The sequence below is a fragment of the Flexivirga lutea genome (assembly GCF_054778955.1).
Genome location: NZ_BAAGZB010000005.1, coordinates 172,296 through 225,009, shown reverse-complemented (window position 1 = coordinate 225,009; position 52,714 = coordinate 172,296). Strand labels below are relative to the sequence as shown.

At 68.8% G+C, this 52,714-nt stretch carries 54 protein-coding genes (1 of these 54 running past the window's edge); 21 read left to right on the top strand and 33 right to left on the bottom strand.

From position 1 onward, the window contains the following. The first annotated feature begins 518 nt into the window (after positions 1–518). Complete coding sequence (locus ACYVBN_RS17015) at positions 519–1,082, top strand: hypothetical protein (protein WP_460601543.1); 564 nt, start codon at positions 519–521, stop codon at positions 1,080–1,082. Between the two features lie 171 nt (positions 1,083–1,253). On the opposite strand, the gene ACYVBN_RS17010 is transcribed toward ACYVBN_RS17015, so the two are convergent. The 3 genes from ACYVBN_RS17010 to ACYVBN_RS17000 form a co-directional block, all read right to left on the bottom strand. After that, positions 1,254–3,467, bottom strand: a complete 2,214-nt coding sequence (locus ACYVBN_RS17010) for a tetratricopeptide repeat protein (RefSeq protein WP_460601542.1) — start codon at positions 3,465–3,467, stop codon at positions 1,254–1,256. A 12-nt stretch (positions 3,468–3,479) separates the two neighbouring features. Next, entirely contained in the window at positions 3,480–4,247 is a 768-nt protein-coding gene (gene fabI, locus ACYVBN_RS17005) for an enoyl-ACP reductase FabI (protein WP_440282852.1), read from the bottom strand. 65 nt (positions 4,248–4,312) lie between these two features. Then, positions 4,313–5,023 (bottom strand): beta-ketoacyl-ACP reductase, encoded by a 711-nt coding sequence (locus tag ACYVBN_RS17000; RefSeq protein WP_440282851.1) that lies wholly within the window; start codon positions 5,021–5,023, stop codon positions 4,313–4,315. Positions 5,024–5,136: 113 nt separating this feature from the next. On the opposite strand from ACYVBN_RS17000, the gene ACYVBN_RS16995 reads away from it, so the two are divergent. Then, positions 5,137–5,433, top strand: a complete 297-nt coding sequence (locus tag ACYVBN_RS16995) for a DUF3099 domain-containing protein (RefSeq protein WP_460601541.1) — start codon at positions 5,137–5,139, stop codon at positions 5,431–5,433. Next, positions 5,433–5,651 carry a hypothetical protein gene (locus ACYVBN_RS16990; RefSeq protein ID WP_460601540.1) on the top strand — a complete coding sequence of 73 codons (219 nt, stop codon included), beginning with the start codon at positions 5,433–5,435 and terminating at the stop codon, positions 5,649–5,651. The genes ACYVBN_RS16995 and ACYVBN_RS16990 overlap by 1 nt, the downstream gene beginning before the upstream one ends. Here ACYVBN_RS16990 and moaA read toward each other — a convergent pair. Next, positions 5,648–6,664 (bottom strand): GTP 3',8-cyclase MoaA, encoded by a 1,017-nt coding sequence (gene moaA / locus ACYVBN_RS16985; RefSeq protein WP_460601539.1) that lies wholly within the window; start codon positions 6,662–6,664, stop codon positions 5,648–5,650. The two genes, ACYVBN_RS16990 and moaA, sit on opposite strands and share 4 nt — an antisense overlap. A gap of 33 nt (positions 6,665–6,697) precedes the next feature. On the opposite strand from moaA, the gene ACYVBN_RS16980 reads away from it, so the two are divergent. Then, complete coding sequence (locus ACYVBN_RS16980; protein ID WP_460601538.1) at positions 6,698–7,507, top strand: SURF1 family protein; 810 nt, start codon at positions 6,698–6,700, stop codon at positions 7,505–7,507. 531 nt (positions 7,508–8,038) lie between these two features. Here ACYVBN_RS16980 and ACYVBN_RS16975 read toward each other — a convergent pair. The 3 genes from ACYVBN_RS16975 to ACYVBN_RS16965 are packed head-to-tail and all read right to left on the bottom strand — an operon-like array spanning position 8,039 to position 11,853. Further along, a complete protein-coding gene (locus ACYVBN_RS16975; protein ID WP_460601537.1) occupies positions 8,039–8,797 on the bottom strand; it encodes a Clp protease/crotonase-like domain-containing protein in 759 nt (252 codons plus the stop codon). 11 nt (positions 8,798–8,808) lie between these two features. Beyond that, on the bottom strand, positions 8,809–10,689 hold the full coding sequence (locus tag ACYVBN_RS16970) for an ABC transporter ATP-binding protein (RefSeq protein ID WP_460601536.1): 1,881 nt from the start codon (positions 10,687–10,689) through the stop codon (positions 8,809–8,811). A 39-nt stretch (positions 10,690–10,728) separates the two neighbouring features. Continuing rightward, positions 10,729–11,853 carry an MFS transporter gene (locus ACYVBN_RS16965; protein WP_460601535.1) on the bottom strand — a complete coding sequence of 375 codons (1,125 nt, stop codon included), beginning with the start codon at positions 11,851–11,853 and terminating at the stop codon, positions 10,729–10,731. Between the two features lie 137 nt (positions 11,854–11,990). Here ACYVBN_RS16965 and ACYVBN_RS16960 point away from each other — a divergent pair, with 137 nt between their 5' ends. Further along, entirely contained in the window at positions 11,991–12,557 is a 567-nt protein-coding gene (locus tag ACYVBN_RS16960) for a CGNR zinc finger domain-containing protein (RefSeq protein ID WP_460601534.1), read from the top strand. Positions 12,558–12,560: 3 nt separating this feature from the next. Here the strand turns inward: ACYVBN_RS16960 and ACYVBN_RS16955 are convergent, their stop codons facing one another. Continuing rightward, positions 12,561–14,159, bottom strand: coding sequence for an ABC-F family ATP-binding cassette domain-containing protein (locus tag ACYVBN_RS16955; RefSeq protein WP_460601533.1), 1,599 nt, complete (start codon positions 14,157–14,159; stop codon positions 12,561–12,563). Positions 14,160–14,356: 197 nt separating this feature from the next. Between ACYVBN_RS16955 and ypfJ the strand changes: the two genes are divergently transcribed. After that, complete coding sequence (ypfJ, locus tag ACYVBN_RS16950; protein ID WP_460601532.1) at positions 14,357–15,334, top strand: neutral zinc metallopeptidase; 978 nt, start codon at positions 14,357–14,359, stop codon at positions 15,332–15,334. A gap of 127 nt (positions 15,335–15,461) precedes the next feature. Beyond that, the gene (locus ACYVBN_RS16945; protein WP_460601531.1) at positions 15,462–16,034 is read left to right on the top strand and encodes an AMIN-like domain-containing (lipo)protein; all 573 of its coding nucleotides are present in this window, start codon (positions 15,462–15,464) and stop codon (positions 16,032–16,034) included. Between the two features lie 128 nt (positions 16,035–16,162). Here ACYVBN_RS16945 and ACYVBN_RS16940 read toward each other — a convergent pair whose 3' ends face one another. Genes ACYVBN_RS16940 through ACYVBN_RS16905 form a run of 8 tightly spaced genes read right to left on the bottom strand, consistent with a single transcriptional unit; the run spans position 16,163 to position 22,794 of the window. Beyond that, complete coding sequence (locus ACYVBN_RS16940; RefSeq protein WP_460601530.1) at positions 16,163–16,489, bottom strand: metal-sulfur cluster assembly factor; 327 nt, start codon at positions 16,487–16,489, stop codon at positions 16,163–16,165. Positions 16,490–16,491: 2 nt separating this feature from the next. Continuing rightward, complete coding sequence (sufU, locus tag ACYVBN_RS16935) at positions 16,492–16,965, bottom strand: iron-sulfur cluster assembly scaffold protein (protein ID WP_460601529.1); 474 nt, start codon at positions 16,963–16,965, stop codon at positions 16,492–16,494. Continuing rightward, complete coding sequence (locus ACYVBN_RS16930) at positions 16,965–18,263, bottom strand: aminotransferase class V-fold PLP-dependent enzyme (RefSeq protein WP_460601528.1); 1,299 nt, start codon at positions 18,261–18,263, stop codon at positions 16,965–16,967. Before ACYVBN_RS16930 ends, sufU begins: the two co-directional genes overlap by 1 nt. A gap of 53 nt (positions 18,264–18,316) precedes the next feature. After that, positions 18,317–19,075 (bottom strand): Fe-S cluster assembly ATPase SufC, encoded by a 759-nt coding sequence (gene sufC, locus ACYVBN_RS16925; protein WP_440280764.1) that lies wholly within the window; start codon positions 19,073–19,075, stop codon positions 18,317–18,319. Between the two features lie 19 nt (positions 19,076–19,094). Continuing rightward, a complete protein-coding gene (locus tag ACYVBN_RS16920) occupies positions 19,095–19,436 on the bottom strand; it encodes a non-heme iron oxygenase ferredoxin subunit (protein ID WP_440280763.1) in 342 nt (113 codons plus the stop codon). Further along, entirely contained in the window at positions 19,433–20,608 is a 1,176-nt protein-coding gene (gene sufD / locus ACYVBN_RS16915) for a SufB/SufD family protein (RefSeq protein ID WP_460601527.1), read from the bottom strand. The genes ACYVBN_RS16920 and sufD overlap by 4 nt, the downstream gene beginning before the upstream one ends. A gap of 57 nt (positions 20,609–20,665) precedes the next feature. Then, a complete protein-coding gene (gene sufB / locus ACYVBN_RS16910; RefSeq protein ID WP_440280761.1) occupies positions 20,666–22,084 on the bottom strand; it encodes a Fe-S cluster assembly protein SufB in 1,419 nt (472 codons plus the stop codon). Then, positions 22,081–22,794 (bottom strand): helix-turn-helix transcriptional regulator, encoded by a 714-nt coding sequence (locus tag ACYVBN_RS16905; protein WP_460601526.1) that lies wholly within the window; start codon positions 22,792–22,794, stop codon positions 22,081–22,083. Before ACYVBN_RS16905 ends, sufB begins: the two co-directional genes overlap by 4 nt. A 128-nt stretch (positions 22,795–22,922) precedes the next feature. Here ACYVBN_RS16905 and ACYVBN_RS16900 point away from each other — a divergent pair, with 128 nt between their 5' ends. From ACYVBN_RS16900 to ACYVBN_RS16890, 3 genes are read left to right on the top strand one after another with little or no spacing between them, the layout of a single operon-like run. Further along, positions 22,923–23,651, top strand: coding sequence for an ABC transporter ATP-binding protein (locus ACYVBN_RS16900; RefSeq protein WP_460601525.1), 729 nt, complete (start codon positions 22,923–22,925; stop codon positions 23,649–23,651). 24 nt (positions 23,652–23,675) lie between these two features. Then, the gene (locus ACYVBN_RS16895) at positions 23,676–24,419 is read left to right on the top strand and encodes an ABC transporter permease (protein WP_440282909.1); all 744 of its coding nucleotides are present in this window, start codon (positions 23,676–23,678) and stop codon (positions 24,417–24,419) included. Further along, positions 24,416–25,396 carry a COX15/CtaA family protein gene (locus ACYVBN_RS16890; RefSeq protein WP_460601524.1) on the top strand — a complete coding sequence of 327 codons (981 nt, stop codon included), beginning with the start codon at positions 24,416–24,418 and terminating at the stop codon, positions 25,394–25,396. Before ACYVBN_RS16895 ends, ACYVBN_RS16890 begins: the two co-directional genes overlap by 4 nt. A 22-nt stretch (positions 25,397–25,418) precedes the next feature. Here ACYVBN_RS16890 and ACYVBN_RS16885 read toward each other — a convergent pair whose 3' ends face one another. The 3 genes from ACYVBN_RS16885 to ACYVBN_RS16875 are packed head-to-tail and all read right to left on the bottom strand — an operon-like array spanning position 25,419 to position 28,275. Beyond that, complete coding sequence (locus ACYVBN_RS16885; protein ID WP_460601523.1) at positions 25,419–26,012, bottom strand: NifU family protein; 594 nt, start codon at positions 26,010–26,012, stop codon at positions 25,419–25,421. Beyond that, positions 26,009–27,949 carry a ferrous iron transporter B gene (feoB, locus tag ACYVBN_RS16880; protein ID WP_460601522.1) on the bottom strand — a complete coding sequence of 647 codons (1,941 nt, stop codon included), beginning with the start codon at positions 27,947–27,949 and terminating at the stop codon, positions 26,009–26,011. Before feoB ends, ACYVBN_RS16885 begins: the two co-directional genes overlap by 4 nt. Then, complete coding sequence (locus ACYVBN_RS16875) at positions 27,946–28,275, bottom strand: FeoA family protein (protein ID WP_460601521.1); 330 nt, start codon at positions 28,273–28,275, stop codon at positions 27,946–27,948. The genes feoB and ACYVBN_RS16875 overlap by 4 nt, the downstream gene beginning before the upstream one ends. 240 nt (positions 28,276–28,515) lie before the next feature. Between ACYVBN_RS16875 and ACYVBN_RS16870 the strand changes: the two genes are divergently transcribed. Continuing rightward, positions 28,516–29,520, top strand: a complete 1,005-nt coding sequence (locus ACYVBN_RS16870; protein ID WP_460601520.1) for a class I SAM-dependent methyltransferase — start codon at positions 28,516–28,518, stop codon at positions 29,518–29,520. 7 nt (positions 29,521–29,527) lie between these two features. On the opposite strand, the gene ACYVBN_RS16865 is transcribed toward ACYVBN_RS16870, so the two are convergent. Together ACYVBN_RS16865 and ACYVBN_RS16860 are read right to left on the bottom strand one after the other, a co-directional pair. Beyond that, positions 29,528–30,547 carry an MFS transporter gene (locus tag ACYVBN_RS16865; protein ID WP_460601519.1) on the bottom strand — a complete coding sequence of 340 codons (1,020 nt, stop codon included), beginning with the start codon at positions 30,545–30,547 and terminating at the stop codon, positions 29,528–29,530. Between the two features lie 35 nt (positions 30,548–30,582). Next, positions 30,583–31,593 carry a heme o synthase gene (locus ACYVBN_RS16860; RefSeq protein WP_460601518.1) on the bottom strand — a complete coding sequence of 337 codons (1,011 nt, stop codon included), beginning with the start codon at positions 31,591–31,593 and terminating at the stop codon, positions 30,583–30,585. A 189-nt stretch (positions 31,594–31,782) separates the two neighbouring features. On the opposite strand from ACYVBN_RS16860, the gene tkt reads away from it, so the two are divergent. Genes tkt through ACYVBN_RS16825 form a run of 7 tightly spaced genes read left to right on the top strand, consistent with a single transcriptional unit; the run spans position 31,783 to position 40,239 of the window. Then, positions 31,783–33,945, top strand: coding sequence for a transketolase family protein (gene tkt / locus ACYVBN_RS16855; protein ID WP_460601517.1), 2,163 nt, complete (start codon positions 31,783–31,785; stop codon positions 33,943–33,945). A 2-nt stretch (positions 33,946–33,947) separates the two neighbouring features. Beyond that, positions 33,948–35,066, top strand: a complete 1,119-nt coding sequence (tal, locus tag ACYVBN_RS16850) for a transaldolase (protein ID WP_460601516.1) — start codon at positions 33,948–33,950, stop codon at positions 35,064–35,066. Next, positions 35,063–36,703 carry a glucose-6-phosphate isomerase gene (locus tag ACYVBN_RS16845; RefSeq protein ID WP_460601515.1) on the top strand — a complete coding sequence of 547 codons (1,641 nt, stop codon included), beginning with the start codon at positions 35,063–35,065 and terminating at the stop codon, positions 36,701–36,703. Before tal ends, ACYVBN_RS16845 begins: the two co-directional genes overlap by 4 nt. After that, the gene (gene zwf / locus ACYVBN_RS16840; RefSeq protein ID WP_460601514.1) at positions 36,700–38,244 is read left to right on the top strand and encodes a glucose-6-phosphate dehydrogenase; all 1,545 of its coding nucleotides are present in this window, start codon (positions 36,700–36,702) and stop codon (positions 38,242–38,244) included. Before ACYVBN_RS16845 ends, zwf begins: the two co-directional genes overlap by 4 nt. Next, positions 38,241–39,194, top strand: a complete 954-nt coding sequence (locus tag ACYVBN_RS16835) for a glucose-6-phosphate dehydrogenase assembly protein OpcA (protein ID WP_460601513.1) — start codon at positions 38,241–38,243, stop codon at positions 39,192–39,194. The genes zwf and ACYVBN_RS16835 overlap by 4 nt, the downstream gene beginning before the upstream one ends. A gap of 24 nt (positions 39,195–39,218) precedes the next feature. Next, complete coding sequence (gene pgl / locus ACYVBN_RS16830; RefSeq protein ID WP_460601512.1) at positions 39,219–39,947, top strand: 6-phosphogluconolactonase; 729 nt, start codon at positions 39,219–39,221, stop codon at positions 39,945–39,947. A gap of 37 nt (positions 39,948–39,984) precedes the next feature. Then, a complete protein-coding gene (locus ACYVBN_RS16825; RefSeq protein WP_460601511.1) occupies positions 39,985–40,239 on the top strand; it encodes a DUF2630 family protein in 255 nt (84 codons plus the stop codon). On the opposite strand, the gene ACYVBN_RS16820 is transcribed toward ACYVBN_RS16825, so the two are convergent. The 3 genes from ACYVBN_RS16820 to srmL form a co-directional block, all read right to left on the bottom strand. Then, positions 40,227–41,480, bottom strand: a complete 1,254-nt coding sequence (locus tag ACYVBN_RS16820) for an alpha/beta hydrolase family protein (RefSeq protein WP_460601510.1) — start codon at positions 41,478–41,480, stop codon at positions 40,227–40,229. The genes ACYVBN_RS16825 and ACYVBN_RS16820 overlap by 13 nt on opposite strands. Before the next feature lie 83 nt (positions 41,481–41,563). Continuing rightward, positions 41,564–42,169: an RDD family protein gene (locus ACYVBN_RS16815; RefSeq protein WP_440282894.1), complete on the bottom strand. Its 606-nt coding sequence runs from the start codon at positions 42,167–42,169 to the stop codon at positions 41,564–41,566. 75 nt (positions 42,170–42,244) lie between these two features. Further along, positions 42,245–43,360, bottom strand: coding sequence for a PheS-related mystery ligase SrmL (gene srmL, locus ACYVBN_RS16810; protein WP_460601509.1), 1,116 nt, complete (start codon positions 43,358–43,360; stop codon positions 42,245–42,247). A 274-nt stretch (positions 43,361–43,634) separates the two neighbouring features. Between srmL and ACYVBN_RS16805 the strand changes: the two genes are divergently transcribed. The 3 genes from ACYVBN_RS16805 (at position 43,635) to ACYVBN_RS16795 (ending at position 45,012) form a co-directional block, all read left to right on the top strand. Beyond that, complete coding sequence (locus tag ACYVBN_RS16805; RefSeq protein ID WP_460601508.1) at positions 43,635–43,985, top strand: ArsR/SmtB family transcription factor; 351 nt, start codon at positions 43,635–43,637, stop codon at positions 43,983–43,985. Next, a complete protein-coding gene (locus ACYVBN_RS16800) occupies positions 43,982–44,473 on the top strand; it encodes an SRPBCC family protein (RefSeq protein ID WP_460601507.1) in 492 nt (163 codons plus the stop codon). Before ACYVBN_RS16805 ends, ACYVBN_RS16800 begins: the two co-directional genes overlap by 4 nt. 80 nt (positions 44,474–44,553) lie before the next feature. Further along, positions 44,554–45,012 (top strand): VOC family protein, encoded by a 459-nt coding sequence (locus tag ACYVBN_RS16795; RefSeq protein ID WP_460601506.1) that lies wholly within the window; start codon positions 44,554–44,556, stop codon positions 45,010–45,012. A gap of 4 nt (positions 45,013–45,016) precedes the next feature. Here ACYVBN_RS16795 and ACYVBN_RS16790 read toward each other — a convergent pair whose 3' ends face one another. The 9 genes from ACYVBN_RS16790 to uvrC form a co-directional block, all read right to left on the bottom strand. Then, positions 45,017–45,367 (bottom strand): RNA polymerase-binding protein RbpA, encoded by a 351-nt coding sequence (locus ACYVBN_RS16790; protein WP_440282889.1) that lies wholly within the window; start codon positions 45,365–45,367, stop codon positions 45,017–45,019. Between the two features lie 58 nt (positions 45,368–45,425). After that, positions 45,426–45,668 carry a preprotein translocase subunit SecG gene (gene secG / locus ACYVBN_RS16785; protein ID WP_440282888.1) on the bottom strand — a complete coding sequence of 81 codons (243 nt, stop codon included), beginning with the start codon at positions 45,666–45,668 and terminating at the stop codon, positions 45,426–45,428. Between the two features lie 83 nt (positions 45,669–45,751). Beyond that, positions 45,752–46,573, bottom strand: coding sequence for a triose-phosphate isomerase family protein (gene tpiA / locus ACYVBN_RS16780; protein WP_460601505.1), 822 nt, complete (start codon positions 46,571–46,573; stop codon positions 45,752–45,754). 3 nt (positions 46,574–46,576) lie between these two features. Next, positions 46,577–47,779, bottom strand: coding sequence for a phosphoglycerate kinase (locus ACYVBN_RS16775; protein ID WP_460601504.1), 1,203 nt, complete (start codon positions 47,777–47,779; stop codon positions 46,577–46,579). 5 nt (positions 47,780–47,784) lie between these two features. Continuing rightward, positions 47,785–48,780 carry a type I glyceraldehyde-3-phosphate dehydrogenase gene (gap, locus tag ACYVBN_RS16770; RefSeq protein ID WP_440282885.1) on the bottom strand — a complete coding sequence of 332 codons (996 nt, stop codon included), beginning with the start codon at positions 48,778–48,780 and terminating at the stop codon, positions 47,785–47,787. Positions 48,781–48,913: 133 nt separating this feature from the next. Continuing rightward, positions 48,914–49,894 (bottom strand): DNA-binding protein WhiA, encoded by a 981-nt coding sequence (whiA, locus tag ACYVBN_RS16765; RefSeq protein ID WP_460601503.1) that lies wholly within the window; start codon positions 49,892–49,894, stop codon positions 48,914–48,916. A 126-nt stretch (positions 49,895–50,020) separates the two neighbouring features. Further along, complete coding sequence (locus ACYVBN_RS16760) at positions 50,021–50,962, bottom strand: gluconeogenesis factor YvcK family protein (protein WP_460601502.1); 942 nt, start codon at positions 50,960–50,962, stop codon at positions 50,021–50,023. Next, complete coding sequence (gene rapZ, locus ACYVBN_RS16755; RefSeq protein WP_440282883.1) at positions 50,962–51,861, bottom strand: RNase adapter RapZ; 900 nt, start codon at positions 51,859–51,861, stop codon at positions 50,962–50,964. The genes ACYVBN_RS16760 and rapZ overlap by 1 nt, the downstream gene beginning before the upstream one ends. After that, a protein-coding gene (gene uvrC, locus ACYVBN_RS16750) for an excinuclease ABC subunit UvrC (protein WP_460601501.1) crosses the window boundary here: on the bottom strand, positions 51,858–52,714 show its final stretch. The gene runs 1,306 nt beyond the window's last position; only the last 857 of its 2,163 coding nucleotides appear in the window; the start codon falls outside the window, past its right edge; the stop codon is at positions 51,858–51,860. Before uvrC ends, rapZ begins: the two co-directional genes overlap by 4 nt.

The following is a 52,714-nucleotide window of genomic DNA, read 5'->3' as shown; positions in this document are numbered from 1 at the left end:
GAATCATCCACCGGCACACCATGATCAGCGGCCAGGTCCTCCACCAACGCCGACGTCGCATCCAGCAACACCGCATCAGCGAAACCCTTCACCGCCTCCGCCGCTTGGATCACGTCTCCCAGCCGCTACCGGGAGAACTCCCTCGGCCCCGCAGCCGCATCGACACGACCGCCCTCAGCGACCAAGGTCATCACCGCATCCGCCACCGACGACGCAAGCTGTGACACGTCCACCAGCCGACGATCTCCGCCATCGGTTGCTTCACCGGTCATACCCTTCACCCCCAGTCGTCTACGAAACTTGCCATTTGCGTTCGAGTCTAGCGGTGACCACCGACAACCGATCACCGTACATCGGACCCACTTCGACGGCCTTCATTGGCGTGCGGCTTGATACTGCTGGGCCGCCTGGCTGAGCATGGTTCGCTCCGACAGAACCGTGGCTGACGATCGGGAGCTCCCACCGTGGACTGTCTCAAGCGAGCCGTTGATGTCGGCCGGTCCTGATTGGATCGACGCGTGATCGTCTGCTTGATGGGCCCGGCCGCGTCCGGAAAGTCGACGCTGGCCAAGTTCCTGGAGGCGCAGCAGCCCGAACGTTTCGCACGGGTCCCGGTCGACTACTTCTTCGTGCCACGCGCCGCCGATCGGACGCCGGCTGACTATTTCGCCACCCCCTTGGCCTACGACTGGGCCGCGCTCGACCGCGCCCTCTGCACTCCGGTCGGCGAACGACGGACCACACCCGACTGCGACTTCGAGCGTTTCGTCCGCCGCTCTCGGTTCGGCGGTCTTCCGATCAATGAGGCACCGGTCTACCTGTTGGATGGAATGCGTCCGCATCCGCGATGCGACGTCCTGGTGATGTTCGACCTCGACGACAGCGAACAACGTCGCCGCCTGGTCGAGCGCGACGCCCGCTGGGGCACGACCGTGGCCGACCGGCACGAGCACCTGGCAGCGACCTTCGCCGCCGGTTGTGCCGAGCTGCCCACGGCGCCGTGCGTACGCCTCACCGCCACCGATGACCTGGAGCAGAACGCAATGCGGGTCATCGACGCACTCACGACCCCATACTCGTAGGGCCAGGCGGTCACGGCGTTGACTCCGCGGAAAGGCTGCGGAGCCGGACGGTCTGCGTGAAGATCGGACTACCGAGATGCGTCCGGCGCTTCGTAGGGATCCGCTCCGCGGTCACCCAGTCGGAAGGCGGCGAAGGTTTCCCGCAGGCCGTTCGCGACATCGGGCATGGGCTTAGTCTCGCGCAGTGCGAGATCGTTCAGCGATCTCGGAGGTGAACCGCGTCAACGAGTTGAGGTAGCGCTGCACATCCGGTTCGGCGCTGATGGTGACCAATTGTGTTGCGGTGTCACGTAATGCCTCAGTGTCCCGGCCGAGGTCATGCAGCGTGAGTGCGCGGAAGAGCACCACGGCACTGTTGTCGGGATAGTCCCTCAGCAACGTGTCGAGTATGGCGAGGGACTCCTCCAGCCGGCCGAGGTGTCGCAACGTGGACGCCTGCTGCAGCAGCGCCCGGTGCCGGTACGGCTCGTCCAGCCGGACACCGACGGCCCGGTCGTACCACTCCAGCGCCTCTGCCTCGCGTCCGGCGGAATCGAGGGTGCCGGCAAGCTCGTACCGCACTCGGCCGTCCTTCGGAAACCGTTGGTGCAGAGCCGATGCGGCGTCGATCCGGGCATCGGCGTCGTCGAGCGCCCACACCGCCGCGATCTCCGCTTCTGCCTCGTGCTCGCCACGGGCGGCAACAGCCTTGCGTCGGATCGCGGCCGCGTCGTCCGCCGTCGCGCCGTGCGTCATCAGCCAGTGGTGCAGCTGCGCCCAGTGCGAGTGGGTCATCAACGCGAGCACGTCTCCGTCGTGTGCGGCGCCGAGTAGCCCGGTCAGACCGCTGAATTCGTCGGGCCACGACGCCGTGGGCAGTACTCCGACGTGCGAAAGTCCTTGGCGCATAAGGCTTTCCAGATCCTGCATAGACCGACCGCGCAGGTAGTGCTCCTTGTGCTGGATCTGCACTCGGTCGGCACCGAGGCCGGCCAGCTCGCCCATGCGCACCAGGATCTCGTCGGTCCGGTCGCCGCCGGTGCCGAGCCCGAGCTGGAGCTGCGAGCCCGGCCGCACCAGGCCGCGGCCCACGCGCAGCAGCGCCTCCAGCCCGGCCTCGTTGTGTGCCATGTCGAGCACCACCGTGGCCGTGCCGCCCTGCGGGAGCGTGACGGTGTAGATGTTCATCCGGCCGGGGTTCAGCCGGTGATCGGGGGTGAAGGTGCGCAGTCCCTGCGCCACGGCATCCCTCGACAGCCCGGCGCCGAGGCCGGCGGCCGCGCCGGCCAGTGCGTTGGCGATGTTGTGCTCGGACAGGCCGGACAGCGTCATCGGCACATCGACCAGGCTCACCAGGCGGACCGGTGACGCACCCTGCTCCAGCACCGCGATGTCGCCGTCCAGCACGGTGATCCCACGTCCGTGCGCGTCCAGCGCCTCCCGCAGCGAGGGCGATCCCGGGTCCAGGCTGAAGCACCACGGCCGTCCGCCCGCAGTCGAGCGCATCGCCCACACCCGCGGATCGTCGCCGTTGAGCACCACCCAGCCCTCGGGTTTGGTGATCTTGGTGATGATCGCCTTGACCTCGGCCAGCTGGTCGAGGGTGTCGATCCCGTCCATGCCCAGGTGGTCGGCGCTGACATTGGTGACGACACTGACGTCGTTGTATGCCGTGCCCAGCCCGCGCCACAGCATGCCGCCACGCGCGGTCTCCAGCACGCCGAACTGCACACCGGGAGCCTCGAGCACCGCACGTGCTCCGCCCGGGCCGGAGTAGTCGCCCGACTCGATCACCTCGCCCTGCACCAACACGCCGTCGGTCGAACTCCAACCGGTCCGCAGCCCTGCCGTCATACCGAGGTGAGCGATCAACCGGGTGGTCGTCGTCTTGCCGTTGGTGCCGGTCACCGCGACCACGGGCACCTTCGGACGCAGCGCCCGGACACGCTCACCGAGCGGTTCGGCACGCACTCGGGCACCGGCCGCGGCCAGTGTCGGGGTGACAGGCTGCCCGGCCAACAGGTCGTGGAGCACCGGGGCGAGAACGTCCGCGATCACCCTGGCCCGGCCCGCGTGGTTGAGCGCGAAGGCGACCACCACCTCGTCCGGCCCCGCCCCGGCACGCACCCGCACCCCGATGCGGACCACGCCGGCCTCCCGCATCACCAACCGGACGACCCGCTCGACGACACGCAGCACGAAGCCGCGCCGGCCCTCGCTGCCCGGGTCCCCGGGATCACGCCCACGGACCCCGAGGTCGTGGGCCAATGACGTCAGCTGCGGCGCCGAGGCAGCGACGAATCCCGGAACGCCCAGCGTCAGTTTGGCGGCGGGCCGGGTGAAATAGAGGTTGGGGCCGCGCAGGATTCGTGCTCCGAGCACCTGCGCGGCGTCCGAGTCGGCCATGACCGGAACCGGTTACTGCCCCATGGCGTGGACGCCGCCGTCCACGTGCACGATCTCACCGGTCGTGGCCGGGAACCAGTCGGACAGCAACGCGACGCAAGCCTGCGCGGCAGGGGCCGGATCGGTGATGTCCCAGCCGAGCGGAGCGCGCTCGCTCCAGACCTGCTCGAACTGCTCGAAGCCGGGGATCGACTTGGCCGCCGTGGTCCGGACCGGTCCTGCGGAGACCAGGTTGGAGCGGATCTGCTTCGGTCCCAGGTCGCGCGCCAGATAGCGGTTGGTCGACTCGAACGCTGCCTTGGCGACACCCATCCAGTCGTAGACCGGCCAGGCGAACTTCGCATCAAAGGTCAAGCCGACCAGGGACGAACCCTCGGTCATCAACGGAAGCGCAGCAACAGCAAGCGATTTCAGCGAGTATGCCGAGGCCTGCAATGCCGTCGCCGCGTCCTCCCAGGTGCCGGCCATGAAGTCGAACGCTCCGGGAGGGGCGAAGCCGATCGAGTGCAGGACACCGTCGAGCGAGTCGAATCCGGCCGCGCTGAGCCGGTCGGCCAGGCTGTCCAGATCGCCCTGCTCGGTCACGTCCAGCTCCAGCACCTGCGGTGTCTGGGGCAACCGCTTGCTGATGGTCTGGGTGATGCGCATGACGCGACCGAACGATGTCAGGACCACTTCGGCGCCCTGTTCCTGTGCGATCCGGGCCACGTGGAACGCGATGGACGACTCCATCGTGATGCCGGTGATCAACAGTCGTTTGCCTTCGACGATGCCTGCCACGTCGACTCCTCTACTGGGTGCGGTTCAGCTGTCGGTGAGTTGGTGCTGTGCAGTGGTGCGGCGCCTCAGTGGCCCATGCCGAGGCCGCCGTCGACCGGGATCACGGCGCCGTTGATGTAGCCGGCGGCGTCGCTGGCCAGGAAGCGCACGACCTGGGCGACTTCGTCGGGCTCGGCCAGCCGGGCGGCCGGGATCGAGTCCACATAGGCCTTGCGCTGTGCCTCCGGAAGGGCCCGCGTCATGTCGGTGTCGATGAAGCCGGGGGCCACCACGTTGGCGGTGATCGCCTTCTTGCCCAATTCGCGGGCGATGGAGCGCGCCATACCGACCAGACCGGCCTTGGACGCTGCGTAGTTGACCTGGCCGGGACCGCCGAAGAGTCCGACCACGCTGGACACGAAGATGATGCGGCCGCCCTTGCGGCGGATCATGCCCTTGGTCGCCCGGCGGGCGCACCGGAACGCTCCGGTCAGGTTGGTCTCCAGCACCCGGTCGAAGTCCTCGTCCGTCATCCGCATGAGCAGCGTGTCCTGGGTGATGCCGGCGTTGGCGACGACCACTTCCACGGGGCCACCGAAATGCTCCTCCGCGGCCGTGAACGCAGCGTCCACCGACGCGGTGTCCGTGACATCGCAGGCAACGGTCGTCGCGCCCGTCGGACCGTCGGTGCCGCTGCGCGAGGTCACCACCACGTCGTCGCCGGCCGCGACGAACGCCTCCGCGATCGCCCGGCCGATGCCTCGGTTGCCTCCGGTGATCAACACGTGCTGCGGCATCTGGCCCTCTCCTCGTCGGTCGTCGCGTGCCTGGCGGCACGACTGCACAGGCTATTGGACTACCGCGCGGTAGCGCGCACGGGCCGCACAGACACCGCGCCTAGACTGAGGCTGTGCCGCGTCGGAACGAACAACCCTCAGTGCAGTCGGCGACCGACCTGCCGATGCCGGGCAAACACGACCTCGACAACCGGATGCGCAACTACGCCATCGCGATGGCCATCCGCACAGCCGCCTTCGTGCTCGCCTACTTCATGGACGGCCCGCTGCGGTGGATCTGCGTCGTGATGGCGGTGCTGCTGCCCGAGGTGGCAGTGATCGGCGCCAACGCCGCCAACCAGAAGCGCCAGCAGGTGCGCGGGCGTGGGCGGGTCACCGATCAGCGACGGCAACTGCACGGACACCGCTGATGCGGCTGTCCGGCGCGGCTCCCGACCAGCCCACGCAGTGCAGCGCGAAGGGCTGTCGGCGCGAGGCGTCATACGCCTTGGTATGGCGCAACCCGAAGATCCACGCCGAGGACCGGCACAAGATCTGGCTCGCCTGTGACGAGCACCGCACGACCCTGTCTGAGTTCCTGAGCTTTCGGGGGTTCCCCTTGGAGATCAAGGCGATCGACGAGCTCTAGCCGCCAATACTCGACATCGGCCGGTCGGGTTGCTGGAAGTTCGGATCGCCGATCCCGTGACCACGGCGCTTGGCCAGCATCGTCGCGCGGATGAGATCGGCGATCTCCTCGTCGCTCGCGCCGGCCCGCATCGGACCACGCAGGTCACCCTCGTCCCGGGCGAACAGGCAGTTGCGGACCTGGCCGTCCGCGGTCAGCCGCACCCGGTCGCACGCCCCGCAGAACGGCGCCGTGACGCTCGCGATGACGCCGACCGTCGCAGGGCCACCGTCGACGAGGAACAGCTCGGCGGGTGCGCTGCCGCGTGCTTCGTCGGGCAGCGGCGTCAGCTCGAAGCGACGCCCCAGCGTCTCGCGCAACTCTGTCGCGGTCAGCATCGTCTGCCGCTCCCAGGTGTGCCCCGCGTCCAGCGGCATCTGCTCGATGAACCGCAGCGCGAGATCGCGGTCCAGGCACCACTGCAGCAGATCCGCTGGGTTGTCCTTGCCCTTCGGGTCGTGCATGGCGACGGCGTTGATCTTGACCGGCCGCAGCCCGGCGTCCTGGGCGGCCTTGATGCCGCGCTCCACGTCGGCGAACCGGTTGCGGCGGGTCAGCTGCTGGAAACGCTCGGGATCGACGGTGTCCAGCGACACGTTGATGCGTTCGAGGCCGGCATCCGCCAGCGGCTGCGCCAGTCGGTCCAGGCCGATGCCGTTGGTGGTCATCGCGATACGGGGGGCGTGCTCGAGCTCGGCGAACCGGCGCACGACGTCGGGCAGTCCGCGCCGCAGCAAGGGTTCACCACCAGTCAGCCGCACCGACGTGACACCCAGCCGGGTGAAGATGTCCACCACCCGCACGAGTTCGTCGTCGGTGAGCATCTCCGGCTTCGGCAACCAGTCGAGGCCCTCGGCGGGCATGCAGTAGGTGCAGCGCAGGTTGCATCGATCGGTCAGTGACACACGCAGATCCGTGGCCACTCGACCGAACGTGTCCGGCAGGCCCGCGCCGGTCTTGTCGAGGCTGGTCATAGGACTCCAGGGTAGGACAGTTACCGTCAGAGGGTGCTCCGCAGGCTTCTCACCCGACGCTGGCTGACCTGGTTTTTGGTCGCAGTCGTCTGGGCCGTCGCCTGTGTCTTCCTCGGCCGGTGGCAGTGGCACCGCTACGAGGGGAAGTCGCTGTCCCAGCACCAGGTGTCGGACAACTACGACGCCCCACCCGTCGCGGTGACCACCATCCTGCCCGACAAGGGCAGCAAGCTCACCCCGAACGACACATGGCGGCAGGTGAAGCTCGTCGGACATTACGAGCCCGCGAAGAAGCTGCTGGTGCGCAACCGGCCCAATGACGGCTACTTCGGATACGAACTCGTCATACCGTTCCGGCAGGACGACGGGCCGACGGTGCTGGTGGACCGGGGCTGGATCGAGAACGGCCGGACTGCCGCCGCGCCGGAGACCGTCCCGCCGACCCCTAGCGGCACGCTCACCGTCGTCGGCTGGCTGCAACCCGGCGAGCAGGCGACCAGTAACAAGGACGTCCCGGGTCAGGTCTCCTCGATCAACCTGGACCAGATCGCCACGCTCACCCACGACGACCTGCTCACCGGCGGTTACGTGCTGATGCGGACCGAGAAGCCCGCCGCGCCGGCGACGAGGAAGGGTCTGGCCGCGCTGCCCAAACCCACTCCCGGGACGTATGCCGGCATCAATCTCAGCTACGCGCTGCAGTGGTGGGCGGCGGCGGCCGGCGGCATCCTCTTCATGCTCTACCGCTGCTGGAAGGAAGAGCAGGAAGCGGTCCACGGGCCCAGACCACCGAAGCCGAAGAAGCCCAAGAAAGTCCGGATCTGGGACGAGGAAGACGCCTGACCGTCGCCGTGCAGAGGTCCGCCTCCGCCCCACGGCGTACCAAAGTCTCCCCAGGGCAGGGTTCGGCACACCAGCCCGCCCCACGGCGTACCAAAGTCTCCCCAGGGCAGGGTTCGGCACACTAGCCCGCCCCAAAGTCTCCCCAGGGCGTACCAAAGTCTCCCCAGGGCAGGGTTCGGCACACCAGCCCGTACCAAAGTCTCCCCAGGGCAGGGCTCGGCACACCAGCCCGTACCAAAGTCTCCCCACGGCGTACCAAAGTCTCCCCAGGGCAGGGCTCGGCACACCAGCCCGCCCCAGGGCGTACCAAAGTCTCCCCAGGGCAGGGTTCGGCACACCAGCCCGTACCAAAGTCTCCCCAGGGCAGGGTTCGGCACACTAGCCCGCCCCACGGCGTACCAAAGTCTCCCCAGGGCAGGGTTCGGCACACCAGCCCGCCCCACGGCGTACCAAAGTCTCCCCAGGGCAGGCTTCGGCACACCAGCCCGCGCGCGACATTTCCGCGCCGCGACCCGCCTGATCGCGACCGGCTCAGCCCCGACGTGTGCGCTCGAGGAACGCCTGCATCGCCGCCTTCGCCTCGTCGGAGGCGAACAACCGCGCGGACAGGTCGGCGACCTTCGCACCGCGCGCATCGACCTCGGCCAGCAGCGGCGCCGTGAGCAGCGCCTTGCTCTCCCGCAGACCCTGGGCGCTGCCCTGCGTCAGCTGATCCAGCACCACCTCGACCGCTTCATCGAGCGCGGCAGCCGGTACGGACTCGGTGATCAGGCCCATCTCGGCCGCCGTCGCCGCATCGAAGGTTTCGGCGGTGAGGAACGTGCGCGCGGCAGCGCGGCTGGTCATCCGGGGCAGCGTGGTCAGTGAAATGAGCGCGGGCGCCAGGCCGAGGCGAGCCTCGGTGAACGCGAACGTGACCGTGTCGGCCGCCAGGACGATGTCCGCCGCACCGACCAGCCCCAGCCCGCCGGCACGCACCGGCCCGTGCAGGCGTATGACGACAGGCTTGCCGCATGCCAGGATCTGCCGCTGCAGCGCGACCAGGTCGTGCGCACCCTGAGCCATTCCCCCGGCCCTGGCCTCGGCCAGATCGGCACCGGAACAGAACACCGTGCCGGCGGCCGTGAGCAGGACCGCCCGGACCGAGTCGTCGGCCTCCGCGGTGTGCAACGCGGCCGACAGCTCCGCCACCAGTTGCTTGCTGAGCGCGTTGCGGTTGTGCTGGCTGTCCAGGGTGACGGTGGCGATCCCGCGGTCGGAGTGCAGGTGAACCAGCTGCGTTGTCGTCATACGGCCAGACGTTAGTCGGAGGCGATCGCCGGACTCTGCACCGGCTGGTCCCGGAACTGCGTGCGGTACAGGTCGGCGTAGGTGCCGCCGGCGGCGAGCAGTTCCTCGTGCGAGCCGCGCTGGACGATGCGTCCCTGCTCCATCACCAAAATGAGATCGGCGTCCCGGATGGTGGACAGCCGATGCGCGATGACGATCGACGTCCGGCCCGCCAGCGCGGAGTCGAGCGCCCGGGAGACCGCGGCCTCGGACTCCGAGTCCAGGTGCGCGGTCGCCTCGTCGAGCACCACCACGGACGGTGCCTTGAGCAGCAGGCGGGCGATCGCCAAGCGCTGCTTCTCGCCGCCGGACAGGCGGTGCCCGCGGTCGCCGACCATCGTGTCCAGACCGTAGGGCAACCGGCTGACCAGGTCCCACACCTGCGCTTCGCGCAGCACGCGTTCCAGGTCCTCGTCGCTCGCGTCCGGTGCGGCGTAGAGCAGGTTGGCCCGGATGGTGTCGTGGAACATGTGGGCTTCCTGCGTGACGACGCCGACCCGGTCACGCAACGCGTCGAAGGACACCGTGCGCAGGTCCCGCCCACCGATGCGTACGGTGCCGCTGGTCGGGTCGTAGAGGCGCGAGACCAGGCCGATGGTGGTCGTCTTCCCGGCGCCGGAAGGACCGACCAGGGCGATCATCTGGCCCGGTTCGGCCCGGAACGACATCCCCTGCAGCACCGTCGACCCGTCGCCCTTGTCCCGTGTCAGCACGGTTTGCAGCGACTCGATCGACACCTGGTCCGCGGTCGGATACCGGAAGACGACGTCGTCGAACTCCACCCCGATCGGGCCGGGCGGCAGGTCGGCGGGCTCGGCGTGCTCGGCGACCAGAGGCTGCAGGTCGAGCACCTCGAAGACGCGCTCGAAGGAGATCAGCGCCGTGAGCACGTCGACGCGGACGCTGGACAGCTGGGTCAGGGGTGCGTAGAGGCGGCCCAACAGCGCGGCCAGCGCGAGCAGCGTGCCGATCGTCATCGCGCCGTGCACCGCCATCACCCCGCCGATGCCGTAGACCACCGCGGTCGCCAGGGTCGCCAGCAGCGTCAGCCCGACCAGGAAGATCGCCCGCTGAACGGCGATGCTGATGCCGTAGTCGCGCACCTTCGCCGCCCGTTCGGCATACTCGTGGTCCTCCTGCGCGGGGCGGCCGAACAGCTTGACGAGCAGCGCACCCGCGACATTGAAGCGTTCGGTCATGCGCGCGCCCAGGTCGGCGTTCTCGGTCATCTGACCCCTGGTCAGGCCGGCCAGCCGGCGGCCCAGGATGCGGGTCGGGATGAGGAAGAACGGCACGAGCACGAGCGCAGCGAGCGTGATCTGCCAGGACAGCGCGGCCATCGCCACGATGATGACGATCACGCTGACCAGGTTGGACACCACGTTGGACATCACCGACGTGAAGGCCTGCTGGGCACCGATCACGTCGGAGTTGAGCCGGGTGACGAGTGCGCCGGTCTGCGCGCGCGTGAAGAACGCGATCGGCTGGCGCAGCACATGGCCGAACACCTCGCGCCGCAGGTCGTAGATGAGCCCCTCGCCGAGTCCGGCGGACAGCCACCGCTCGACCACCCCGAGGGCCGCGTCGACAACCGCCACGATGCCGGCGGCGACCGCCAGCCACACCACCAGCGCGGTGTTCTTGTCGCCGACACCCTTGTCGACGATCTCCTTGAGGATCAGCGGGGTGGCGATCACCAGCAGCGCATCGACCACCACCAGGACGAGGAAGGTGCCGATCTTGCGCCGGTAGGGCCGGGCGTAGCCGAGCACCCGCCGGGATGTGCCCGGCTTCAGCCTCGACATCTCGGTCGACTCGCGGGTCAGCGAGTGCATCACCTGCCAGTTGCTCATCGTCCTCCTCCGGAGACTCACCGGCCGCCTGCCGGTCCGTCAGTCGCCAACAACGCCCGGAGGCGATGTATGCCGGAGGTATGACCCCACCCGTGGAGTGGCCGCGGCCAGGCCGAGAGTGACCACCGCGGTCGTCGTCCAGAGTGGGACGCCATCGGACAGTGTCAGTGTGGCGCCGATGATCAGCGGCGCCACCGTCGTGGCGACACCCCAGCTGAGGCCGAACAGTGCGAGGTATCGGCCGGTGGCGCCTTCGGGCGCGAGTCGAGAAGCTTGTGCGTAGAGGTGGCTCATCAGCAGGACATCGGCCACCGCGGCCACGACGCCGGACACCAGGACGATGCTCGGGTCATGGCCGGCTGCCAATAACCCGATCGCTGCCGCGAATGCCACGAAACCCACTGTCAACGCCACGAATCCGCCGCCGGCGTTGAGGCGGTCGATCCGCAGGAGCGGCTGCGCGAGTACGGCGACCACCGCCGACGCCGCCGTGCTCGCACCGATCACCCACAGCCCGATCCCTCGATCCGCAACCGTGAGCGGCAGGCCGAAGACGACGATCATGTAGACGAGCGTGAAGATGGTCGACAGCGCGAACAGCACCAGCAGCCGCCGGTCGCGCCATGGCCAGGCCACGGTGCGGTTGTCGGCGGCAGGCTTTCCGGGCGGCAGGAAACCGCGGACGACGCCAGCGCACACCAGGCAGGTCGCGGCGTCGATGACGAACAGCAGACGCAGATCCAATCCGGCGACGACGGCAGCCACTCCCCCTGCTGCGACCGCTGCGACGGTCATCGAGACGAAGAGCAGCCCGAACAACGCCGGGCCGGTACGTTCATCGCTCTCGTCGGCGATGAGGGCTTGCGTGGGTGGCTCGATGAGCTCATAGGACAGGCCGAGGCCGATTGCCCCGATGACGGCCGACATGGTGCCGGTGGCCGCCGCGAGCACCAATTGCGTGGTGGCACAACCGATCAGTCCCAACAGGATGGTCGGACGCGATCCGACGAGATCCAGCAACCAGCCGCCGGCCAAGCGGGACGGGATCGTCGCGAGTCCGAACGCCGCCACGATCAGACCGGCCGTACGCACCGACTCGTGTAGCTCCTCGGTGAGCAGCACGGCCAGGAACGCCATCGAGAACCCGCCAACGCGATTGACCATCCGAGCAACGAGCAGCCCCTGCGCTCCGCGAGAGAGCACCTGCCACGCAGCGAGTGGATGCCGTGCCGCATAACCATCGTCTATGCTGTCGCCAGTCACGATCGGACACGCTACGCAAGTCAGGAGTCACTGGTCAAGTGCGTTTCGACAGTCACATCGAGAGACTGCTCACGGCGGCTGCCAGGTTGGTCAATGCGCTCAGCCCCGGCCTCGACGGCGGGCGCGAGGTCGCCGTACCCGAGACTGCGGCGGACCTGCGGACCGCCATCGGCGCCGCCCTCACGTTCGATCATCAACCCACCGTGAGCGCGGCCGCCGCACGCACTCTCACCGCTGTGATCCCTGATGTCCGAGCGGTTTTCGAGTCAGCTGCCGCGGGTGACACCGCCCGTGCGGCCCGGCTGACCAACGCCCTGCTGAACCACACCGGGGCCCGGCCGCGACTCAATGCCGACGCCGACGGCACCTGGCACCTGCACTTCCACGGCCCCACCGACAGCTTCGGCCCGGGCTGGGCGGCCGGCCTGGCCGCCGGGCTGACAATGGCACTGGGAGTCGACGAGATCGGCCGGCTCGGCGTCTGCTCGGCGGATCGCTGCGACCGGGTGTATGTCGACAGCTCACGCAACGGCACCCGGCAGTTCTGCTCCACCCGGTGCCAGAACCGCACCAAGGCCGCCGCGCACCGCGCCCGGCGCACGTAGCCCTCAGGCCAGTTCGACCAGGTCCTGGTAGTCCGGGCCCCACAGGTCCTCGACACCGTCGGGCAGCAGCAGCACCCGCTCAGGCTCGAGCGCCTCGACGGCGCCGGGGTCGTGGGTGACCAGCACGACCGCGCCCTCGAAGGCGCGCAACGCACCCAGGATCTCCTGGCGCGACGCCGGGTCGAGGTTGTTGGTCGGCTCGTCGAGCAGCAGCACGTTGGCGGCGGACACCACCAGCAGCGCCAGCGAGAGCCGGGTCTTCTCGCCACCGGACAGCACCCGCGCCGGCTTCTCGACGTCGTCGCCGCTGAACAGGAACGATCCGAGCACCTTGCGCGTCTCGGTCTCGTCGAGGTCGGGCGCGGCCGACTTCATGTTGTCCAGGACGCTGCGATCCACGTCGAGGTTCTCGTGCTCCTGGGCGTAGTAACCCAGTTTCAGGCCGTGGCCCGGCTGCACCTGCCCGGTGTCCGGCTGGTCCACGCCCGCCAGGATCCGCAGCAGGGTCGTCTTGCCGGCCCCGTTCAATCCCAGCACCACGACCTTGGAGCCGCGGTCGATCGCCAAATCGACGTCGGTGAAGATCTCCAGCGAGCCGTAGGAGCGCGACAGGCCTTCTGCCATCAGCGGTGTCTTGCCGGACGCCGCCGGCGTGGGGAACCGCAGCTTCGCGACACGATCCTGCTGCCGACTGCCCTCCGCGCCCTGCAGCATCCGCTCGGCCCGCCGGATCATGTTCTGGGCCGCCGTGGCCTTGGTCGCCTTGTAACGCATCTTCTCGGCCTGCGCCATCAACGCAGACGCCTTCTTCTCGGCGTTCTGCCGCTCCCGGCGGCGGCGCCGCTCGTCGGTCTCGCGTTGTTGCAGGTAGGTCGTCCAGCCGACGTTGTACTGGTCGATCGCGGCGCGGTTCGCATCCAGGTGGAAGACGCGGTTGACGACCTGATCCAGCATCTCCACGTCGTGGCTGATGATGATCAGCCCACCCGAGTAGGTCTTCAGGTAGTCACGCAGCCAGTGGATCGAGTCCGCGTCCAGGTGGTTGGTCGGTTCGTCGAGCAACAGCGACTCGGCACCGGAGAACAGGATCCGCGCCAGTTCCACCCGGCGGCGCTGACCACCGGACAGGGTCTCCAGCGGCTGGTCCAGGATGCGCGATGGCAGCCCGAGCGACGACGCCAGCGACGCGGCCTCGGACTCGGCGGCATACCCGCCCTTGCCCAGGAACTCGGCGTCCAGGCGTGCATACCGACGCATCGCCCTCTCACGCTTCTCGTCGTCCTCGTCGGCCATCGCCTTCTCCGCAGCGCGCAGATCGCGGATGACGACGTCGAGCCCACGCGCGGACAGGATGCGGTCCCGCGCCAGCATGGCCAGATCACCGGTGCGCGGATCCTGCGGCAGGTAACCGATGTCTCCCGAGGACGTGACGGTGCCGGCCGCCGGCTGGCCCTCGCCGGCGAGCACCTTCGTCAGCGTCGTCTTGCCGGCGCCGTTGCGGCCCACCAGGCCCACGCGGTCCCCGGCGGCGACCCGGAACGTCGCTTCTTCCAGAAGGATTCGTGACCCCGCACGCAACTCGATACCTTGTGCGGTGATCACTGACTGTCCCTTCTGGCGCGATCCCTCGCGCCGCCCTACTGGCGCGGCAACTGGCGGCATACATGAGGGAGCGCCTGCCGCTACGCCGTTGCCGGCGCGTGCTTCAGGCGCCCGAAGCCGTTCACTCGATAGTGTACGTCCAGGGTCAGCGGCGCCCCAATCCGTTTACGGCGTCGCAGCAGTGAAGGGAAACCGGCGTGACGTTCAATGACAACGCCAACATCGGCACCGGTGACGTCTCCAGCGGAGGCAGCGGCGGTGGGGGCGGCGGGCTGATGCCCGGCGGTGTGGCGGTCGGCGGCGTCGGCGGCGTGATCGTGATGATCCTGATGGTGCTCTTCGGCGGCGACCTGACCGGCGGCGGCGGAGGTGGCGGATACCCCGGACAGATCACCGGCCAGGACCAGGCGAATCCCTACGGCCAGAACCAGATCGGCTCCGGCGGCAGCACCGACGCGATCCAGCAGCAACTCGACCAGTGCACAACCGGTGCCGATGCCAACAACAACGACCTGTGCCTGATCAAGGGCACCGTGGCCAGTGTCGAGGGCTTCTGGAAGGTCTATCTGCCCAAGGCCGCCGGCAAGGACTACTCCCCCGCGGTCACCAAGGTCTTCTCCGGGCAGATGCAGTCGGGATGCGGCACCGCCAGCACCGAGATGGGGCCGTTCTACTGCCCGCTCGACAAGCAGGTCTACATCGACGCCGGCTTCTTCCAGGAACTGCAGAGCCAGTACGGCTCCGACGGCGGCCAGCTCGCCAAGGAATACGTGCTCGCGCACGAATACGGCCACCACGTCCAGGACATCCTTGGCCTGCTCGGCCGCGCCCAGCAGGACCCGCAGGGCGCCGAGTCCGGCTCCGTGCGCACGGAGCTGCAGGCCGACTGCTTCGCCGGCATCTGGGTCTCCTACGCCGACGGCTCCCGCAACGGCCAGGACGGCATCACCATCGATCCGTTGCTGAACAAGATCAACGACTCGGACATCGACTCGGCGCTGTCAGCGGCGGCCGCCGTCGGCGACGACCGCATCCAGCAGAAGGCACAGGGCCGCGTCACCCCGGAGACCTGGACCCACGGATCCTCCGCCGCCCGGCAGAAGTGGTTCAAGATCGGCTACGACAAGGGCAGCCTCAACGCGTGCAACACCTTCGACGCCGCCACCGTCGAGTGAAGCAGGCCCGCTGAGCACTCGATGTGAGTCAGCTCACATTTTCCTGACGTCGCGAGCAACCTCCCGTATGCCGTCCGCGTCTTTCCTGCACCCCACATCTCGTGGGAGCAGGAAGGAAGGAACTGTCATGGCACACACCATCACGCGGGGTCTGCGCGGCAAAGCCGCACTTGCGGTGTGCGGTCTGACTGCAGCCACCGTCATCCCTCTGGCAGCCTCGGGTGCGGCGCACGCAGCGCCGTACTGCGGCATCACCTGGGGCTCGACCGGCAAGGTCGCGGCTGCAATCACGTCGGACACCGTGCGCGGTGCCCGCTCCGGTCAGCACTCGTGCTACGACCGGCTCGTTCTCGATCTGGGCGGTAGCGGTCGCAGCACCGGCTACCGGGTGCGTTACGTCAGCGCGGTCAGCGGACCGTCGGGCAACCCGGTGGCTCTCGCCGGCGGGGCACGCCTGCAGATCGACGTCAATGCGGCGGCGTCGGACGCTCAGGGACGTCCGACCTACCGGCCCGCTGATCCCCGGCACGTCACCGACGTCGCCGGTTACCGCACGTTCCGCCAGGCCGCGTTCGTCGCGTCGTTCGAGGGACAGAGCACGTTCGGACTCGGGGTGCGCGCCCGACTGCCGATGCGGGCGTTCGTCATCCAGGATCCGGCCGGACAGCGCCTGGTGATCGACGTCGCCCACAAGTGGTGACGGAACGGTCACTCCCCCCTTCACCGAGCGGACACGAAACACACTGACAGGACACGTAATGGGGCCGGAAACGGGCCGATTTACGTGTCCTGTCGGTCGGTTCTTGTCCGCTCGGTGAGAGAGAGCGATCAGATGTTGAAGCCGAGGGCGCGCAACTGCTCGCGACCGTCGTCGGTGATCTTCTCCGGGCCCCACGGCGGCATCCACACCCAGTTGATGCGGTGCGACTCGACCAGGCCCTCGAGGGCGGCCGCGGTCTGGTCGGCGATGACGTCGGTCAGCGGACAGGCCGCCGAGGTCAGGGTCATGTCGATCACCGCGGCGTTGTCCGCGTCGACGGTGATGCCGTAGACCAGCCCGAGGTCGACGACATTGATGCCCAACTCGGGGTCGACGACGTCGCGCATGGCTTCCTCGACGTCCGCGACGTTCGGCGGGGTGACTACTTCGGCCATGATCAACCAACTCCCGTTGTGGTGGTGCCGGAACTGATGTCCACGCCGGCCTGCGCCAGCGCGTCGGTGTATGCCGCCCACGGCAGCAGTGCGCACTTCACGCGCGCGGGATACTTCGACACTCCGGAGAACGCCACGCCGTCCCCGATGATTTCCTCGTCGCCGGGGTCCTGGCCCTTGGAGGTCAGCATCTGGCGCATCGCCTCGAAGGTCCGCAACGTCTCGCCCACCGGGTGGCCGATGACCTCCTCGGCCAGCACCGAGGCGGACGCCACCGAGATGGAGCATCCGATCGAGTCGTAGGAGACGTCCTGCACGACCGCAGCGTCGCCGGCGCCGGTCACGTGGACCCGCAACGTCACCTCGTCGCCACAGGTGGTGTTGACGTGATGCGTCTGGGCGTCATACGGCTCACGCAGGCCGGCGTGGGCGGGATGCTTGGAGTGGTCGAGGATCAGCTCCTGATAGAGGTCCATCAGACCGCCACCCCGAAGATGTCGGGCACCCGGTCCAGCGCCTCGAGGAACACTCGCACCTCGTCCAGGGTGGTGTAAGGACCGAAGCTGGCCCGCGTGGTGGCGGTGAGCCGTCCGGCCCGGTGCAGCGGCCAGGCGCAGTGGTGGCCCGTGCGGACCGCGACTCCCGAGTCGTCCAGCACCTGCCCCACGTCGTGGGGATGGACCCCATCGATGACGAAAGCGACTGCGCCGGTGCGCTTGTCGACGTCACGCGGTCCCAGCACGCGCACCCACGGACGCTCCGTCAGGCCGTCGAGCACCGCCCGGGTGATCCTCCGGTCGTGCGCCGCGACCGCGTCCATGCCGAGTGCGGACAGGTAGTCGCACGCGGCGGCCAAGCCGACCGCCTGCGACTCGTTGGGCACGCCCGCCTCGAATCGCTGCGGCGGCGGCGCATAGGTCGAACCCTCCATCCGCACCAGCTCGATCATCGACCCGCCGTAGAGGAACGGCGGCATCGCCGCGAGCAGTTCGCGCCGGCCGACGAGCACGCCCACGCCATACGGCCCGAGCATCTTGTGCCCGCTGAACGCCATGAAGTCGACACCGAGCGACGCGAAGTCGACGGGCAGGTGCGGCACCGACTGGCACGCGTCGAGCACCGTGAGAACGTCGAACTCCCGTGCCAGTGCTGCGAGTTCGGGAACCGGGTTGATGGTGCCGAGCACGTTGGAGACGTGCGCGAACGCGAACACCTTCACCGCCGGGCGCGAGATCAGGTCGCGGGCAGCGGCCAGGTCGAGCTCACCGTCCTCGGTGACGTCCAACCAGCGCAGGGTGGCACCGGTGCGCCGCGCCAGCTCCTGCCACGGCACCAGGTTGGCATGGTGCTCCATCACCGTGGTCACGATCTCGTCGCCGGGACCGATGCGGAAGCGGTCGGTGACCGCCGGGTCGGCTCCGGAGATGCCGAGATCTCCGTCGGCGGAGGCATTGCTGAACGCGTAGGCGACCAGGTTGATCGACTCGGTCGCGCTCTTGGTGAACACCACCTCGCCCGGAGCAGCGCCCACGAACGCGGCGACGGTCGCGCGGGCACCTTCGAACGCCTCGGTCGCCTCCTCGGCGAGCTGGTGCGCACCGCGGTGCGCCGCAGCGTTGTGGTGCTCGTAGAAGTCGCGCTCGGCGTCGAGCACCTGACGCGGTTTCTGCGAGGTCGCACCCGAGTCGAGATAGACCAACGGCCGGCCGTCCCGGACGGTGCGGTGCAGGATCGGGAAGTCGTCCCGCACCTTCTCGACATCGAAGCCCGTCATACCCTCTCCTCACTCCGCACGAACGTATGCCGCCCTGCCGGGCCTGAACGAGGTCAGGCCGTCGGGGTCAGGAAACGGTCGTAGCCCTCGGCCTCGAGACGGTCGGCGAGCTCCGGACCGCCCTCTTCGGCCACCCGGCCGTTGACGAACACGTGCACGTGGTCGGGCTTGATGTAGCGCAGGATTCGCGTGTAGTGCGTGATCAGCAGGACACCCGCGTCGGTCTCGGCCTTCGCGCGGTTGACGCCCTCGGACACGACGCGCAGCGCGTCGACGTCCAGACCCGAGTCGGTCTCGTCGAGGATGGCCATCTTCGGCTTGAGCAGTTCCAGCTGCAGGATCTCGTGACGCTTCTTCTCACCGCCGGAGAAACCTTCGTTGACGCCGCGCTCGGCGAAGACGTCGTCCATGCGCAGGTTGGCCATCGACTGCTTGACGTCCTTGACCCAGTGGCGCAGCTTCGGCGCCTCGCCGTCCACGGCGGTCTTGGCGGTGCGCAGGAAGTTGGACACCGTGACGCCCGGGACCTCGACGGGATACTGCATCGCCAGGAACAGCCCGGCGCGGGCGCGTTCGTCGACCTTCATCGCCAGCACGTCCTCACCGTCCAGCGTGACGGTGCCGCTGGTCACGGTGTATTTCGGGTGCCCGGCGATGCTGTAGGCCAGGGTCGACTTGCCCGAGCCGTTCGGGCCCATGATCGCGTGGGTCTCCCCCGAGTTCACGGTGAGGTTGACGCCCTTGAGGATCTCCTTGGTGCCCTTGTCGGTGTCGACGGACACGTGCAGATCGCGAATCTCCAGCGTTGACATGTAGTTTCAGCTTCCTTCTTCAGCTCGCGCGGACGGCGACATACACGTCACCGTCCTGGATACGTACGGGGTAGACGGCAATGGGCGCGGTGGCCGGCGGTCCGGTCGGCTCGCCGGTCTCGAGGTCGAATCGCGACCCGTGCAACCAGCACTCAATCGTGCAGCCGTCGACCTCGCCCTCGGACAGGGACACATTGGCGTGGCTACAGGTGTCGTTCACCGCGTGCACCACGCCCTCGTCGTCGAGCACCATCGCGACGCGCACCCCGTTGATCTCGGCCAGTGCCGCCTCGCCCTGCGGAAGTTCGTCGCGTGCGCAGACCCGTACGAACTCGTCGGTCACGGCATCCGTGTCGCTCATAGGGTCGCCTCGGCGGCGAGTTCGGCGTCGATCGCCTCCATCAGCGGGTCGACGACCGCCGGAACGCCGATCTTGCTGATGATGTCGGCGAAGAAGCCACGCACCACCAGTCGGCGAGCCTCCTGCTCGGGGATGCCACGTGCCTGCAGGTAGAACAGCTGCTCGTCGTCGAACCGGCCGGTCGAGCTCGCGTGACCGGCGCCGGCGATGTCGCCGGTCTCGATCTCCAGGTTGGGCACCGAGTCGGCGCGAGCGCCGTCGGTGAGCACCAGATTGCGGTTGAGCTCATAGGTCTCGATGCCCTCCGCCTCGGCGCGGATGAGCACATCGCCGACCCACACCGAGTGGGCCGACTCGCCCTGCAGCGCACCCTTGTAGGTGACCAACGACGTGGTGTGCGGGGCATTGTGGTCGATGAAGGTGCGGTGCTCCAGGTGCTGCCCCTCGTCGGCGAAGTAGACGCCCAGCAGGGTCGCGTCACCGCCGGGGCCGTCGTACTTGACGTTGGAGTTGATCCGCACGACCTTGCCGCCCAGCGTCACGGCGATGTGCCGGTAGGTGGCGTCCCGGCCCACCAGCGCCTCGTGCTGCGCCAGGTGCAGCGCGTCGTCGTCCCACTGCTGCACGCTGACCAGCGTCAGGTGCGCGCCGTCGCCGACGACCACCTCGACGTTGGCGGTGTGCTCACCGGAGCCGGTGTGCTCGATGATGATCAGGCCCTGGGAGTGGGCACCCGCCTCGATGACGACGTGGCCGTTGGAGCGTTTGCCGGCTGCACCGGTGACCTGCACGCGGATCGGCTCGTCGTACTCGGTCTCCGCCGCGAGCTTCAGGTGCAGCGCCTTGGCGCTGCCGGCGTGGGCGAGCACCGAGGCCCGGTCACCCGGCTTCAGCGCCGCACCCCGCGCACCCTCACCGGCACCCAGCGGCTCCGCGATGACCGAGTCGTCGGAGATCTCCACGGTCACCGCGCCGTCGGCGGTCGGCTCCTCGGCCAGCAGACCGGTCAGCCGGTCGACCGGTGTGAAACGCCAGTCCTCCTCCCGGCCGTGCGGCACCGGGAAGTCGGCGACGTCGAAAGACGTCGTGCGCTCGGCACGGGATTGTTCGGGCACCGACGCCTGCGCAGCAGGGTCGACGTGGGTTTTCGCATCGGGTGTCAGCAGGGACATCGCGGGGTCAATGGTCCTTCCAGGAGAGTCGAAGTGAGCTGCGGAATGTCGATCGGGTTAACCGACCGCGCCTTCCATCTGCAGCTCGATGAGGCGGTTGAGTTCGAGGGCGTACTCCATGGGGAGTTCACGCGCGATCGGCTCGACGAAGCCGCGCACGATCATCGCCATCGCCTCCTCCTCGGTGAGGCCGCGCGACATCAGATAGAACATCTGGTCCTCGCTGACCTTGGAGACCGTGGCCTCGTGGCCCATCTGCACATCGTCCTCGCGGACGTCGACATACGGGTAGGTGTCCGACCGGCTGATCTGGTCCACCAGCAAGGCGTCACAGACCACTGAACTCTTGGAGTGCTCGGCGCCTTCGAGCACCTGCACCAGACCCCGGTATGACGTGCGTCCGCCACCACGGGCAACCGACTTCGACACGATGGTCGAGCTGGTGTGCGGCGCGGCGTGCACCATCTTGGCGCCGGCGTCCTGGTGCTGGCCCTCGCCGGCGAACGCGATGGACAGCGTCTCACCCTTCGCGTGCTCGCCCATCAGGAAGACTGCCGGGTACTTCATGGTGACCTTGGAGCCGATGTTGCCGTCGATCCACTCCATGGTGGCGCCGGCCTCGCAGGTCGCCCGCTTGGTGACCAGGTTGTAGACGTTGTTCGACCAGTTCTGGATGGTCGTGTAACGCACCCGGGCGTTCTTCTTGACGATGATCTCCACCACGGCCGAGTGCAGCGAGTCCGACTTGTAGATCGGCGCGGTGCAGCCCTCGACGTAGTGCACGTACGAGTCCTCGTCGGCGATGATCAGCGTCCGCTCGAACTGGCCCATGTTCTCGGTGTTGATCCGGAAGTAGGCCTGCAGCGGGATCTCGACGTGCACGCCCTTGGGGACGTAGATGAACGAGCCACCCGACCAGACCGCGGTGTTGAGCGAGGCGAACTTGTTGTCGCCGGCCGGGATTACCGAACCGAAGTACTCCTTGAAGATGTCCTCGTGCTCGCGCAGACCCGTGTCGGTGTCGACGAAGATCACGCCCTGCTGCTCGAGATCCTCGCGAATCTGGTGGTAGACGACCTCCGACTCGTACTGCGCAGCAACACCGGCGACCAGGCGCTGCTTCTCCGCCTCCGGGATGCCGAGCCGGTCGTAGGTGTTGCGGATGTCCTCCGGCAGGTCCTCCCAGGAGGCGGCCTGCTGCTCGGTCGACTTCACGAAGTACTTGATGTTCTGGAAGTCGATGCCGGTCAGGTCCGACCCCCACCAGGGCATCGGCTTCTTGTCGAACAGCTTCAGTGCCTTCAGCCGGCGCTGCAGCATCCAGTCCGGTTCGTTCTTGCGCTGCGAGATGTCGGCGACGACCTCCGGGGAGAGGCCACGACGAGCACTGGAGCCCGCAACGTCACTGTCGGCCCAGCCGTACTCGTAGTTGCCGATGCCCTTCAGTCCCGGGTTGAGCTCTTCGATGGTGCTCATCTCGAATCCCTTTCTGTCGCGTGGGAAGTGCTGTGTGCCGCTTGGGGTGCAGCAGTTGGTACGAACGTGGTGCACACGTGGTCGCCATGTGCGAGCGAGGACAGCCGCTGGACGTGGACTCCGAGCGTCCGGGAGAACGCCTTGGCCTCTTCCTCGCAGAACTGGGGGAACTCCGCGGCGACGTGCTGGACAGGGCAATGCCCCTGACACAGTTGAACCCCCGCCAGAGGTGTGTCATTCCCGACCGGGCGGGTCGTGGCGGCATACCCCTGGTCGGTGAGCGCAGCCGCCAGCGCCTGGGTGCGGCTGTCCAGATCGCGCCCGGCGGACTCCACCACCGGCAGCGCTTGCTCGGCGAGAGATGCGGCACGTTGACGCGCGAACTCGGTCACTGCGTCCTCGCCCGAGGTGTCGCGCAGGAATCGCAGCACCGAGCCGGCGAGCGGCTCGTAGTCGCCCCGCAGCCGGGCGTGGCCCGAGGACGACACCACGAAGGCCCGCGCCGGGCGCCCGCGACGGCGCTCACCCGTGCCGGCCTGCTCGCGCTCCTCCACCAGCTCGTCGTGTGCCAGGCAGTCCAGGTGCCGGCGGACCGCGGCCGCAGTGAGGCCGAGCGACTCCGCGAGCTCGGCCGCCGTGATGGGGCCGCGCTCGGAGATCGTCCGCAGCACGCGCTCACGCGTGCCGACCTCACCGGCTGGGAAAAACACAACATCAGTGTGACGTAATTCCCTGGGAACCTTCCACCCAGGGTGACCTAAGTCCGCCGCACGGCCATCGGCGGCGTCGCCCGGCCCTCGGGAAGCAGTGGCAGCTTCACGACCTACACTTGGCGGTCGTGAGTGCTCCCGTGCTGCCGGTCGTCGTCGACGGGGTGTCGCACCACTACGGCAGCAAGCTCGCCCTCGACCGGATGAGCTGGAGCGCACCGCAGGGCGCGATCACCTGCGTCCTCGGACCCAACGGCGCGGGCAAGACGACCGTGATGGAGATGGCCGAGGGCCTGCGTCGCCCGGAGTCGGGCACGGTCCGGGTGCTGGGCACCGACCCGTGGGGCGCGGACGCCGCGCATCGTCGGCGGGTCGGTGTCATGCTGCAGGACGGCGGTCTCCCCGGATCGGTCAAACCGCTGCGTCTGCTGCAGCACTTCGCCACCCTGTATGACGCCCAGGACGAGTTCCCTCTGCTGGTCGACGCCCTGGGCATCCAGGACTTCCGCCAGACGTCGCTGCGCCGGCTCTCCGGCGGTCAGCGGCAGCGCGTGGCGCTCGCCGCGGCGCTGATCGGTCGTCCCGAGGTGGTCTTTCTCGACGAGCCGAGCGCCGGCCTCGACCCGCACGCGCGGCTCGACGTGTGGGACCTGGTGCGCCATACCCGCGACCGCGGAGCGTGCGTCGTGGTGACGACCCACTCCTTCGAGGAGGCCGACCGGCTGGCCGACCAGGTCATCATCGTCGCGGCCGGGTCCGTGGCCGCCCAGGGCACGGTCGCCCAGGTCAGCGGTTCCGACGGCCTCGAGGACACCTACTTCTCGCTCACCCGCACGACCAAGAAGTCCTCCCGATGAAGCTCGCCCGATGAGGTCAGTCCGATGACCACCCCCGCCGTACGCGCCCGCAGCCAGGCTGCCTTCGAGGTGCGCACCCTGCTGTCCAACGGCGAGCAGCTGCTCGTCTCCCTCCTGCTGCCCGCGCTCGCCCTGATCGGGCTCGCGGTCGGCACCAGCCCCGACCTCGGACCCGGCCGCCGCATCGACATCGTCGTGCCGAGCGTCCTGGCCCTCGCGGTGGTCTCGACGGCGTTCACCGGACAGGCCATCGCCACCGGCTTCGATCGCCGGTACGGCGTACTGCGACTGCTCGGGGTCACCCCGCTGGGCCGCTCCGGCCTGCTGGCCGGCAAGGCCCTGGCGGTGCTGGTCGTCGTCGCGCTGCAGACGGTGGTCCTCGCGGTGCTGGGAGCGTGCTTCGGCTGGCATCCGGACGCGGCCGGCGTCGTCGTGGGGCTGCTGCTGATGCTGGTCGGGACCTGGACCTGGGTCGCCCTCGCGTTGCTGATCTCCGGTGTGCTGCGGGCGGAGGCGGTCCTCGCGGTGGCCAATCTGCTGTGGGTGCTGTTCGCCGCCCTCGGCGGCCTGCTTTACCCGACCGGCAGGCTGCCGGACCTCGCGGGATCCATCGTGCGCCTGCTGCCGTCCGGCGCACTCGGCGACGGTCTCCGCGACGCGATGACCGGCCGATTCGGCTCACTGACCGAGCCCGTGGTGGTGCTGCTCGTGTGGGGCGCGGCAGCCACGGCGCTCACCGCTGCGACCTTCCGATGGGACGACCGATGATCACCGACTCGACACTGCACACGCCGGCGGACGCCAACTCTGCGGCACGACCTGACGGCTGGTCGCCGTTGCCGCCGGCACGACCCACCACCGGCCTGTCCACCTGGCTGCGCCGGCTCTTCTGGCTCAACCTGTTCGTCGAGGTCCTCATCGTGGCCACCGGCGGCCTGGTGCGGCTGACCGCGAGCGGCCTGGGCTGTCCTGACTGGCCGCAGTGCGTCCCCGGATCACTCACGCCGGTCAAGCACCAGGAGCAGTCCTGGCACAAATACATCGAGTTCGGCAATCGCACGATGACCAGCGTGGTCAGCCTCGTGGCGGTAGCGCTGCTGGTCGCACTGATCGTCGACCAGCGCAAGGGTTCGCAGCGCCGCGGCCTCTGGCCGCCGGTCGCCTGGATCCTGTTCGGCATCGCCGTGCAGGCGGTGGTCGGCGGCATCTCCGTGCGGACCGGGCTCAACCCGGCGATCGTCGCCTCGCACTTCCTGGCCTCCATGGTGCTGGTCGCAGCCTCGGCCTGGCTCGTCCATCGGGCCCGCGAGACGGACGCGCCACCGCGGCCGGTCGTGCCCCGAGAGGTGCGCTGGCTCGGTGCCCTCACCGCCGTGTTGGTGGCGGTGGTCCTCTTGCTGGGCACCCTGGTGACCGGCTCCGGCCCGCACTCGGGTGACGATGCGGAACACCCGGCCCGCCTGGGACTGGATGTGCGCACTGTCGCGTGGCTGCATGCCGACACCGTCATGCTGCTGACCGGCCTGGTCGTGGCGCTGCTCATCGCCACGCTGCTGGTGGCGCGGCACACCCGAGCACCCAAGGCCTGGGGGTGGGTGCTCGGCGTGATCGTGCTGCAGGGCATCGTCGGCTACACGCAGTACTTCCTCGAGGTGCCCGCCGGCCTGGTCGAGATCCACATGATCCTGGCCGGCCTGCTGGTCGTCGTCACCACCTGGGCGGTGCTGAGCCTGCGCGAGCGCTGACCCTCCCCGATCCGTGCGCCTCTCAGCAGTCCCGGCGTCGCCGGATGCTCAGGAAGCGAGGCGTGCTGTGGCCGCCGGCGTTGGTTGCGGTGATCGCCCGCAGGGCCGGATGCTTGCGGCGTACCTCCGCCTCCAACCGATCGTGCAGCGTGATGCCGGTGGCGGGGCAGTGCCCGCACGTCCCCGAGAAGGTCACCTCCACCCGTCCGTCGGCGACGGAGGCGACCGTCACCTCTCCCCCGTGCGAACGCACGTAGTCGCCGGCCGGACCGGCGAGCACCTCGCGCACCGCCGCCGCCAGCAGCGCGTCCGGGCCGCCCTGTTCGGCGTCATACGGCTGCCATCCGGGCGCCTCGACCGCCGCCTCGAGCGCATCGCGCACCTGCCCGATGACGTCCGTCCAGCGCAGCCCGTCCGCCAGCCGGATCAGCACGGCGCACGACTCGCACACGATCGCCTGTATGACGCCGTCGTCGACCAGCGCACCGAGCGGCTGCGGAACCCGACGGACCGGACCGGCGAACGGCACGACACCCGGGGCCAACACCCAGCGCACTGTCTGCGGTTGGTCCGCGACCAGCTCGGGATGCATGAGCACGGTGGTGGTGCGGCTCATGAGATCGCCGCCACCACGGTGTGGACCAGCAGGGCCGCCGACCACGCCAGCACGAACATGTAGCCGAACGCGATCGCCGGCCACCGCCACGTCCCGGTCTCCCGGCGCATCACGCCGATGGTCGACATGCATTGCAGGGCGAACAGGAAGAAGGTGAGCAGCGCTGCCGTCGTCGGGGCGTCGAACAGCTTCTCCTGATGGCCGTTGCGCTCGGTGGTCATGTGCTGCAGTGTCGTCTTGGGCGACTCGGGGTTCTCCGCGGCGGCGACCTGTCCCAGGGTCGCGACGAAGACCTCGCGGGCCGACAAGGACGCCAGCACACCGACGTTGACCCGCCAGTCGAAGCCGAGCGGCTCGAAGACCGGCTCGACGCCCCGGCCGACCTGGGCGGCGATGCTGTGGTCGAGCACGTAGGCGGAGGTGGCCGAGGAGCTGGTGGTGTCGACGCCGGCGTGCTGCATCTCTGCGGTGCCTCGGGTCGGCAGGTTGAGCAGCAGCCACAGGACGATGGTGACCACCAGGATGATCCGGCCGACCTTCTGCAGGAACGCCTTGCTGGAGTCCCACACGGCGAACGCCACCGAGCGCAGCCGTGGCAGCCGGTAGCTGGGCATCTCCATGTAGAAGGGCAGGACCGCGCCGTGCCGCCCGGTGATCCGTTTGAACACCCACGCCGTGCCCATCGCGGCCAGTGCGCCGACCAGGTAGAGCACGAACATGACCACGCCCTGCGCGCCGAACGGTCCGACGGTGGCCGATGACGGCACGAGCAATCCGACCAATAGCACGTAGACCGTCAGCCGGGCCGAGCACGTCATCAGCGGCGCGCCCATCATGGTGGCGATCCGGTCCCGGGCGGACGGCAGCGACCGGGTCGCCATGATGCCGGGTATGGCGCAGGCCCAGGCGGACAGCAGAGCGACGAACGCCCGCCCCTCCAATCCTGCACGGGCCATCAACCGGTCCATCAGGAACGCCGCGCGCGACAGGTAACCGCTGCCTTCCAGGATCGCGATCATCAGGAACAGCAGCGCGATCTGCGGCACGAACACCATCACGCTGCCGACTCCGCCGATCAGGGCGTCACCGATGAAACTGCCGAGCCAGCCGTCGCCGAGGTGCGTGTGGGTCCAGCCGCCGGCGTCGTCGAACCAGGACTGCACCAGATCCTGCAGCGGCGTCGCCAAGGTGAAGATGACCTGGAAGAACAGGAACATCGTGGCGGCGAAGATCAGCGTCCCGAGGATGGGATGCAGCAGCACGGCGTCCAGCCGTCGGGTGCGCGCGTCGTCACTGGGTGGCCGGTGCCGGGCACCGTCCAGCACGGATCGTGCCCAGGCGCGTGCCTGCTGGCGTTCGGTGGGTGGCGGCAGGACGGGGACCGCCCACTGGGCCGCCAGGGCCAGCTGATCGCGCAGGCCGGCGAGCGCTTCCTTGTCCCCCGCGGACACCTCGAGCACAGGGACGCCGAGCGCGCGTTGCAGGGCCGCGGTGTCCAGCGACCCCATGCGGCGGTGCAGTTCGTCACCGAAGGTCACCACCACGGTGACGGGGATGCCGGTGTTGAGCGCCTGGCCCACGAGGGTGAGCGAGCGCTCGATCGTGGTGGCGTCCACTAGCACCAGCAGTGCGTCGGGGGTGTTCAGCTGGTCATCGGCGGCGTCGAGGACGTCGGCCACCACCTGTTCGTCGGGGCTGATCGGGTCCAGACTGTACGTGCCCGGGAGGTCTTCGATCGTGACGTCGCCGCCCGGGGTGCGGGCCGTGCCCTCGTAGCGGGCAACGGTCACACCGGGATAATTGCCCGTCTTGGCCCGCAATCCGGTCAGCGCGTTGAACAGCGTGGTCTTGCCGGAGTTGGGACTGCCCAGCAGGGCGATGCGGGTCGTCCCGGGGGTGGCATCGACGAGCGTGTCACCCGGACTGCAATGGCTCACCGAGACTCGACCCGCACGTGCCGGGTGTGCTCGCGGCGCACCGCGATCTCATAGCCAGCAACGCCGTACACGAAGGGATCACCCAACGGTGCGCGACGCAGGACCGTGACCGCGGCGCCCTCGGCGAAGCCCAGATCCTCGAAACGGCGCACAGCGGCTCGGTCGAGCGCACTGCTCCAGCCGACGATCACACCGGACTGGCCGGGGCGCATCTCTGCCAAGGAACGCTCGGCGGGTTGATCGGCACGAACGGAGCCGTCCGCGTCGGCGCCGGTGCGGACACCGGTGTCGGGATCGGTTCGACGGACCCACGTCGCCAGCGACATCCGTACCTCCACAACTGCGACTCGCGTTCCTTAGGGCAGCCTACCCTGCCTCTGCGAGTGTGACACAGGTGCAGCGACCATGCGAATCGTGGCTGCCCGGGTGAATGGTGGCTGAGCAGCAGCTGAATCCCCCGATGCCGGCGCCCGGCGAGACGCATCGACACTCTCGCCGGACTGCGCCCCGTTGCCGCGACCGGTCACCTACCCTGAAGCCACCTCCATCGAACAGAAGGGTCTTCCATGTCGATTCGGTCAACGGTCGGAACCACCCTGCGTAAGACGCTCGGCGGTCGGCAGACGGAGCGCCTGCGGCGCTGTGAGGTAGCCGCACGCACGACGGTGGCCCGCCGGATCGCGCCTCCCCAGGTCGCTCCGAAGCCGACGCCGTTGAACCGCCAGCAGATGATCGACGCTCTCGGCCGCGCCGGAGTCGAGGGCCTCGGCGCCGGTTCGACACTGCCCAAGGGCCTGCACTGGGTCTCCGCCGATCCGTTCGAGCACACCAGTAGCGGGGTGCACAAGCACGCACTGCTCGCGCGCATGCACGAACTGCTGCACCCACGCACCTACTTCGAGATCGGTGTCGACCAGGGCCAGAGCCTCACCCTGTCCCGCGCACGCAGCATCGCGGTGGACCCGGCATACCGCATCACCCGCGAGATCCGTTGTGACGTGCAGACGTTCGTGCAGACCAGCGACGACTTCTTCGCGACAGCGGGGGCGTTCGACCACTTCGGCGAGCTGCCGGTCGATCTGGCGTTCATCGACGGCATGCATCTGGCCGAGTTCGCGCTGCGCGACTTCATGAACATCGAGAAGCGCATGTCGCCCGGAGGGGTGGTCATCCTGGACGACATGCTTCCCCGGAACTCCCTGGAAGGACAGCGGATCCGGCGTACGTCGGCCTGGGCGGGCGACGTCTACAAGGTGGACGACGTGCTGCGGCGGCACCGCCCCGACCTGACGATCCTGCCGATCAACACCGAGCCCACCGGCAGTTACCTGGTGGTCGGCCTCGATCCCACGTCGACCGTGCTGGACGAGGTCTACCCGGACGAACTCCCCCGCCTGAGCGCGCCCGACCCGCAGACCGTCGACGCAGAGTGGTGCCGGCGCACGCACGCCCACGAGCCGTCCGGGATCATGTCGTCACCGGTCTGGGCCGACGTGCGTGCCCTGCGTGACCGCGACGCACCCGCCGAGGACTACACACACCTCTGGCAGGCACTCGCCGAGCGCCGCTGAGCCGCGATCACCCTGCGGCATCCGCTCGCCGCGGAACGGCGACACGTAGAGCAGGACTGCGACCAGGGCGAAGATCAGTGCGGCGAGCCACACTGCCGGACGGGTGCCGATCCCGCCGATGACGAGTCCGGCCACGGGTGCCACCACGACGATCACCGTGCGGTTCGCGGCCCGCATGGTCGTGTTCACACGCGACTGCAGGGTGTCCGGCTCCGACTCCGGCGAGCGCGGTGGCTGTGCCGAACTGCACCGCCGACAGGTGCAGCGTGTGCAATGCGAACGTCGGCACCGCCACTCCGAGCGTCGCGTTGGCCGCGAACCACAGGTGGGTGCCCAGTGCCAGCCACCGTTGCGCCCCGGCCCGATAGACCCACGTCAGTCCGTCGCGTATGTCGCGGCGCACGCTCGACGCGGCGGTGGCCGCGGGCCCCGGCTCGGTGACGCGGACCGGCGCCATCATGGCGGCGGAGAAGAAGTAGCTGAGCGCGTCCACCAGGATCGCCCACGGTGCACCGAGGATCGCGATCAAACCACCCGCGAGGGTCGGACCCGCTGTCTGTGCAACTGCCGAGGAGCCGTCCAGTCTCGCGTGCGCGCGCTGCAGCTGGCAGGTCGGCACCAATCGCGGCAGGAATGCCATGGACGACGCGTCATTGAAGAGCGCGGTCGCGCCATACAGCAGAACGATGCCGATGAGCACCGGCAGTGACAGCGCACCGAGCACCCAGGCCACGGGGATCAGTGCCAGCAACGACCCGCACACCAGGTCGGTGATGACGATGACCGGCAGGCGGCGTCGCCGGTCGACGATCACACCGGCGAACAGGCCGAGAACCAGGTAGGGCAACCACCGTGCCGAGTTGAGCCAGCCGACGTCCTGCGGGCCGCCGTGCAGTGTCCGCAGCACCAGGAACTGCAGACTGAGCAGTGTCACGTAGGTGCCGAAGGACGAGACGGTCTCCCCCAGCCACAGCCGCCCGAAGTACTGCGGCAGTGCACCTTCGCGCGGTGTGGTCGCGGCGGCCATGTGCTGCACCCTACGCAGCGGGTGCAGGTGAAGGATCAGAAGACGAGGTGCACCAGCGGGTCGATCGCGACACCGACGAAGACCAACGTCAGGTAGGAGATCGAGTAGTGGAACAGGCGCATCGGCTTCAGCACCTTGTATGACGCCCCGGCGCGCGCACGACGCAGCAGCAGGTGGGCCTCGCGCAAGAACACCGCACCGGCGACCAGCGCGATGACCGTGTAGATCAGCCCCATGTCCCCGACGGGGATCAGCGCGAGCGTGGTCAGCACGGTCACCCAGGTGTAGAGCACGATCTGCTGGGCCACCGCGACGTCCTCGGCCACCACGGGCAGCATCGGCACTCCGGCATTGGCGTAGTCGTCACGGAACCGCATCGACAGCGGCCAGTAGTGCGGCGGCGTCCAGAAGAACACCACCAGGAAGAGCACCACCGCGGACCAACTCAGCGAGTCGGTGACGGCCGACCACCCGATGAGGGTCGGCATACAGCCCGCGATGCCACCCCACACGATGTTCTGCGAGGTGCGCCGCTTCAGCAGCAGCGTGTAGAAGCCGACGTAGAGCGCGATGGCGCCGAACGACAAGGCCGCCGAGAGCCAGTTGACGAGCAACCCGAGCCACAGCACCGAGATCACCCCGAGGGTGACCCCGAAGACGAAGCCGGCCCGTGGGCTGATGGCCCCGGTGGCCAGTGGCCGTCCCTCGGTGCGGTGCATCAACCGGTCGATGTCGCGGTCGAGGTAGCAGTTGAGGGAGTTGGCCGAACCGGCCGACAGCGAGCCGCCGATCAGCGTCGCCAGGATCAACCAGACCGAGGGCACCCCGCGATCGGCCAGGAACATCACCGGGAAGGTCGTCACCAGCAGGAGCTCGATGATCCGCGGTTTGGTCAGGGCGAGGTAGTCGCGCGCGACCGCGGCGAAGGGCCGCCGGCCCGCCGGCGCACCGTGTGCTGCGCCGCTGTCGGTGCCAGTGGTGTTGCTGTCGAGGGTGCTTTCGGCGGTCGCTCGGCCGTTCGCCGAGCGCGGCTCGATAGCGGTCACTCTCGTCACTTCCGTCGCCTCGGGGAATCGCACACGGGTGGGCATCTCACCACCTGAACTGCCCGCAGTCTATCCCGCTGACCGACTTTGCTGATCGCGTGGGTGGCAGGGCTAGGCTCGGAAGGGAAAGTTCCAGATCGTCAGTTCAGTCCAGAGCCATCGTTCGAATCTTCGTGGGAGCAATCTGCCGTGAGTCAGGACACCTCAGCCATCACCGGACGCCGCGACCCGGCGCTCGCCGAGCCCATCGCCACCGAGGCCGGCTGGACGTCGGTCGACGTACGCGCTGTCGACACCGTGCGGGTCCTGGCGGCCGACGCGGTGCAGAAGACCGGCAACGGCCACCCGGGCACCGCGATGAGCCTGGCCCCGCTGGCGTACCTGCTCTACCAGAACGTCATGCGCATCGATCCCGGTGACCCGCGCTGGATCGGTCGCGACCGGTTCGTGCTGTCCTGCGGGCACTCCAGCCTCACCCAGTACATCCAGCTCTACTTCTCCGGCTACGGCCTGGAACTGAAGGATCTGGAGGCGCTGCGCACCTGGGGTTCGCTGACGCCGGGCCACCCGGAGTTCGGCCACACCGACGGTGTCGACATCACCACCGGCCCGCTCGGCTCCGGCATCGCCTCGGCCGTGGGTATGGCGATGGCGCAGCGTCGCCAGCGCGGTCTGCTGGACCCCGACGCCGCGCCCGGCACCAGTCCCTTCGACCACCGCATCTGGGTCATCGCCTCCGACGGTGACCTGATGGAAGGCGTGTCGGCAGAGGCCGGTTCGCTGGCCGGCCACCAGGAACTGGGCAACCTGATCGCGTTCTACGACCAGAACCAGATCTCCATCGAGGACGACACCGACGTGTCGTTCACCGAGGACGTGGCTGCCCGCTACGCGGCATACGGTTGGCACGTGCAGACCGTCGACTGGCGGCCGGGTGCGAAGCCGGACAGCGACCGCAACACCTACACCGAGAACGTCGACGAGCTGCTGGCCGCGATCGAGCAGGCCAAGTCGGTCACCGACAAGCCGTCGCTGATCTGCCTGCGCACCATCCTGGCCTGGCCGGCGCCGACCAAGCAGGGCACCGGAAAGGCGCACGGCAGCGCCCTGGGCGATGACGAGGTCGCCGGCACCAAGAAGCTGCTCGGCTTCGACCCGGAGCGGACGTTCCAGGTCGACGACGAGGTCATCGAGCACGTCCGCAAGGTCAAGGACCGGGGCCGGCAGGCCCACGCCGAATGGCAGAAGTCGTTCGACGCGTGGAGCGAGGCCAACCCGGAGGCGGCGCAGTTGCTGGACCGGCTGGTCAAGCGCGAGCTGCCCGCCGACTTCGCCTCGGCGTTCCCCACCTTCGAGGCCGACCCGAAGGGCCTCGCGACGCGCGCGGCTTCGGGCAAGATCCTCACCGCGCTCGCGCCGGTCATGCCGGAGTTGTGGGGCGGTTCGGCCGACCTGGCCGAGTCCAACAACACCACCATGGTCGGCGAGCCGAGCTTTGTGCCGGCCAATTGGCAGACCGAGGAGTGGAAGGGCGGCCCCTACGGCCGCACCCTGCACTTCGGGATCCGCGAGAACGCCATGGGTATGGCGCTCAACGGCATCGCTTTGGAGGGTCTGACCCGTCCCTACGGCGGCACGTTCCTGGTCTTCTCCGACTACATGCGCCCCGCGGTGCGGTTGGCCGCCATCCAGCAGATCCCGGTGACGTTCGTGTGGACGCACGACTCCATCGGCCTGGGCGAGGACGGTCCGACCCACCAGCCGATCGAGCACTTGGCGGCGCTGCGCGCGATCCCGGGCCTGGACGTCGTGCGACCCGCCGATGCCAACGAGACCGCGGTCGCTTGGCGCACCATTCTCGAGCACACCGACCGACCGGCCGCGCTCATCCTGTCCCGCCAGGCGCTGCCGACCCTGGACCGCAGCGTCTATGCCTCCGCCGAGGGGGTGGCACGCGGCGCCTACATCGTGGCCGACACCGACGGCACACCCGACGTGATCCTCGTTGCGACCGGCTCCGAGGTGAGTCTGGCCCTGGAGGCCAGGAAGGCTTTGGCGGACCAGGACGTTGCAGCTCGTGTGGTGTCCATGCCCAGCCGCGAGTGGTTCGAGGCACAGGACGAGGGGTACCGCCACGAGGTGCTGCCCCCGGCCGTGCGGGCCCGGGTCAGTGTGGAGGCGGCGACGCCGTTCGGCTGGCACGACATCGTCGGCGACGCGGGGCGCACCGTCGGCATCGACCACTTCGGCGCCAGCGCCGCCGGATCGGTGCTGATGGAGAAGTTCGGGTTCACGGTGGACGCAGTGGTGTCTGCCGCGCAGGAATCCATTCAGGCTGTAGGAGGCAACTGAAGATGGCAAACAACAACACGCAGGCACTGAGCGACCTCGGCGTCTCGATCTGGCTGGACGACCTGAGCCGCCCGCTGATCAGCAGCGGTGACCTGCAGAAGCTGGCGGACGACAAGAACGTCGTCGGCGTCACCACCAACCCGACGATCTTCGCGACCGCGCTCTCCGACGGCAGCGCCTACAACGACCAGGTCGCCGAGCTGGCCAAGGGCGTGACGGGGATCGACGAGGCGGTCTTCGAGATCACCACCCGTGACGTCCACGACGCATGTGACGTGCTGCGCCCGATCTACGACGCGACGGGCGGCCAGGATGGCCGGGTGTCGATCGAGGTGGACCCGCGTCTGGCGCGCGACACCGACGGCACGATCACGATGGCCAAGGAGCTGTGGGCCAAGGTCGACCAGCCCAACGCCATGATCAAGATCCCGGCGACGGTCGAGGGCCTACCGGCGATCACTGCGGCCCTCGCCGAGGGCATCAGCGTCAATGTCACCCTCATCTTCTCGCTGGAGCGCTACCGCGGCGTGATGAACGCCTTCCTGGCCGGCCTCGAGCAGGCCAAGCAGGCCGGCAAGGACCTGTCCACGATCCGTTCGGTCGCGTCCTTCTTCGTCTCGCGTGTCGACACCGAGGTCGACAAGCGGCTGGACGCCATCGGCTCGGACGAAGCCAAGGCGCTCAAGGGCAAGGCCGGTGTCGCCAACGCGCGGCTGGCCTACCAGGCCTACGAAGAGGTCTTCAGCACCCCGCGCTGGAAGTCGCTGGCCGACGAGGGCGCGCACACCCAGCGTCCGCTGTGGGCCTCGACCGGAGTGAAGAACCCGGCATACCCCGACACCATGTATGTCGTGGACCTCGCGGTGAAGGACACCGTCAACACCATGCCTCCCAAGACGCTCGACGCCGTCGCCGACCACGCCGAGCTGGCAGGTGACCAGGTGACCGGCAACTACGCGGACGCCGCCGCCGTGCTCGACGCACTGGACAAGGCCGGCGTCTCCTACGCCGAGGTCGTCGAGGTCCTGGAGACCGAGGGCGTGCAGAAGTTCGACAAGTCGTGGGACGAGCTGCTCGGCTCGGTCAAGAGCGAGCTGGAGAAGGCGGGGGCGACGCTGTGAGTGAACCGGTGAGCAACTCCGGTCTCGCGATCACGGCCGTCGGCGCCGCCGCGGACGCGATCGCTGCGCACGTCCCGCAGTTGGTGGCCGACGGCTTCGCCGGCAAACTGTTCGCCCAGGACGCGACGCTGTGGGGACCGGATGCCGAGTCCGAGGCGGGCAAACGCCTGTCCTGGGTCGGTCTGGCCAGCTCCTCGCGGCCTCTGGTGGCCGACATCGAGCAGTTGCGCGACACCCTCGCCGGCAAGGGCATCGACCACGTCGTCCTCTGCGGTATGGGCGGGTCGTCGCTGGCGCCGGAGGTCATCTGCGCGTCCGACGGCGTGCCGCTGACCGTCCTGGACTCTTCACAACCGGACATGGTCCGTGCCGCGCTGCAGGACCGCCTCGAGCAGACGGTGGTCGTGGTGTCGTCGAAGTCCGGCTCGACGGTCGAGACCGACTCGCAGCGTCGCGCCTACGAGAAGGCGTTCCAGGACGCCGGCATCGACCCCGCCGAGCGCATCGTCGTCGTGACCGACCCCGGCAGCCCACTGGACGAGCAAGCGCGCGGCGCCGGTTACACCGTCTTCAACGCCGACCCCGGCGTCGGCGGCCGGTACTCGGCGCTGACCGCGTTCGGCCTGGTCCCCAGTGGCCTGGCCGGCGCGGACATCGGCCGGCTGCTGGACGAGGCGGAGTCCGTCACCGACATCCTCGCCTCCGACGACGAGGGCAACCCCGGGCTGCGTCTCGGCGCGGCATTGGGCGGCACCCAGCCGTTGCGCGACAAGATCGTGCTGATCGACGCCGGCACTCCGGCCGTCGGATTCGGCGACTGGGCCGAGCAGTTGATCGCCGAGAGCACCGGCAAGAACGGCAAGGGACTGCTGCCCGTCGTGGTCGGCGACTCCCCCGCCACCGAGCAGCTGGCCGACGAGTTGTACGTGCGGCTGGTCGCCACCGACGACGGGGCCGAGTCGCCAGCCGCCGGTGACGCAACGGTCGACGTCGGCGGCTCGCTCGGCGGCGCCATGCTGCTGTGGGAAGCTGCCGTGGCGACGGCCGGCCGGCTGATCGGGATCAACCCGTTCGACCAGCCGGACGTGGAGAGCGCCAAGGCCGCCGCACGGGAACTGCTCGGCGCCGGCACCGGCTCGGTGGCGGCTCCGGCATACACCGATGGTGCGATCGAGGTCCGCAGCGCCGGGCCGGACTTCCTCGGTGACGCGACGTCGGTCGCGGACGCGCTCCGTGCGCTCTTCGCGCAGCTGCCCGACACCGGCTACCTCGCGGTCATGGCGTATGTCGACCGGATCGCCGACCAGTCCCTGGCGGACGTGCGCATTCCGTTGGCGCGCAAGCTGAACCGGCCGGTGACGTTCGGTTTCGGGCCGCGGTTCCTGCATTCCACCGGGCAGTACCACAAGGGTGGCCCGGCGGACGGCATCTTCCTGCAGATCACCACTGCGGCGACGCAGGACCTGGCCATCCCCGGGCGGGACTTCACCTTCGGTGACTTCATCGACTCTCAGTCCGGCGGTGACGCCAAGGTGCTGGCCGAGCACGGTCGTCCGGTCCTGCGGCTCAACCTGACCGATCACGAGGCGGGCCTGGCCCAGCTGCAGCACGCCATCGCGGAGGTCACCACAGTATGAGCCCCGCGCGTGTCGCGCGCGGAGTGAACCCGTTGCGGCAGGCCGACGACCGTCGGCTCCCCCAGATCGCCGGTCCCTGCGCGCTGGTGATGTTCGGCGTGACCGGCGATCTGGCCCGCAACAAGTTGCTCCCGGCGATCTACGACCTGACCAACCGTGGTTTGCTGCCGCCGGGCTTCGCACTCGTCGGTTTCGCCCGGCGTGACTGGGACGACGACACATTCGCCTCCGTGGTGCGCGAGGCCGTCGAAGCCGGTGCTCGCACACCGTTCCGCGAGGAGGTATGGCGCAACCTCGCCGACGGATTGCGTTTCGTGCCAGGCAGTTTCGACGACGACGCGGGTTTCGACCAGCTCGCACGGACCTTGGGCTCGCTCGACGAGGAGCGGGGCACGGACGGCAACACGGCGTTCTACCTGTCGATTCCGCCCGGAGCGTTCGAGACGGTCTGCGCCCAGCTCGACCGGTCCGGTCTGGCCCGGCCGGCGAACGGCTCGTGGAGCCGCGTGGTGATCGAGAAGCCGTTCGGCCACGACTTGGCCAGCGCCCGGGACCTCAACGCGACCCTCGAGCGGGTGTTCCCCGCCGACGCGATCTTCCGGATCGACCACTACCTGGGCAAGGAGACGGTCCAGAACCTGTTGGCGTTGCGGTTCGCCAACCAGCTGTTCGAGCCGGTCTGGAACGCCAACTACGTCGATCACGTGCAGATCACCATGGCCGAGGACATCGGCATCGCCGGCCGCGCCGGCTATTACGACGGCATCGGAGCAGCCCGTGACGTCATACAGAACCACCTGCTGCAGTTGCTCGCACTCACCGCGATGGAGCAACCGAACTCCTTCGGCGCCGACGAGTTGCGCGCCGAGAAGGAGAAGGTGCTCGCCGCCGTCCGGCTGCCGAAGGACCTGGCCACCGCCACCGCGCGCGGGCAGTACACCGCCGGCTGGCAGGGCAGCGAGAAGGTCATCGGCTACCTGTCCGAGGACGGCATCGACCCGAGGTCGACGACCGAGACGTATGCCGCGCTCCGCCTGGACGTGCACACGCGCCGGTGGGCGGGCGTGCCGTTCTACCTGCGCACCGGCAAGCGCCTCGGCAAGCGGGTCACCGAGATCGCGGTGATCTTCAAGCGCGCGCCGCACCTGCCGTTCGACGACACGGCGACCGAGGAACTCGGCCAGAACGCCATCGTCATCCGGGTGCAGCCCGACGAGGGCACGACCATCGGGTTCGGGTCCAAGGTGCCGGGCGCCGGTGCGATGGAAGTGCGTGACGTGACCATGGATTTCGGCTACGGCAGCGCGTTCACCGAGTCGAGCCCGGAGGCCTACGAACGCCTCATCCTCGATGTTCTGCTGGGCGAGCCACCGCTCTTCCCGCGGCACGAGGAGGTCGAGCTGTCCTGGCGGATTCTCGATCCGGTCGAGCGCTTCTGGGCCCGCAAGGGCGCGCCCGAGGGGTACGAATCGGGCACGTGGGGACCGCACAGCGCGGACGAGTTGCTGGCCCGTGACGGACGTGAGTGGAGGCTGCCGTGATCGCCGACCTGACCGGGACGACGACCAAGGAGATCAGCAAACAGCTGGTGCGCCTGCGCGCCGAGTCCGGAGCGATGGCCCTCGGCCGGGTGATGACGTTGATCATCGTGGTGAACGAGGCGGAGGCCGATGACGCGATCGAGGCCGCCATCCACGCCAGCCGGCAGCATCCGAGCCGCATCATCGCGCTGGTCAGGTGCAGCGCACGGGGAGCCAGCCGGCTCGACGCGCAGGTGCGGGTGGGCGCCGACGCGGGTGGCAGCGAGATCATCCTGCTGCGCCTGCACGGCGAGCTCACCAAGCACGGCGCGAGTGTGGTGACCCCGTTGTTGGCCGCCGACACCCCGATCGTCGCGTGGTGGCCGGGAGGTGCGCAGGACGTCGCGTCCTCACCCATCGGCAAGCTGGCGAGTCGTCGCATCACCGACGCATCGCAGGCCAAAGACCCGCGAAAGGCCTTGCAGCGCAGGCGCGCCGAGTATGCCGACGGCGACACCGACATGGCCTGGTCGCGCACCACCCGGTGGCGCGGACTCCTTGCCACTGCACTGGACCTGCCGCCGTACGAAGCGGTGCGGTCGGTCACGGTGACGGGTGCGTCCGATTCGGCCAGCACCGACCTGCTGGCCGGATGGCTCGCCGTCCGGCTGAAGTGCCCGGTCCGCCGCGCACGCTCCGAACCCGGCACCGGCCTGGTCAACGTGCGGATGGAGCGCGCTTCCGGACCCATCGAACTGGTCCGTCCGGATCGGGCGATAGGCACGCTCACCCAACCGGAGCAGCCGGAGCGACAGCTCGATCTGGCCCGGCCCGGCACGGCCGAGTCGCTCGCGGAGGAGCTCAGTCGGCTGGGCGGCGACGAGGTCTATCGCGAGGCGCTGGTCAAGGGGCTTCCTTTGGTGACCGACGTGCCGAACCGCCGGAAGACGCGTGCTGCGTCGGTCGGGTAGCTGCAATGGCGAGGAGAGTGGACGATGACGATCGAGCGACGGGCGGGCAAGGACGAACTCGGCCGGGCCATCTCAGAGCGGCTGATCACCGAAATCATTGCTGCACAACGTGATCGAGGCGTCGCACACATCGTGCTGACCGGCGGCTCCATGGGTGGTCTCGCACTGCGTTCGCTGCCGGCGGCACAGGGCATCGACTGGTCCAAGGTTCACTTCTGGTGGGGTGACGAGCGGTTCGTAGCGTCCGGTGACCCCGACCGCAACGACGTGGAGGCGGACCGTGCGGCACTCGATGCGTTGCCCGTGCCGGAGGAGAACGTCCACCGCGTGTCCGGCCCGGACCGGGTCGCCTCGGCCGAAGAGAGTGCCGCGGCATACTCCGACGCGCTGCGCGCGCCGAAGCCGGGAGATGGCGTCTTCGACGTGGTGATGCTGGGCATGGGTCCCGACGGTCACGTGGCCTCGTTGTTCCCGCACCACCCGGGTCAGCGGGCCGACGACGCCATCGCCGTCGCCGTCCACGAGTCGCCGAAGCCGCCGCCGGACCGGGTGTCGCTCACCTTCGAGTGCCTGAACCGCAGTCGGCAGGTGTGGCTCCTGGTCGCCGGCGCGGAGAAGGCGGACGCCGTCGCTGCCGCTCACGCCGCCGGCGCCGACCGCTGGGACGTGCCGGCGGCCGGCGTGCACGGTCGGCTGCAGACCATCTGGTGGCTCGACGACGCTGCGGCCGCGAAGCTGAGCCCCGCCGGCTGACTCCTCGGGTGGTCCCGCCCCGACGAGGAGTGCCACCATGAAGGGCATGGATGACCAGGCGATCCACGACCACATCAGCGAACTCATCGCGTCCGAGCACGAGCTGCGCCGCAAGCTGAGCACGGGCGAGATCACCGCGCCGCAGGAGCATGCGCAACTGCGCGAGGCAGAGGTCCAGTTGGACCGGCTGTGGGACCTGCTGCGGCAGCGGCAGGCGCGACGGGAGTTCGACCAGGATCCCGCCGAAGCGGTCGAACGTCCGGCGGACGTGGTGGAGAACTACCGGGAGTGAGTCCTGGCGGTCAGCTCGGCGCAGTTGCCGGTCGCCGGCCGACCGGCCAGCCGGTCCTCGGTCCAGCTGATGAGCTGGCCCAGCAGCGGGGCGCTGCCGCGCAGGACATCGCTGTGGTTGCGTCCGGGATACTCCCGGTAGTCCAGCCGCTGACCGTGCGCGCACAACGACCGCGCATAGTCACGCTGCATGCTGGCCAGGATCAGCGGGTCCGCGCCGCCCTGGGCGATGAGCAGCGGGATCTTGCCGACGCCGGTCGGAGTGTTCTGCCGCAGTCTCCTCCCCAGCGCCCCGTCGTCCGGCGACCTGGTGAGCAACGGGGGCACCAGCCCTCGGTCGGCCGCGTCCAGCACCACCGGCACGGCGGCGGAGTTGCACAGCCCGGCCAGCTCGTCGACCAGGTCGCCCGCTGCCGGGGTGACATAGTCCTGCAGGCGGACGTCCGGGTATGCCGCGGCATACGCGGTGAGCACGTAGGACACCAGCAGTGTGCCGCCCCGCAGGCCGTTGAGCCGACGGGTGATCGCCGGCATATCGCTCGTGGGTGAGACGGCGGCCACACCCGCCAGCGGCACATCGGGTGCGTAGGCCGGCTGGATCTGACCGGTCCACAGTGCCGCACCCCCGCCTTGTGAATGCCCCCAGACCACCGTCCGGTCCGACGCCGACACGGCACGGAAACGGCGTGTCGCGCGGACCGCGTCGAGCATCGCCCGCCCTTCGCCCTGGCCGATGAGATAGGGCTGCGGGCCCGCCGTCCCCATCCCGATGTAGTCCGGCGCCACCAGCAGCCAGTGCTTGCGCACGAGCTGATCCAGCTCCTGCCGGATGCCCGTACCGAACGGTTGGGACATCAGGCTGGGTGCGCAGGACCGGTCGTAACCCGAGGTGCCGTGCGCCCAGGCGACGACCGGGCGAGGACCGGGTGGCGCGTCCTTGCCGACCAGGACGATGGCGCTGCCCAAGGCGGGTTCGCCGTCACCGCGCGTCGTGGTGTAGAGGATGCGCCAGGCACGCGCCGTCTCCGGGACACCCTGTGCGAACGGCTGACTGCGCACGATCCGGCCGGGTCGGGCGGGCACGGAGGCCGGCGCCTCGTAGAACGCGTCGGTGCCTGGTGATGCCTCATGCACCGACCGGCCGACGACGACGCCGGCCACCACCACCGCGATGGCCGCGACCGCGGCGATGACCGCGAGAACGCGCCGAGGTGCGGACCCGGACCAGCGATTCACCTGCATGGTCCCTCTGTAACACGAGTCGGCACGCCCGGCCTGCGGGATATGCCCGGCGTGCCGCGCACGATCGCCGTCGACGCGCGAGCTCAGTGCTTCTCACCCGGCGGGGGGCCCTGGACGACCAGCGTGCTCATCACCTTGTCCGAGAACGTCTGCCGCTTGTTGTCCCACAACGGCCACAGGTAACCGATGTAGCAGGCGATGCCGTCCAGGAAGTGTGCGAGGTCGCGCACGAACGCCATCCCGGTGCCGATCGGCCGACCTGTCGTCTCGCTGATCAGCGAGATGCCCAGTGCCTTCTTGCCGATCGACTGTCCCTTGCCGCCCTTGACCCAGCGGTTCCAGATCTGCAGCGCCACGACAGCCAGGAAGCCGAGGATGGTGAGAATGAATCCCCACGGTGACGGAGAGCCGGTGGTCACCGTCTGGCAGAAGCCGGAAGTGTCACACTCGGTGGTCGTGCTCGTCGAACTGCCGATGATGATGACCGCGACGACGAACAGCACGTATGCCGGAAGCAACACCAGCGCGTCGATGAGATACGCCCCGACCCGCTGGCCCCAGTTGGCCAGGGGCGGTCCGTAACTGCTCACCTGGTACGAAGTCGACGGCATCGGGGCGCCGTGGGCCGGAAGGCCGCCGTACGGCTGTTGCCCGTACTGCGGGGTGGAATAAGGATCGTTGCTGCTCATGAGGTCCCCTCGAGGTCGGGCGGCGGGTGTGTGGATGCAGACGTGACGCCAGCGCGCGGCGCGCGGTTCCACCGTTCAGCCGATCAACTCGCGCACCGGCCCCTCGTGGATGGCGAGGTAGACGGTGTCGCGCAGCCGATTGGCCTCTGCAGCAGTCAGCGTCCGGCCGATCGCGCGCAACGTGAGCCGCACCAGCGCATTGACCTGTCCCGCGTGCAGCCCGAGCCGGACCCGTGCGCCCTGCGGCAGATCGTCGTACGTCGTCACCGCCAGCAGTTCGACCGCCTCCAGATCGGCAGCACGGTCACCGAGTGCAGACCGCACCCGATCGCCCAGCACTTCCTCATCGATGCCCCAGGAGGACACGACCGACAGATCCCGACGCGCCGGTGGCATGAGCGAAACGGGTCGGTACAGCGATAGGTCCAGCATCTGCGCCGCCACTCGCGGATCCGTTGCCCGCAACAACCGGATGTCCGGAATCCGCTTGCGCAGCATGAGGGCACGATCAAGGCCGAGGCCGGCGGCCACGCCCGTCCAGCGGGCCGACGGCAGCCCGACCACGTCGAGCAGCCAGGGTGCGATCAGCCCACCCTCGGCGAGTTCGAGCCACTCCCCCCGCGCTGCGTCCCAGACGTCCAGCTGGCGTCCGTCGAGGGTGTAGCTGTGGTGGGAGGCGGTCACCCGCCACCGGCAACCGGGCAGCACCGCCCGCGCCACAGTGCTCAACTGCTCCACCACGTCCTCGACTGTCCGCGGGCGTTCGCTCGTCACCCGCCACAGGTCCAGCTGATGTGGTTCGCCCGTGTGCGTCCGGTCGATCGCGTCGCGGCGGTAGGCGAGTCCGGCGGCGGCATACACCACGTCGCTGGTGCCATCGTGCGAGGCCAACGTCGGCGGGAGCATCGCGCTGGTGTGACTGCGCAGCATCACCGTCGGACTCACGTAACGCGAATACCGTTCATTCCGAGTCACATCCGACCGGTCGTAACCCAGTGCATCGTAGTTCCCGGCGATCGACACCAGCGGGCTCTGCCGTACGCTGCGCACCGGCCCGGCACCGAGCGCGGTGACCGCCCGGATGATGTCATCGCTCATCAGTTGCAGGGCATGCGGTCCGCAGTCCGGATCGGTCAGATCGCGCAGGTCGAGCGCCGCGCGCAGTTCGGCACTGCTCAGGTAGGAAGTCATCGAAGGTCCTTGCTCGTCGGTCGTATCGGGTGACGGTGTCCCCTCGACCGGTGCCGCGGACCTCAGCTGCGCATGCGAGCGGACCCACGACCGAACGCCGGTCGAGGGCACCGAAATCGCCGAATGCGCCGCATGTCCGCACAGTAGCGGGCTGCACGCCGCCGGCGCCACCGAATATGACGACTGGTTTCAACCGATTGGTTGACAACGACCATGGTCGTCGTCACACTCGAAGTATTCAACCTTCCGGTTGAGCACGAGAGGCAGGACGACGATGGATCAGCTCTCCCAGGTCTTCGCAGCGTTGGCCGACCCGACGCGGCGCGACATGGTCGCCCGACTGACCGAGGCCGACGCCACGGTCGGCGAGCTGGCGGCGCCGTACGACGTGTCCGTGCAGGCCGTGTCCAAGCACCTGAAGGTCCTCGAGGGCGCCGGACTGGTCACCCGCACCAAGGACGCGCAACGGCGGCCGGTCCACTTGGAGGCAGAGGTCTTCGACCTGATGACCAGATGGATCGAGCGCTATCAGCGCCGGGCGGAGCAGCGCTACCAGCGGCTGGACGCGCTGCTCGACGAGATGAACGACCGCGACCAACCCGTCACGAGAGGTAATGCATCATGAACACGACCACCTTCTCCGAAGCAGTCATCGAGGCGGACGACGAGGTCCCGGTCATCCATACGACCCGAGACTTCCAGGCGACGCCGGCGCAGGTGCTCCGGGCACACACCGACCCCGACCTCTACGCGCGCTGGGTCGGGCCGAACGGCATCTCGACCCGGATCGACTACTGGGACGCCCGTACCGGCGGCAACTGGCGCTTCGTCAACGAGCACAACGGTGAGGAGTTTTGCTTCCACGGCTGCTTCCACGAGGTCAGCGACACCCGCATCGTGCAGACATTCACCTGGGAAGCCATGCCCGACGGAGTCTCGCTGGAGACGCTGACCTTCGAGGACCTCGGCGACGGACGCACTCGGCTGCACGCCCGGTCGCTGGTCGACTCCTTCGAGGCCCGCGACGGCTGGCTGGCCAGCGGCATGGAGGTGGGCATCAACGACGGCTACGCCAAACTCGATGCCCTGCTGAGCGAGGGAGTCGTGCCGTGAGGGCCTCGCGAGAGCACGGGGACGAGGACCGGGGTCCCCGCGAAGTATCGGAGGAGCGGAGCGGGGGAGAACTTCGCGGGGTGGTCAGGCCGTGCCTCTGGTTCCACGACAACGCCGAGGAGGCGATGCACTTCTACGTCGACCTCTTCCCGGACTCGCGCATCGACGGGATCGACCGCTACCCGGACGAGTCGCTGGACGAGCACTTCGCGGGTATGGCGGGCAAGGTGATCAACGGCCGGTTCACCCTGAACGGCATGGACTTCGTCTGCCTCGATGGCGGCCCGGCGTTCACGTTCAACGAATCGATCTCGTTCACCGTCGCGTGTGCGGACCAAACGGAGATCGATCACTACTGGGCGGCACTGTCCGCAGTGCCCGACGCCGAACAGTGCGGTTGGTGCAAGGACAAGTACGGCCTGAGCTGGCAGATCCTACCGGCGCAGCTGCACGAGCTGCTGACCGGTCCGGTGGCGGTGCAGGCTCTGCTGGCGATGCGCAAGATCAGCATCGCCGACCTGCAAGCGGCCGGTCGTTGACCGGCTAGCGGATGAGGCCGCGTTGGCGCAGGGTGTCCAATGCTTCGTCCAGGATGACCGCACCCTCCTCGTCGGAGCGTCGCTCCTTCACGTAGGCGAGGTGGGTCTTGTAGGGCTCGGCGCGCGGCGGCGCGGGCGGGTTGGCCTGGTCCTGGCCGGCCGGGAACCCGCACCGCGGGCAGTCCCACGTGTCGGGAACGGCCAGGCCCGGCTCCTGCGCGAAGCTCGGGCGGGTCTCGTGGCCGTTGGAGCACCAGTAGGAGACGACCACCCTCGGTGCCGCCTCGCCGCGCTCTGCCTCACCCATCGGGCCGGCACCGACGCGACTACCTCGAATTGCATTGCCACCGGCCACGATTGCTCCTTGACAGCGTCGAACTGGGGTTGGTCGAAAAGATGATGGTCGAGATGGCTTACTGGAAGCGCGCGACCAGGCCGAGACCGACGATCGCCGCCAGCCAGATGATGCTGGCGATGATCGTCAACCGGTTGAGGTTGCGCTCCGCGATCGACGAGCCACCCAGGCTGCTGCTGACACCGCCACCGAACATGTCGGACAGTCCCCCGCCCTTGCCCTTGTGCATCAGGATCAGCAGCACCAGGAACAATCCGCTGATGACCACGACCGCCTGGAGTGCGATGCGCATGCCGTCCACGCTGGAGTCTCACCTTCACGTCGAGAGAACTGAAGTGGCACTCGGGAGCGCCTCGGACAAGATTACACGCCGCACCGGTCGGCTCAGCCCGCGATGGTGCCCTGGTGCGCCTTGAACCGGCAGATCGCGGCGAACTCGGCCGGATCGAGTGATGCTCCGCCGACCAGTGCGCCGTCGACGTCGTCGCGCGCCATGATCGAGGCGACGTTGCCGGACTTGACGGACCCGCCGTAGAGGAACCGCACCTGATCGGCGACATCCCGACTGTGTAGCTCGGCGACGGTGTGGCGCAGCGCGGCGCACGCCTCCTGCGCGTCGTCCGGGGTGGCCACCTCACCGGTGCCGATGGCCCAGATCGGTTCGTAGGCCACCACCAGCGTGGCGACGTCCGCCGCGGCGATCCCCTCGAGGGCGGCGGTCAGCTGGGCGACGATGTGCTCGACCTGGCGCCCCTCCTTGCGCACCTCGATCGGTTCTCCGACGCACAGGATCGGCGTCAGCTCGTGCCGCAGGGCCGCTTTCACCTTCGCATTGACCGTCTCGTCGTTCTCGTGGTGGATCGTCCGGCGCTCACTGTGCCCGACGATCACGTAGGTGCAGCCCAGCTTGGCCAGGAACTCCCCGGAGATGTCTCCGGTGTAGGCGCCGGCGTCGTACGGCGAGAGGTCCTGCGCACCCAGCTGGAGCTTCAACCGGTCGCCGTCGATGAGGGTCTGCACCGATCGCAGATCGGTGAACGGCGGAATGACCGCGACCTCGGTCTCATCGTGGTCGTGCCGCTTGTCCTTCAGCGTCCAGTCCAGCTTCTGCACCACCACGGTGGCCCGCTGGTGGTCCAGGTTCATCTTCCAGTTGCCCGCGATGAGCGGGACACGGCCGGCCGGAGCGTCCTTCGTGTCAGCCACTGCTCAGTCCTCCAACGCATTCAAGCCGGGCAGGGCCTTGCCCTCCAGGAACTCCAAACTCGCGCCGCCGCCCGTGGAGATGTGACCGAAGTCGTCATCGGCGAAGCCCAGCTGACGCACCGCCGCGGCCGAGTCGCCGCCGCCGACCACGGTCAGCGCGCCGTCGCGGGTTGCGTCGACCAGGGCCTGTGCGACGACCTTGGTGCCATCGGCATACGGGCTCATCTCGAAGGCGCCCATCGGACCGTTCCAGAAGACGGTGCTCGCGCCGCGGACGGCGTCGGCGAAGGCCCTCGCCGACTCGGGTCCGATGTCGAGTCCCATCCGGTCAGCCGGGATCCCGTCGGCCGGGACGATCTCGTGGTCGGCGTCGGCGGAGAACCCGGTGGCTGCCACGACATCGGTCGGCAGCACGATCTGCACGCCGCGTTTCTCGGCATCGGCGAGGTAGCCCTTCACCCGGTCGACCTGGTCCTGCTCCAGCAGGCTCGTGCCGACCTGGTGGCCCTGCGCCGCGAGGAAGGTGAAGACCATGCCACCGCCGATGACCAGCAGATCGGCCTTGCCGAGCAGGTTCTCGATGACGCCCAGCTTGTCGCTGACCTTGGCGCCTCCGAGCACCACGGCATACGGGCGCTGCGGCGACTCGGTGAGCCGGTGCAGCACGTCGACCTCGGCTTCGACGAGCCCGCCGGCCGCATGCGGCAATCGTTCGGCGATGTCGTAGACGCTGGCCTGCTTGCGGTGCACCACACCGAAGCCGTCGGAGACGTAGGCGTCGGCGAGGTGGCTGAGCTGGTCGGCGAACGCGCCGCGCTCCGCGTCGTCCTTGCTGGTCTCCCCCGCGTTGAAGCGCAGGTTCTCCAACAGCGCCACCTCGCCCTTGTGCAGCTTGTCGACGGTGGCATCGGCGGACTCGCCGACCGTGTCGGTGGCGAAAAGCACGGGAAATCCGAGCAGTTGGGACAACCGGTCGGCGACCGGGCGCAAGGAGAACCTCGGGTCGGGCACGCCCTTCGGGCGGCCCAGGTGTGCGCACACGACCACCCGGGCGCCCGCGTCGGCGAGCCGCTTGATCGTCGGCGCGGACGCACGGATCCGCCCGTCGTCGGTGACCTCCCCCGCGTCGTTCAGCGGGACGTTGAGGTCGCTGCGGACCAGCACCGTCTTGCCGGCGAGGCTGCCCAGGTCATCGATCGTGCGCATGGTGCTCAGAGGCTCGCGCCGACGAGCTGCACGAGGTCGGCGAGGCGGTTGGAGTAGCCCCACTCGTTGTCGTACCAGCCGACGACCTTGACCTGGTTTCCGATGACCTTGGTCAGGCCGGAGTCGAAGATGCAGGACGCCGGATCGGTGACGATGTCCGAGGAGACGATCGGGTCCTCGGTGTAGCGCAGGATCCTGCCGTCCGCAGCCTGCCGCACCGCGGCGTTGACCTCTTCGGCCGTCGTCTCGCGGCTTGCTTCGAAGGTCAGGTCGGTGGCCGAGCCGGTCGGGGTCGGCACCCGCAGGGCGTAACCGTCGAGCTTGCCCTTGAGCTCCGGCAGGACCAGGCCGATGGCCTTGGCCGCGCCGGTGGACGTGGGGACGATGTTGATCGCTGCGGCGCGGGCGCGACGCGGGTCCTTGTGCGGTCCGTCCTGGAGGTTCTGGTCCTGGGTGTAGGCGTGGATGGTGGTCATCAGGCCCTTGACGATGCCGAACTCGTCGTGGAGGACCTTGGCCATCGGACCGAGGCAGTTGGTGGTGCACGAGGCGTTCGAGATGATCGTGTGCTTCGTGGCGTCGTAGTCGCCGTCGTTGACGCCCATCACGATCGTGATGTCCTCGTTCTTGGCGGGTGCCGAGATGATGACCTTCTGGGCGCCGCCCTCGACGTGCACCTTGGCCTTCTCCGCGTCGGTGAAGATGCCGGTGGACTCCACCACGATGTCGGCGCCGAGGTCACCCCAGGGCAGCTGGGCGGGGTCGCGCTCGGCGAACGCCTTGAACGTCGTGTCGCCGGCGGTGATGTCGGTGTCGGTGGAGCTGACGTCGCCCGGGAATCGGCCCAGGATCGAGTCGTACTTCAACAGGCGGGCCAGGGAGGCGTTGTCGGTCAGGTCGTTGACGCCGACGATCTCGATGTCGGCACCGGACGCGACAACCGCCCGGAAGAAGTTGCGGCCGATGCGGCCGAAGCCATTGATTCCCACGCGGACGGTCACGGGCGACTCATCCCTTTCTGTTCGTCAGGTGATGTGCGTCTGAGGCGGTGCCGGAGCCGGCACCCACCGGATCGACACCACCGACCCTATGTGATGGCGCCCGGCCGCCGGAACGGGTCTCGCCGTACGGTCCCTACTGATCGAGCATGTCGGCAGCCAGCGCGGCCTCGGTGGTGGGTATGCCGAGCTCCGCCGCACGCTTGTCGGCCATCGCGAGCAGGCGACGGATGCGGCCGGCCACCGCGTCCTTGGTCATCGGCGGGTCGGCCTTCTGGCCCAGCTCCTCGAGGCTGGCCTCCTTGTGTTCCAACCGCAGGCGCCCCGCCTCGGCGAGATGGTCGGGCACTTCGTCGGCGAGGATCTCCAGCGCTCGTCCGACCCGGGTGCCGGCCGCGACAGCTGCCTCCACGGAACGACGCAGGTTGGCGTCGTCGAAGTTGGCCAGCCGGTTGGCGGTGGCGCGCACCTCGCGACGCATCCGACGCTCTTCCCAGGCCATGAACGCGTCCGTGGCGCCGAGACGGGTCAGCATCACGCCGATGGCGTCACCGTCACGTATGACGACCCGGTCTACTCCGCGCACATCTCGCGCCTTGGACTGCACGCCCAGCCGCCGTGCCGCGCCGACGAGCGCGAGAGCGGCTTCCTGCCCGGGGCAGGTGACCTCCAGCGAGGACGAGCGACCCGGCTCGGTCAGTGACCCGTGCGCCAGGAACGCGCCACGCCAAGCGGCCTCGGAGTCGCACACCGCGCCGTTGACCACCCGGGGCGGCAGCCCGCGGACCGGTCGGCCGCGATGGTCGATGAGTCCCGTCTGCCGGGCGAGCGCCTCGCCGTCCTGTGCGACCCGCACGATGTAACGACTGCCGCGCCGCAGTCCGCCGCCGCTCATCACCAACACCTGAGGTGTCTGGCTGTAGAGGTCCGCGATCGCCTGACGCAGCCGACGTGCAGCGGCCGCAGTGTCGAGCTCGGCTTCGATGACGATCCGGCCGCCGATGATGTGTAGTCCGCCGGCGAACCGCAACATGGCCGAGATCTCCGCCTTGCGGCAGCAGGTTTTGGTGACCACATGTCTGCTGAGTTCGTCCTTGACGGCTGCGGTCATCGACATGTCGTTTCAGTTCCTCAGATCTTCCGGCGGTGCGTTTCCGCGGTCCCCGCGAAGTGTCGCAGCGAGGTGAGAGCGGAGAACTTCGTGGGGTTTCCTCATGCTACGTGTCATCGCGACACGGGGCAGTCACTCCACCACATCACGATAGGCCGCCGCCAACCGGAGCGTGTCGTGTGCGCCTGGTTGGTCCGCGTCGGCCACATCGGCGAAAACCACTTCCGCGCCAAGCGATTGAGCGGTGGACCGTAGCTGATCGCCGTCGTCCGCGACGACGGACGGGTCGGCCAGCACCACGTCGAGATGCAGCTCCGGCGCGTGCGCAGCGAGTACCTCGAGGTGGTCGGACGCACTGAAACCGATGGTCTCGCCGGTGTTCATCACCATGTTGAGCGTGAGCATCCGCTTGGCCGTCGTGTGCACCAGTGCCTCGCGCAGATCCGGCACGAGCAGATGGGGCATCACGGAGGTGAACCACGAACCCGGGCCGAGGATCACCCAGTCGGCGTCGTAGACCGCGTCGACAGCCTCCTGGCAGGCCAGCGGCGGGTCCGGGTTGAGTCGCACACCGAGCACCCGTCCGGGCGTCGTGGCGACCTCCACCTGTCCGAGGATGTCGGTCACCGCGTCCGGGGCGTCGGGGTCGGCACCGAGCACACTCGCCTCGATCCGCAGCGGCTCGGCCGCCATCGGCAGGACCCGGCCGCGGGCACCGAGCAGCCGGCCCACCAGGTCGAGGCCCGCGATCGGGTCACCCAGCAGGTCCCACAGGGAGGCGATGATCAGGTTGCCCAGGGCATGCCCGCCCAGCGGTCCGCCGCCCGCGAACCGGTGCTGCAGGGCGTCGGCCCACTGCAGCCCCCATTCGGAGTTGTCGCACAGCGCCGCCAGCGCCATTCGCAGGTCGCCGGGTGGCAGGATGTCGAACTCCTCGCGCAGGCGTCCGCTGGAGCCACCGTCGTCCGCGACGGTGACGATGGCAGTGATCTTGTCGGTGACCAGTTGCAGCGCTTGTAGGGACGCGAAGAGCCCGTGGCCGCCGCCGAGTGCGGCGACGGCCGGACGCCCCATTACTCGCGCCCCAGGTCGCGGTGCACGACCAGTGATTTCACGTCGCGGGAGTCGAGCCGATCGGCCAGTGCCTCGGCCATGGCCACCGAACGATGCTTGCCGCCGGTGCATCCCACGGCGAGCGTCACGTAGCTGCGCCCCTCGCGCAGGTAACCGGCCGTCATCGGCTCCAGCAGGCTGAGGGTGCGGTCGAGGAACTCCTTGGCACCGGGCTGGGCCAGCACGTAGTCCGCGACGATCGACTCCTGCCCGGTGTGCGGGCGCAACTGAGGATTCCAGAACGGGTTGGGCAGGAAGCGCATGTCGAAGACGAGATCGGCGTCCAGCGGGATGCCGTACTTGAAGCCGAACGACATGACCGCGATGCGCAGCGCCGGGCCCTCGTCGCCACCGACGAACTCGCGCACCTTGCTGCTGAGCTGGTGGACGTTGAGGCCGCTGGTGTCGATCAGGATGTCGGCGGTGGCGCGCAGGTCGCGCAGCGCTTCGCGCTCCTGCTGTATGCCGTCCAGCAGCCGTCCTTCGTCCTGCAACGGGTGCGGACGGCGCACCGACTCGAAGCGCCGGACCAGTGCTTCGTCGGTGGCGTCCATGAAGATGACCGTCGGGCGCCAGCCCTCGTCACGCAGATGGTCCAGGCCCTCCCGGAAGTCGGTGAAGAACTCCCGCGATCGCACGTCGACGACGGCGGCCAGTTTGGGCATGCCCTCGTGGTGGTCGGCGCCCTGCTTGGCCAGCAGGTCCGCCATCGCGACCAACAGTTGCGGCGGCAGGTTGTCGATGACATACCAGCCGCGGTCCTCCAGCACATTGGCCGCCGTGGTGCGGCCGGCGCCGCTCATGCCGGTGACAACGATGAGCTCCGGCGCCTGGTCCGGGGCCTGCTCCACCTCGGTCATCGGGTCGTCTCCTTCTCGTCGAGCGGGTCATCGAGCGTGTGATCGAGCGTGTGATCGAGCGGGTCGGGTGCATCGGGCGGGTCGGGTGCATCGGGCGGCGGATCGAGCACCTCACCGGTCGTCAGATTGACCGCCGGGGTGCTGGTGGCGTCATCCTCTCGCAGCTGTGAGTGCACCGTAGCGGCGAGCGCGGGTCCGATGCCTTTGACTGCTTCGATCTGTTCGACGCTGGCGGCGCGCAGTCTCTTGACCGAGCCGAATTCCCGCAGCAGTGCCTTGCGGCGTACGGCGCCCAGCCCGGGTATGTCGTCCAGCACCGAGCGGGTCATCGCCTTGGACCGGCGCTGCCGGTGGAAGGTGATGGCGAAACGGTGCGCTTCGTCGCGGACGCGCTGCAGCAGGTAGAGGCCATCGCTGGTGCGCGGCAGGATCACCGGGAAGTCGTCGTCGGGCAGCCAGACCTCCTCGAGCCGCTTGGCCAGGCCCACGACCGCGACGTCGTCGATGCCCAGTGCCTCGAGGGCGCGGGACGCGGCATCGACCTGTGGTTTGCCGCCGTCGACGACGACGAGCTGCGGCGGGTAGGCGAATCTCCGCGGTCTGCCGGTGGTCTCGTCGACCGGGCCTCGGCTCGGGGCCGCCGAGTCGGTGCCGCCGCTGTCGTCGGCGTCGCTGTCGTCGGCGTCGCTGTCGTCGCCACCGTCCGTGTCGTCCAACTCGATGTCGCCCGCGCTGTCGCGATCGTCGAGGTAGTGCCGGAACCGCCGGGTGAGGATCTCGTCCATCGCCGCGGTGTCGTCCAGCCGGACCGAACCGTCCGGCTGCGGGGTGCCGCGCACGATGAAGCGGCGGT

Bases quoted from the DNA above. Each gene is read 5' to 3' on its own strand.
- ACYVBN_RS16920 (WP_440280763.1), bottom strand. From the start codon at position 19,436: ATGAGCGACACGGATGCCGTGACCGACGAGTTCGTACGGGTCTGCGCA.
- pgl (WP_460601512.1), top strand. From the start codon at position 39,219: ATGACGATCGAGCGACGGGCGGGCAAGGACGAACTCGGCCGGGCCATC.
- whiA (WP_460601503.1), bottom strand. From the start codon at position 49,894: ATGTCGATGACCGCAGCCGTCAAGGACGAACTCAGCAGACATGTGGTC.
- ACYVBN_RS16820 (WP_460601510.1), bottom strand. From the start codon at position 41,480: ATGCAGGTGAATCGCTGGTCCGGGTCCGCACCTCGGCGCGTTCTCGCG.
- ACYVBN_RS16865 (WP_460601519.1), bottom strand. From the start codon at position 30,547: ATGGCCGCCGCGACCACACCGCGCGAAGGTGCACTGCCGCAGTACTTC.
- ACYVBN_RS16895 (WP_440282909.1), top strand. From the start codon at position 23,676: ATGACCACCCCCGCCGTACGCGCCCGCAGCCAGGCTGCCTTCGAGGTG.
- ACYVBN_RS16775 (WP_460601504.1), bottom strand. From the start codon at position 47,779: ATGCGCACGATCGATGACCTGGGCAGCCTCGCCGGCAAGACGGTGCTG.
- ACYVBN_RS16965 (WP_460601535.1), bottom strand. From the start codon at position 11,853: ATGGTCAATCGCGTTGGCGGGTTCTCGATGGCGTTCCTGGCCGTGCTG.
- ACYVBN_RS16875 (WP_460601521.1), bottom strand. From the start codon at position 28,275: ATGTCGCTGGCGACGTGGGTCCGTCGAACCGATCCCGACACCGGTGTC.
- sufC (WP_440280764.1), bottom strand. From the start codon at position 19,075: ATGTCAACGCTGGAGATTCGCGATCTGCACGTGTCCGTCGACACCGAC.
- rapZ (WP_440282883.1), bottom strand. From the start codon at position 51,861: ATGACCGAGGTGGAGCAGGCCCCGGACCAGGCGCCGGAGCTCATCGTT.
- ACYVBN_RS16945 (WP_460601531.1), top strand. From the start codon at position 15,462: ATGGCACACACCATCACGCGGGGTCTGCGCGGCAAAGCCGCACTTGCG.
- sufU (WP_460601529.1), bottom strand. From the start codon at position 16,965: ATGGACCTCTATCAGGAGCTGATCCTCGACCACTCCAAGCATCCCGCC.
- ACYVBN_RS17000 (WP_440282851.1), bottom strand. From the start codon at position 5,023: ATGCCGCAGCACGTGTTGATCACCGGAGGCAACCGAGGCATCGGCCGG.
- zwf (WP_460601514.1), top strand. From the start codon at position 36,700: ATGAGCCCCGCGCGTGTCGCGCGCGGAGTGAACCCGTTGCGGCAGGCC.
- ACYVBN_RS16760 (WP_460601502.1), bottom strand. From the start codon at position 50,962: ATGGGGCGTCCGGCCGTCGCCGCACTCGGCGGCGGCCACGGGCTCTTC.
- ACYVBN_RS16815 (WP_440282894.1), bottom strand. From the start codon at position 42,169: ATGAGCAGCAACGATCCTTATTCCACCCCGCAGTACGGGCAACAGCCG.
- ACYVBN_RS17010 (WP_460601542.1), bottom strand. From the start codon at position 3,467: ATGGCCGACTCGGACGCCGCGCAGGTGCTCGGAGCACGAATCCTGCGC.
- moaA (WP_460601539.1), bottom strand. From the start codon at position 6,664: ATGACCAGCCTCGACAAGACCGGCGCGGGCCTGCCGGACACGTTCGGT.
- sufD (WP_460601527.1), bottom strand. From the start codon at position 20,608: ATGTCCCTGCTGACACCCGATGCGAAAACCCACGTCGACCCTGCTGCG.
- ACYVBN_RS16970 (WP_460601536.1), bottom strand. From the start codon at position 10,689: ATGAGCAACTGGCAGGTGATGCACTCGCTGACCCGCGAGTCGACCGAG.
- srmL (WP_460601509.1), bottom strand. From the start codon at position 43,360: ATGACTTCCTACCTGAGCAGTGCCGAACTGCGCGCGGCGCTCGACCTG.
- ACYVBN_RS16825 (WP_460601511.1), top strand. From the start codon at position 39,985: ATGAAGGGCATGGATGACCAGGCGATCCACGACCACATCAGCGAACTC.
- ACYVBN_RS16885 (WP_460601523.1), bottom strand. From the start codon at position 26,012: ATGAGCCGCACCACCACCGTGCTCATGCATCCCGAGCTGGTCGCGGAC.
- sufB (WP_440280761.1), bottom strand. From the start codon at position 22,084: ATGAGCACCATCGAAGAGCTCAACCCGGGACTGAAGGGCATCGGCAAC.
- ACYVBN_RS16930 (WP_460601528.1), bottom strand. From the start codon at position 18,263: ATGACGGGCTTCGATGTCGAGAAGGTGCGGGACGACTTCCCGATCCTG.
- ACYVBN_RS16940 (WP_460601530.1), bottom strand. From the start codon at position 16,489: ATGGCCGAAGTAGTCACCCCGCCGAACGTCGCGGACGTCGAGGAAGCC.
- ACYVBN_RS16805 (WP_460601508.1), top strand. From the start codon at position 43,635: ATGGATCAGCTCTCCCAGGTCTTCGCAGCGTTGGCCGACCCGACGCGG.
- tal (WP_460601516.1), top strand. From the start codon at position 33,948: ATGGCAAACAACAACACGCAGGCACTGAGCGACCTCGGCGTCTCGATC.
- ACYVBN_RS16800 (WP_460601507.1), top strand. From the start codon at position 43,982: ATGAACACGACCACCTTCTCCGAAGCAGTCATCGAGGCGGACGACGAG.
- ACYVBN_RS16990 (WP_460601540.1), top strand. From the start codon at position 5,433: ATGCGGCTGTCCGGCGCGGCTCCCGACCAGCCCACGCAGTGCAGCGCG.
- ACYVBN_RS16975 (WP_460601537.1), bottom strand. From the start codon at position 8,797: ATGACGACAACGCAGCTGGTTCACCTGCACTCCGACCGCGGGATCGCC.
- ACYVBN_RS16890 (WP_460601524.1), top strand. From the start codon at position 24,416: ATGATCACCGACTCGACACTGCACACGCCGGCGGACGCCAACTCTGCG.
- ACYVBN_RS16870 (WP_460601520.1), top strand. From the start codon at position 28,516: ATGTCGATTCGGTCAACGGTCGGAACCACCCTGCGTAAGACGCTCGGC.